This window comes from Sporosarcina sp. GW1-11, from assembly GCF_033088395.1.
Lineage (GTDB): Bacteria > Bacillota > Bacilli > Bacillales_A > Planococcaceae > Sporosarcina.
This window is the reverse complement of sequence record NZ_JAPMIW010000019.1, coordinates 1-49,322: the sequence shown is the minus strand read 5'-3', so window position 1 is coordinate 49,322 and position 49,322 is coordinate 1. Positions and strand designations below refer to the sequence as shown.

At 43.0% G+C, this 49,322-nt stretch carries 42 protein-coding genes, 1 pseudogene and 1 riboswitch (1 of these 44 running past the window's edge); of the genes and pseudogenes, 37 read left to right on the top strand and 6 right to left on the bottom strand.

Annotated features, from left to right (window positions below; translation table 11 throughout):
• From ORD22_RS11730 to ORD22_RS11700, 7 genes and pseudogenes are all read left to right on the top strand, one after another.
• Positions 1–563, top strand: a pseudogene (locus ORD22_RS11730) (replicative DNA helicase); it begins 682 nt to the left of the window's first position.
• Between the two features lie 16 nt (positions 564–579).
• Entirely contained in the window at positions 580–1,056 is a 477-nt protein-coding gene (locus ORD22_RS11725) for a hypothetical protein (protein WP_317646197.1), read from the top strand.
• 120 nt (positions 1,057–1,176) lie between these two features.
• Positions 1,177–1,857, top strand: coding sequence for an S-layer homology domain-containing protein (locus tag ORD22_RS11720; protein WP_317646196.1), 681 nt, complete (start codon positions 1,177–1,179; stop codon positions 1,855–1,857).
• A 7-nt stretch (positions 1,858–1,864) separates the two neighbouring features.
• Positions 1,865–2,194 carry a CAP domain-containing protein gene (locus ORD22_RS11715; protein WP_317646195.1) on the top strand — a complete coding sequence of 110 codons (330 nt, stop codon included), beginning with the start codon at positions 1,865–1,867 and terminating at the stop codon, positions 2,192–2,194.
• 466 nt (positions 2,195–2,660) lie between these two features.
• The gene (locus ORD22_RS11710) at positions 2,661–4,568 is read left to right on the top strand and encodes a hypothetical protein (protein WP_317646194.1); all 1,908 of its coding nucleotides are present in this window, start codon (positions 2,661–2,663) and stop codon (positions 4,566–4,568) included.
• Position 4,569: 1 nt separating this feature from the next.
• A complete protein-coding gene (locus ORD22_RS11705; protein ID WP_317646193.1) occupies positions 4,570–5,418 on the top strand; it encodes a hypothetical protein in 849 nt (282 codons plus the stop codon).
• The gene (locus tag ORD22_RS11700; protein ID WP_317646192.1) at positions 5,408–6,169 is read left to right on the top strand and encodes a hypothetical protein; all 762 of its coding nucleotides are present in this window, start codon (positions 5,408–5,410) and stop codon (positions 6,167–6,169) included. The genes ORD22_RS11705 and ORD22_RS11700 overlap by 11 nt, the downstream gene beginning before the upstream one ends.
• 132 nt (positions 6,170–6,301) lie before the next feature.
• Here the strand turns inward: ORD22_RS11700 and ORD22_RS11695 are convergent, their stop codons facing one another.
• From ORD22_RS11695 to ORD22_RS11685, 3 genes are read right to left on the bottom strand one after another with little or no spacing between them, the layout of a single operon-like run.
• Positions 6,302–8,332 carry a DUF262 domain-containing protein gene (locus tag ORD22_RS11695; RefSeq protein ID WP_317646191.1) on the bottom strand — a complete coding sequence of 677 codons (2,031 nt, stop codon included), beginning with the start codon at positions 8,330–8,332 and terminating at the stop codon, positions 6,302–6,304.
• 36 nt (positions 8,333–8,368) lie between these two features.
• Positions 8,369–10,789 carry a DEAD/DEAH box helicase family protein gene (locus ORD22_RS11690; protein WP_317646190.1) on the bottom strand — a complete coding sequence of 807 codons (2,421 nt, stop codon included), beginning with the start codon at positions 10,787–10,789 and terminating at the stop codon, positions 8,369–8,371.
• Positions 10,782–11,108, bottom strand: coding sequence for a nucleoside triphosphate pyrophosphohydrolase (locus ORD22_RS11685; protein ID WP_317646189.1), 327 nt, complete (start codon positions 11,106–11,108; stop codon positions 10,782–10,784). Before ORD22_RS11685 ends, ORD22_RS11690 begins: the two co-directional genes overlap by 8 nt.
• A gap of 340 nt (positions 11,109–11,448) precedes the next feature.
• On the opposite strand from ORD22_RS11685, the gene ORD22_RS11680 reads away from it, so the two are divergent.
• The 9 genes from ORD22_RS11680 to ORD22_RS11640 all read left to right on the top strand — a co-directional run bounded on the left by ORD22_RS11680 (position 11,449) and on the right by ORD22_RS11640 (position 22,687).
• On the top strand, positions 11,449–13,491 hold the full coding sequence (locus ORD22_RS11680; RefSeq protein ID WP_317646188.1) for a bifunctional diguanylate cyclase/phosphodiesterase: 2,043 nt from the start codon (positions 11,449–11,451) through the stop codon (positions 13,489–13,491).
• 145 nt (positions 13,492–13,636) lie between these two features.
• Positions 13,637–14,542 carry a chemotaxis protein gene (locus ORD22_RS11675; protein ID WP_317646186.1) on the top strand — a complete coding sequence of 302 codons (906 nt, stop codon included), beginning with the start codon at positions 13,637–13,639 and terminating at the stop codon, positions 14,540–14,542.
• A 55-nt stretch (positions 14,543–14,597) separates the two neighbouring features.
• Complete coding sequence (locus ORD22_RS11670) at positions 14,598–15,002, top strand: hypothetical protein (protein WP_317646185.1); 405 nt, start codon at positions 14,598–14,600, stop codon at positions 15,000–15,002.
• Between the two features lie 30 nt (positions 15,003–15,032).
• Entirely contained in the window at positions 15,033–16,166 is a 1,134-nt protein-coding gene (locus tag ORD22_RS11665) for a glycerate kinase (RefSeq protein WP_317646184.1), read from the top strand.
• A gap of 50 nt (positions 16,167–16,216) precedes the next feature.
• Positions 16,217–17,641 carry an alanine/glycine:cation symporter family protein gene (locus ORD22_RS11660; RefSeq protein ID WP_317646183.1) on the top strand — a complete coding sequence of 475 codons (1,425 nt, stop codon included), beginning with the start codon at positions 16,217–16,219 and terminating at the stop codon, positions 17,639–17,641.
• Positions 17,642–17,849: 208 nt separating this feature from the next.
• A riboswitch (cobalamin riboswitch) is annotated at positions 17,850–18,025 on the top strand.
• Positions 18,026–18,169: 144 nt separating this feature from the next.
• Positions 18,170–20,398 carry a ribonucleoside-diphosphate reductase subunit alpha gene (locus tag ORD22_RS11655; RefSeq protein WP_317646182.1) on the top strand — a complete coding sequence of 743 codons (2,229 nt, stop codon included), beginning with the start codon at positions 18,170–18,172 and terminating at the stop codon, positions 20,396–20,398.
• On the top strand, positions 20,386–20,823 hold the full coding sequence (locus tag ORD22_RS11650) for a flavodoxin (protein ID WP_317646181.1): 438 nt from the start codon (positions 20,386–20,388) through the stop codon (positions 20,821–20,823). The genes ORD22_RS11655 and ORD22_RS11650 overlap by 13 nt, the downstream gene beginning before the upstream one ends.
• Positions 20,802–21,839: a ribonucleotide-diphosphate reductase subunit beta gene (locus ORD22_RS11645; RefSeq protein WP_317646180.1), complete on the top strand. Its 1,038-nt coding sequence runs from the start codon at positions 20,802–20,804 to the stop codon at positions 21,837–21,839. Before ORD22_RS11650 ends, ORD22_RS11645 begins: the two co-directional genes overlap by 22 nt.
• A gap of 62 nt (positions 21,840–21,901) precedes the next feature.
• Positions 21,902–22,687, top strand: a complete 786-nt coding sequence (locus ORD22_RS11640; protein ID WP_317646179.1) for a hypothetical protein — start codon at positions 21,902–21,904, stop codon at positions 22,685–22,687.
• Between the two features lie 6 nt (positions 22,688–22,693).
• Here ORD22_RS11640 and scpC read toward each other — a convergent pair whose 3' ends face one another.
• Entirely contained in the window at positions 22,694–24,211 is a 1,518-nt protein-coding gene (gene scpC / locus ORD22_RS11635; protein ID WP_317646178.1) for a succinyl-CoA:acetate CoA-transferase ScpC, read from the bottom strand.
• A 393-nt stretch (positions 24,212–24,604) separates the two neighbouring features.
• Here scpC and ORD22_RS11630 point away from each other — a divergent pair, with 393 nt between their 5' ends.
• Genes ORD22_RS11630 through ORD22_RS11575 form a run of 12 tightly spaced genes read left to right on the top strand, consistent with a single transcriptional unit; the run spans position 24,605 to position 37,559 of the window.
• On the top strand, positions 24,605–28,279 hold the full coding sequence (locus ORD22_RS11630) for a nitrate reductase subunit alpha (RefSeq protein ID WP_317646176.1): 3,675 nt from the start codon (positions 24,605–24,607) through the stop codon (positions 28,277–28,279).
• Positions 28,269–29,879: a nitrate reductase subunit beta gene (gene narH, locus ORD22_RS11625; protein ID WP_317646175.1), complete on the top strand. Its 1,611-nt coding sequence runs from the start codon at positions 28,269–28,271 to the stop codon at positions 29,877–29,879. Before ORD22_RS11630 ends, narH begins: the two co-directional genes overlap by 11 nt.
• Entirely contained in the window at positions 29,872–30,441 is a 570-nt protein-coding gene (narJ, locus tag ORD22_RS11620) for a nitrate reductase molybdenum cofactor assembly chaperone (RefSeq protein ID WP_317646174.1), read from the top strand. The genes narH and narJ overlap by 8 nt, the downstream gene beginning before the upstream one ends.
• Positions 30,434–31,132 (top strand): respiratory nitrate reductase subunit gamma, encoded by a 699-nt coding sequence (narI, locus tag ORD22_RS11615; protein ID WP_317646172.1) that lies wholly within the window; start codon positions 30,434–30,436, stop codon positions 31,130–31,132. The genes narJ and narI overlap by 8 nt, the downstream gene beginning before the upstream one ends.
• A 29-nt stretch (positions 31,133–31,161) precedes the next feature.
• Positions 31,162–31,641, top strand: a complete 480-nt coding sequence (locus ORD22_RS11610; RefSeq protein WP_317646171.1) for a GAF domain-containing protein — start codon at positions 31,162–31,164, stop codon at positions 31,639–31,641.
• Positions 31,622–32,704 (top strand): sensor histidine kinase, encoded by a 1,083-nt coding sequence (locus tag ORD22_RS11605; protein ID WP_317646170.1) that lies wholly within the window; start codon positions 31,622–31,624, stop codon positions 32,702–32,704. Before ORD22_RS11610 ends, ORD22_RS11605 begins: the two co-directional genes overlap by 20 nt.
• Positions 32,685–33,335, top strand: coding sequence for a response regulator (locus ORD22_RS11600; protein WP_317646169.1), 651 nt, complete (start codon positions 32,685–32,687; stop codon positions 33,333–33,335). Before ORD22_RS11605 ends, ORD22_RS11600 begins: the two co-directional genes overlap by 20 nt.
• An 18-nt stretch (positions 33,336–33,353) precedes the next feature.
• On the top strand, positions 33,354–33,887 hold the full coding sequence (locus ORD22_RS11595; RefSeq protein ID WP_317646168.1) for a hemerythrin domain-containing protein: 534 nt from the start codon (positions 33,354–33,356) through the stop codon (positions 33,885–33,887).
• Positions 33,888–33,945: 58 nt separating this feature from the next.
• Positions 33,946–35,460 (top strand): MFS transporter, encoded by a 1,515-nt coding sequence (locus ORD22_RS11590; protein ID WP_317646166.1) that lies wholly within the window; start codon positions 33,946–33,948, stop codon positions 35,458–35,460.
• 42 nt (positions 35,461–35,502) lie between these two features.
• Positions 35,503–36,522, top strand: a complete 1,020-nt coding sequence (locus ORD22_RS11585; RefSeq protein WP_317646165.1) for a ThiF family adenylyltransferase — start codon at positions 35,503–35,505, stop codon at positions 36,520–36,522.
• Positions 36,523–36,534: 12 nt separating this feature from the next.
• A complete protein-coding gene (locus ORD22_RS11580) occupies positions 36,535–37,056 on the top strand; it encodes a MogA/MoaB family molybdenum cofactor biosynthesis protein (protein ID WP_317646164.1) in 522 nt (173 codons plus the stop codon).
• A 20-nt stretch (positions 37,057–37,076) separates the two neighbouring features.
• Positions 37,077–37,559 (top strand): hypothetical protein, encoded by a 483-nt coding sequence (locus ORD22_RS11575; RefSeq protein ID WP_317646163.1) that lies wholly within the window; start codon positions 37,077–37,079, stop codon positions 37,557–37,559.
• Between the two features lie 63 nt (positions 37,560–37,622).
• Here ORD22_RS11575 and moaC read toward each other — a convergent pair whose 3' ends face one another.
• Positions 37,623–38,114, bottom strand: a complete 492-nt coding sequence (gene moaC, locus ORD22_RS11570; RefSeq protein ID WP_317646162.1) for a cyclic pyranopterin monophosphate synthase MoaC — start codon at positions 38,112–38,114, stop codon at positions 37,623–37,625.
• Positions 38,115–38,174: 60 nt separating this feature from the next.
• On the opposite strand from moaC, the gene ORD22_RS11565 reads away from it, so the two are divergent.
• Genes ORD22_RS11565 through ORD22_RS11535 form a run of 7 tightly spaced genes read left to right on the top strand, consistent with a single transcriptional unit; the run spans position 38,175 to position 43,131 of the window.
• On the top strand, positions 38,175–39,431 hold the full coding sequence (locus ORD22_RS11565; protein ID WP_317646161.1) for a molybdopterin molybdotransferase MoeA: 1,257 nt from the start codon (positions 38,175–38,177) through the stop codon (positions 39,429–39,431).
• Positions 39,428–39,898 (top strand): molybdopterin-guanine dinucleotide biosynthesis protein B, encoded by a 471-nt coding sequence (mobB, locus tag ORD22_RS11560; protein WP_317646160.1) that lies wholly within the window; start codon positions 39,428–39,430, stop codon positions 39,896–39,898. Before ORD22_RS11565 ends, mobB begins: the two co-directional genes overlap by 4 nt.
• Positions 39,895–40,341 (top strand): molybdenum cofactor biosynthesis protein MoaE, encoded by a 447-nt coding sequence (locus ORD22_RS11555; protein ID WP_317646158.1) that lies wholly within the window; start codon positions 39,895–39,897, stop codon positions 40,339–40,341. Before mobB ends, ORD22_RS11555 begins: the two co-directional genes overlap by 4 nt.
• Positions 40,338–40,571 carry a molybdopterin converting factor subunit 1 gene (moaD, locus tag ORD22_RS11550; protein ID WP_099687999.1) on the top strand — a complete coding sequence of 78 codons (234 nt, stop codon included), beginning with the start codon at positions 40,338–40,340 and terminating at the stop codon, positions 40,569–40,571. The genes ORD22_RS11555 and moaD overlap by 4 nt, the downstream gene beginning before the upstream one ends.
• Complete coding sequence (mobA, locus tag ORD22_RS11545; RefSeq protein ID WP_317646156.1) at positions 40,568–41,140, top strand: molybdenum cofactor guanylyltransferase; 573 nt, start codon at positions 40,568–40,570, stop codon at positions 41,138–41,140. Before moaD ends, mobA begins: the two co-directional genes overlap by 4 nt.
• A gap of 4 nt (positions 41,141–41,144) precedes the next feature.
• Positions 41,145–42,155, top strand: a complete 1,011-nt coding sequence (gene moaA / locus ORD22_RS11540; RefSeq protein WP_317646154.1) for a GTP 3',8-cyclase MoaA — start codon at positions 41,145–41,147, stop codon at positions 42,153–42,155.
• A gap of 13 nt (positions 42,156–42,168) precedes the next feature.
• A complete protein-coding gene (locus tag ORD22_RS11535; protein ID WP_317646153.1) occupies positions 42,169–43,131 on the top strand; it encodes a 2-hydroxyacid dehydrogenase in 963 nt (320 codons plus the stop codon).
• Positions 43,132–43,373: 242 nt separating this feature from the next.
• Here the strand turns inward: ORD22_RS11535 and ORD22_RS11530 are convergent, their stop codons facing one another.
• Positions 43,374–44,249, bottom strand: a complete 876-nt coding sequence (locus tag ORD22_RS11530; protein WP_317646152.1) for a TetR/AcrR family transcriptional regulator — start codon at positions 44,247–44,249, stop codon at positions 43,374–43,376.
• 176 nt (positions 44,250–44,425) lie between these two features.
• Between ORD22_RS11530 and ORD22_RS11525 the strand changes: the two genes are divergently transcribed.
• Complete coding sequence (locus ORD22_RS11525; RefSeq protein WP_317646150.1) at positions 44,426–45,928, top strand: DHA2 family efflux MFS transporter permease subunit; 1,503 nt, start codon at positions 44,426–44,428, stop codon at positions 45,926–45,928.
• A gap of 81 nt (positions 45,929–46,009) precedes the next feature.
• Positions 46,010–47,860, top strand: a complete 1,851-nt coding sequence (locus tag ORD22_RS11520) for a hypothetical protein (RefSeq protein ID WP_317646149.1) — start codon at positions 46,010–46,012, stop codon at positions 47,858–47,860.
• Positions 47,861–49,322: the final 1,462 nt, after the last annotated feature.

Genomic DNA, 49,322 nt, shown 5'->3' with positions numbered 1-49,322 from the left:
TGCGAATGCGCGATCCGTATCAATACTTCAGCGAACATCAAAAAAGCACTTGGCTTACAGCGATTGGTCAGCTGGACAATGCCAAAATTCATATTGATGACCGTAGTGGGTTGAAAGTAAGAGAAATCAAAGCAACAGCTAGAAAGTTCATTAAAGAACATCCGACGAAGCGGCCAATTATTTTCATCGACTATTTACAAATCATTTGTCCGGAAGGCTCCATGGAAAATCAAACACAAGCGATTGGCAAAGTTAGCAGCGATTTAAAAACGATGGCAAAAGAATTCAACTGTCCCGTCGTCGTACTGTCGCAGTTATCGAGAGCAGTTGAAATGCGATCGGACAAGCATCCGATCATGAGTGATTTACGCGATTCAGGAAATATTGAACAAGATGCCGACGTTGTGATGTTCCTCTACCGTGAAGATTATTACAACACAAAAGATGAGCCTACGAATATTTTAGAAATTCAAATCGCCAAAAATCGTAATGGCCCAACCGAAACAGTAACAGCATACTATGATAAACGAACCGGCAAACTACATGATTTAGGGAAGAAATGAAAGGAGAGAATAGGAAATGGTTACTGTCCAAGATTTATTCGACTACGCTGTTGAATTCGACTTATCGCATTTAGCCCACAGCATCTTCTGGGCTCTCAGTCATAAAAAAGTGCGTGTAGAAGATGACCATGAACAATTAAAGAAATTGGATTTCGATGAAGTGGCGATTAAGCAACTCATGGAAGAAAATTTGCTAAGTATCGGAAAGGTGAAACTATTTGTTATGGAAACTGAAGAAAAAGACTGGTTCGCATTTTATTTGGCAGAACATTCATTGGATGCGTACCGATTACATGAAGACTTATTTCGCGGACCGCAACGAAAAATCACGCGAGCGGATCGTTTAATGGTTCGTTTCATGGCGTTTGCGGAGTCGGGAAAGGAAATGACTGTCAATGCGTATAAGAAGGAAGTCGTAGCATTTCCTGCGTATGTCGGGCATGTGAGGGCGGGAGAACGGGTAGTGTATCGGAGGGAGTTGGTTAATCAATAGACGCGAAAAAAGCGATCCGCTATCTATGGAAATATTTTCTTGCCTAGCTTCCAAAAGTAGAAGGAATTACAAGAGCGATGTAGAAAGGAGTTAAGGAGTTAAAGTAGGGGGGAGATAGAATTGTTTATAAAGATACTTTTAAGTTTACTAACATTTGTAGTAGTCTTTGCTCTGCTGACACAATGGAAAGTACAAGCGTCTGGATTCTCGGACGTTACAAATTATAAGCGGGAGATTGAATATTTATCAGGAAAAGGCATTATCACTGGTTATGAAGATGGTAGTTTTAAACCTTCTACAAACGTCACACGTCTTCAAGCAGTCACCATGATACTTCGAGAAAAAGGAATCACTGATTTTACTGCCGCCGATCCGGGCTTTACAGATTTGAAAAAAGGAAACTACGGATATGACAAAGTTGCGAAAGCAGTCGAGCTAGGAATTATTTCAGGTAAAACAAACGAACATGGTTCAAAGTATTTTGATGCTGGAGCCCCATTAACGAGAGGACAAATGTCTAAGATCTTAGTTCAAGGATACAATCTACGGAAAACTGTAGGTGTTAGATTTAAAGATGTCCTAGAGAGCAATGGATTTAAAGGTTACATTAGTATACTTGCAACTGAAAATATTACTACGGGCTATTTAGACGGCACGTTTAGACCGAATCACAAACTTACACGTGAACACTTCGCTGTATTTATGGCTAGAATGTTGAATGGTGATTTTAAACCAGAAAAGAACCCAAATCCAGCACCAAATCCGATTCCAGTACCAAAATCTGATCCAACACCGTCTTAGTACACCAGTGCAACCGAGTCAACCAGTAGAGAAACCACAAAATGCCAATGCCTCAGAGACGGAGCAAAGCGTTCTAGACTTTACAAATGCCGAGCGTGTGAAAGCAGGGTTGAAGCCACTGCAAATCGACGCAGCATTACAGAAGTCCGTGAAACAAAAATCAGCAAATATGGCGACAAATAATTATTTCTCCCATACGAGCCCTACATACGGTTTCCCTTTTGAGCAAATGAGGGCAAATGGTGTTACGTACCGAAGCGCGGGAGGGAATATCGCAAAGGGGTATCCACACGTGCAAGCAGTTGGTGCGAGGTGGATGGATTCTGCAGGCTATTGATGAAATATTTTAAATGAAAGTTTTACATATATTGGGGTTGGGCGTGATGAAAATGGGGGATATTGGGCGCAGTAGTTTAGTGGGAAGTGAAGAGAATGGACGATGGTTTATTGGGTGTTGTTTGTTTTTTTTAGAAGAGTTAATGGATAAGGTTGGAATAGTCCTGGAATGTATCAAAACGTATATGAGTCTATCTACTAGAAAATTGAATAAACACATTAAAGTTTCTATGGAGGAACGGGTGGGAAAATCTTAGTGAAGAGGTACCCTTTAAAACTGGGTGATGAGTAACCTTGGGGAAAAGGATCTTTATAAGGGCCTTTCTATTACTTAAACGTATTACCTATCTCACTTTCCACTAATATTGATCCATCTCAAGCATTGACTTATACTACTAATATAATTACTTATCTAACTGGTTAATTAGTGTGATTAGTGAATGGGTAAATTAACGTGAGGTGCAACCATGACATATTGGAACTTTTCCCCTATACCAAACATAGAGGAATCAAATTTTAATAAAATTCTTGAACGATTTTATAATCTTAAAGTATCTGGCTTAATTCGTGAAAATCTGCAAAACTCTCTTGATGGAAGAATGTTAGGAACTGTTGATCCTGTAAAAGTTAAGATAAAAACAGGAATGATTAAGAGTGAAGATGTTCCTGGAATAGGCGAAGTTATTAAACGAATACATAGCTTAAAAGGTCGAAATAATTATACGACAGAAGCAATAAATCATATGGTCAAAATGGCTAAGGCGGAAGAAGTTCACTATATTTCTTTCGAAGATACGAACACTAGAGGTTTGACCGGAGCCAAAAACGGTCAGAGTGATTCAACTAAAGATACATGGGCTATTTACGCCTACAATAAAGGAGTCCATTCAGAGGAAGAAGATCCTACTCTCGAAACATCAAGGGGAGGATCTCATGGAGTAGGTAAAATCGCTTCAAATGCTGCTTCAGATTTGAATATAATGTACTTTGCCAACTGTGATGAATTTGGAAATCAACATTTGGGTGGAACAGTACAGTTGATTGAACATGAATATCAGGATCAGAGCTACCGTTCAACAGGATACTTTGCAAAACTGAAACAGCTTGAAGCAGGTAAAAATAAAACAAAATTTTATCCTTTTCAAAACAACTTCCATGAAATCTTTGAGAAAAACACACGTGGCTTAAAAATCATAATTCCTTTCCTACGAAAAGAGTATAGTGATCAACGTGAAATTATTCGAAGCGTGTGTGACAGCTTTTTTATATCGATCTTACATAAAAAGTTAGAGGTGGATGTGAATGGTAAATTAATCAATGCTTCAAATATTGAAGAGTATGTAAATAATGCCGAGTACTATCCACAAAACATTTCAGATATGAAAACCGAATTCACACCACTTTATGTTAATACGTTCTTAAAAGAAAAACCAATAGAAATTAATGTATCTGACGGTAGGGAAGACTACACGTTTAACCTCCATTTCCGGTATGACGAAGAAATACCTAAAGGGCGTGTGGCAATTGTACGAACCATTGGTATGAAAATTGAAGACAAGAAAGTGAAAAATAAAGCAAACCAACCATTTAATGCAGTGCTAATAGGCGGAATTAAAGAAGATGCCTACTTAAAGTCGTTAGAAAATGAATCACATACAGAATTATCGGTGGATCATATGAAAGATCCAAATCTTCAAAAACGTGCAAAACGATTTATTAACAACTTGTCTAAAGAAATAACCATTATTCTTGACGAGGCTATAAGAAAGCAAAACCCAACGGATGGAAAGATGGATACAAAAGATCTGCTTTATGTATCCGAAATACAATTGAAGAAAGAGCTTTCTAAAGCAATGGGTGCAGTTGTGATTGATAAGAAAAAACCTGTTGTTAAGATGAAAGATGATTCATTGCCACCAAAAGATAAAGGAGCTACTAAAGGAACGTCAAAAAGGAAGACCCCAGATCTAATCAAACCAGTTAGAAGAGAAACGTCAACGAACGATAATGCGGATTCCGAAGACGAGCGTACTTTGAGTTTATATACTGTTCATCCGAATACCGTAGAGCGTGTGGTAATAGGAGATCGGGAAATAGTCCGTTTTAATTTATCTAGCAATGAACAGGTGAAAAAGGCCAAAACATGTAATGTAGGCATTTCAATTATTGATGGGATGGGTCAAGAGTATAAAAATGCATTCCGATTAAAAGATAACTATGTAGAAATTCATGATAAAGTCTCGGCGACAGAATGCTCGTTGAAAGACAATAAAATAAATGATGTAACAATCAATCGAGGTATAGCTGAGTTGACATTTAAACTTAAAAGCGACTATAACCGGGCATTGAAATTTGTTTATTATGTAGAGGTGTAAAATGATATACAAAAAAGATGCGAACTTTCCTTATCCAGTTCTCACGAATACATCGAATAGTTACGATAGTGGCGGATTTACGCTGAGTGTTGACTTGAAAGAGAACACGGACAACTATCGTTTTGATATAGAGTTTGAAGTAGAATCAGACTTTTTAATGGGATTGCTTTCTAATAGAAAAGCCCAACTCTATCTTGTTGTTCAGTCCAAAGACAATAAGTTTTACGAAATAGATCCTAACGAGAAGTTTGTAGATATTCCTAAGACAAGAATATCAATAAATAATCGAACTTCTATTCAAATGAGTATTCAATCAAAAGAAGATATTTCCTTTGCCGCCAATGATGACATTAATAGCTTCTTTCAAGAATTCAGAGAGGATATAGTTGTTTCTCGTCACGCGATTCTTGGGTTCTCGAATACAGTCATTTTTGAAGGTAGTTCAGCAAAGCCTTTTGATTTGTTTGAAAGGAAAGTAGATCCAACATTATCGTCGGCTATTAAGATAGAACTTAGTAGTGAAATGATCATCATTCATTATCGTGATGAAGAGCTACAATTCGCGGGCTTGCCTATGAGCGGCAATTTTAATAATCCATATATCTATATGGGTCTTCAAAAAGCTCTTTCTCGCTTTATCAGCAACTACGGTAAAGATGGTCAGGTCTATTTGGATATGATCGATCTACCTATTGATCAGCTGGATGCCAAATTGTATAGGCTTATGAAAGCTAAAATGGTCTTTGAATTGGATACAGAATCTATTGATGAAGCCATTTATAATATTTCGGATAAAGTAATTGAGAAATATGCATTAGCGGTAAAGGGGTTGGCAACCAGTGGAGATTAGAATACTCGAAAAAGGCTATCGAAATAACGTGCAATTTTATAAAGACTTTCTAAATGGCACGATTGAAGATAATGATGATTATTTTTCAGATGAGACAGTAAATATAAAGCAAGCTCCTGACTTTCCTATCTATATTGCATATAAGAATGAAGATCTCCGGAAAGAACTATTTTTAAAAGCATTTGAAACGATGGAAAAGTATTATCTGACCAGTGATAGAGAGTTACACTTAGATGGGCGGTTTTGGCACTCGTTATTACTATTGAAAAAACGAGAATTCTTGCTTAATGAGTATCCGGAAATAAAAGATAGTATAGAGAACTTTAATAAAATAGTAGTGAAGAAGTTTGATTGGGAAAACTATATCTACAAATCTGTACTAGCTGCTGAGTATATTTCCGATATGGTGGCGGATGAGGCAGAGAGAAAACGTTATTATGAAATTATTATTGATAACTTAGATCTTTACAACTATATGATTAAGTATGAGGTATTTCGCAGTAAGCAATTCGTATTTAATATTTTAACGATTGTAGATGAACTGGGGATATCTAGTATACTAAAGAAGAAAATCAAGGGTCGTGATGACTTAGGTGCTGATACACGAATTGGCCGACAAGTTCTGTTTGAATTCAATAAGAATTATCCAGTAGTTATGTCGCCAATGCTTGAAAAAGATGATTTAAAGGAATTATTTGTTGAGTACTTGGGATATTATACTAGTGTTGAGGAGTTAAAGGTTCTTGTGTAAGGAATTGATATCATAAAAAAAGAGAAGTACATCTTCTTTTAGAAGTGTGCTTCTCTTTTTTATGGTACAAGGTTGGAGAAGAATAGAGGGAACATGACTTACTACGTTCCTATAGTGAAAGAACTAGATAAGTTAATTTGTAATTTTAACTTCTATTAAATCCTCTATATCATAGTATTCAGCCAGTAATCCGATATAATTGAAAATAGTTTGGGCATCTAAATTTGTTTCTACATATAGACCTTCAACCCTTTCTCCTTTTCTAAAAAAGGTTTCGTTGTATGAAAGGAGTTTCTGGAATTGCCTTTGTTTTGCCAAGTCTAAATAACCTTCTAAATCCTTATCCGCTAGATATTTCAAGAAGTTGAGTAAAACAGCCTTCCAAGTTTCTGCATTAAAAGAGCGTTCTTCAATTTTTAAGTGTGTAGGCTTTTTTCCTGTTACAATAATTGGATCAATGATATTAACATATGCATCCCCACCAAACGTATCTAATTTTGAAGTGTTATAACGATCCTCAGGTAGTGACCATATTAGGAGAGCGGTTTTGAATAAGATTTCCCCTCTTTTAAGTATATTGTCTTTATTCCATTTATCAAAAGCTGAAATGTCACGTGTGATTTTAATATTCGATTGACTGTAAAAAAATTTTTTCTTCTCAAAATCTCGATTGGACAATTCAGAGTTGTAATTCGTTAATGTCAGATTGCCTATAGTGTCCTTCAGAATAATATGAACCTCATTTGAATTTTTCCCTAGCTCAATCTTCCAAGAAGGGCTTAAGGATTGCGGCATAATGTGTTCTACTGTAATGTTTTCCATATCAACAAGCTCTTTATGGCCCCTTGATTCTATATTAGATAGCAATATAACAGCTAGTCTGCTTTTTCGTTGATAGATGTCACCGTTGATAAAGCTATCTCTAAACTTTTCGTCGCGAGGGAAAACAGCACTTCCTTTACGGCTCATTAAATAGTCCTCTACTGCAACTACTATTCCATTGTCATTGTGCCTTTTTGTTACCTCTTTCCCCATTGAAGCAAATACTTTATTAAGAGCATTCGTAGGCAAGTTACAAACTAGTCGACGTATTAAATAAGAAGAAATAACCTTCAAAACTTCAAGAAACTCTTCCTGTAAAATCAATTTCTCATTATAGTACATGTCGAATATCTGAAGTAGGTACGGGAATGCAACGGTGGATTGCATTTGGTTATATATTTTTAAGTAGTGCGCCACTTCTTTTTCAGGTGCATCCTGTCTAAGAAATAATTTATAGAACTTAGAGTACTTATACAGTTGCTCTAATATTTCTTTGCTCCTGAATTGATTAGTTGTAACGTATATTTTAAATTGGTGATATACTTTACTTTTATTAGGAATATTACCTGTCTTCATCGTTATAAAATCTCTTATGAAGTCAGATATTTTTGCATTGGTTAATTGCTTTTCAATCGGAAGCCAGTAGTTTCTATACATGATTTCTTGAGATTCTGGTGGTTCGTTCATTAATAAGTAGTTTCTAATTAAATCTGATTGAGTCAATGCAAGACCTGTAGAATTAAGGCTTTCAAAAATCACTTGAGGGTTTTCATCTTTTCTACCTTGTTCTAATTCTATATATACGATTTTTACTTTCATTAATGCTTCATACATTTCCTCGGTTGATGAATTCGAATGTTGAAGTAAATACATTAAATGCTTATAGTTCTTATGTATTTTAGAATTCATATCAGATAGATCATGAGTCAGCAGTTCGTTATAGGCATTCCGATCTTCTTGGACAGGAATTAGCTTACTAACATATGCTGCATCAACATTTCGATTTTCAAAATACATGTCATTGATTTCAGAGGTATATCGATGATCTTTTCCTAAAGTATCATGAATAGCTTTCAAGAATAAAAATGTTGTTGTAATTCTTTGTTGGCCATCTATTATAATTAAATCTGTTCCCATTCCGGGGAAGGATGACTTTACAAACACGACAGTTCCTAAAAAGTGCCCTTTATAACCATCTTCAGTTACAATTCGTTCAATATCATAAAAATATTGATTCACCTGTTCTTCTGTCCATTCATAGTTTCTTTGATATACAGGAACGCGGAAGACGGTTTTCTGCTTATTTAAGAACTCCAACAATAAAATAGTGCCTGCATCCATTTATTATCTCTCTCCTTTAATAAATATAATCTTAATCTATTTAATCAACTTTACACCCTTCCTCTCAAAATACCCCCACAACCGATACTCACAAATCTCCCTAACCCAATCAAACAAAATCCCCTCATGCTCCTTCGCCACAACCAACTGCGGAGCAAACACGCCATCCTCAAATAAAATCCTACCCTTAGAAGCACCACTCCACTTCGTCATAGGCATTCTCGCGATAAGGTTTGAAATTTTTTCTTCATTATATACATGCAAAGACTTTCCGGTTTTATCTGCAAGGTCGGTATCTCTTCGATAATCCTTCTCCATCAAATACCCATGAAAAAACGGTGCAACTTCCTCCGGTGTGACAGGTTCATACCAAGCCCCCGGTCCTTTACTCAACATATATTTCAGCACAATCATCTTATAACTCTTGTTCATGCCAGTACGATTCACTTCAATTAGCCAGTCTTTATGCTGTTCAAGTACTTCCAGCTCCAATGCATTCAGTTCTCCCGCATGTTGCAAGAGAATAGGGTATGTCTTGAATTTCTGCTGGATGGCTTTGGAGTCTTCGTTGGCTTTGAGATGATATTGTAAATAGGTCGGACGCTTGCCAAGTTCAGTTTTCAAATCAAAATAAGCATTAATCAGTCGTTGCTGAATCGGTTCATTTTGCTTCATTGCTTCTAATAGATTAATTACTGCGGTATCAAAATGAAACTCAAAATAATTTGGCTCTGTAAACGTCTCGCTACTAATCTTCGAAGGTAACTCACTTTCTTCATTAAACACTTGGAATTTCTTCCGCGCATTACGGTAATTCCCGATCAAGTCAATGATGACACAATGCGATTTTCCATCTGCAATCCGTAGCCCTCGTCCAATTTGCTGAGTGAAGACAGTCAGCGATTCAGTCGGGCGGGCGAATAGTAGGGTATCGACGGATGGAATATCGACGCCTTCATTAAATAAATCGACGGTGAAGATAATGTCGAGTTGGCCACTTTCGAGCATGTTGCGTGCCGTGGTGCGTGTGTGGCGGTCGGTGTTGCCGTGTAGTGCGAGTGAACGGAAACCTGCTTGGGCAAAATGTTTGTGCAGGTAGATTGCTTGTCGGACGGATGAGCAGAATCCGATTGTACGGGTTTGTTTCTGTTTAATCCATGCATGTAGAACTGCGTCAGCATAACTCTCGCGTACTTGCAGGCGCAATAGTTCTTCTTCGTCGTAGCGGTTATTTCTCCATTTTAATTGGCTATAGTCAGTTTCATCGAGAACCCCGTAATAGATGAAGGGGGATAGCCAGTTTTGCCGAATGGCGTCTAGGAAGTGGATGGAGATGGCTTCGTTGCCGTCACATAAGCTATAGACGTCTTTGTTGTCTAGGCGGTCGGGTGTGGCGGTTAGACCGAGTAAGAACTTAGGCTTGAAGTAGTCTAGTACGCGTTCATAGGTGCTTGCGGCCGCATGGTGGAATTCATCAACTACGATTAGGTCAAACGCGGTCGGTGAAAATTGTTCTAGATGATAGGTTCGCGCGAGTGTTTGGATAGAAGCAAAGACGAATTCTGTATCGTGTTGTTTTTGGTAGCCGTTGTAGATGCCGCTTGTCCGCTTAGGAAAGACATGAGCGAATGATTGTTGCGCTTGTGTTAGTAATTCTTCGCGATGGGCGATGAATAGTACGCGTTTATAAGATTCAGCGAAGAAGGCGGCTAGATAAGTTTTGCCAAGTCCGGTAGCGAGTACAGTCAACGCTTTTTCGTAGCCGCTTTCTACTGTTTCATGCAATGCATCGAGCGCTAGTTGTTGTGCAGGACGTGGTGCGAGCGCGCTAGATCCATAAGAGTCGCTTGGATCTGCAATTTGCTGTTGTTCTACCTCGCCAAAAGTCATTTCGATTTCTGTTTGTGGATCGACGACTGCACTGAAAGGGAGTTCTCTGTTCGTTTCGTCATAGCGCTTGCGGTAGCGATCGATTTGTTCGCTGTTGAGCTTGATCGTGTTCGGTGATAAAAACATCTTCATGAATTCATCCGCTGCTGTTTCGAAAATGTTTTCGTCCACTGTGGATGGTGCGTATAGATTCCACTCAATTCCGCTAGTGAGTGCGGATCTCGACAAGTTCGACGAGCCGATGATGACGGTTGCGTGATCTTTTGATTTGAACAAATACGCTTTCGGATGAAAGGAAGTACCGCCACTTTCAATCATATGAATCTCAGCAGAAGGTAACTCGTCAACCAATAATTGCAGTGCGTCCGGTTGCGTGATGGACAAATAGTCACCTGTTAGGATTTTAATTTCCGCACCACGACGGGCGGCGTCACGCAATACAGGTAATACTTCGTTGACACCAGTTTTCATTAGAAAGGCAGTCAGCCAGTAAATCGTATCCGCTTCTGCAGTGAGTGTTTTCAACTCCGCCAGCAAATTTCGGGTAAGTAATCGCAGTTTACTCATCGTGAACTTCCACTAAATACATTCGTTCCTCAAATCCACCGCGTTTTGCGGCTTTATCCGCACGTATCGCTTCTAATTCTTCAATTGTCACACCGTGGAATGTTGCTGCGGCATGGATAAGTTCTAGTAAGTCCGATAATTCCTCCACCGAATCTTCCGCAGTCTCTGCTTCTTCATACTCCGCTAATTCCTCATGCATTTTTTTATTCACTTCTGCAATATAAGAAGACTCGTCCAATATGTAAGTCACACACGTCTTACCGTCTTTTTCAATAATCTCCGGAATCAAATCACGAACGAGTTTGTTGTAGATGGGCATATGATCACTCCTATGTCTTATTATTTACTATATTCTACTATATTTTTGTAAGTAGAAGTAAAGCGTGCGAAGCCATCTTTCTTTAGTTTTCGAAATTTACATTTTAATGAATATCCATAATTGCAAAAAAATGCTAAAAAAACTTCGTGAGTATTAGATTATTATTAAAAAAATATATAAATTTTACGGTATATGCTTATTACTTATTGACTAGGCCGTCAGAATAGTAAATAATGAATATTGAGAAATCCTATTTAAACAGCCTTAAAATTAGTAATTAGAAGTACTATAATAAAGTATAATTTTCCTTTTACATAGGGAAGCGAGGAGGTGGGACTACATGTTTTCTCCACCTGACTATTTGAAATATGAAGAACTACAAGTCACTTATTTAAATGAGATTATTTTGCTGTCTATACTAGTTGTTGGTTTCGCATCTTATACAACATTGTCGCTATATGATCGCATGCAGAAGCCGAGTGTTTTTAAGCGGAACGTATGGATTGCGTTAACTTCTTTATCGATGGCGTTTGGTATTTGGGCTATGCATTATGGATTGATGAATGCGATAACGTTCCCTCTTGCAGTTCATGTGGATTATACAATTAGTCTACTATCGATCGTGCCTGCGTTTATCGCTTCGTTACTAGCGTTTCGTTTGGTCGATGGACCGATGAAGTCCTGCTGGAGGCATCCAATTGCCACGGCGCTGCTAATGGTAGGTATGATGGCTACGCATTTTATTGGGGTGAAGTCGATAAAAGTAGATGTGTTGCTTGTGTATAACTGGCAACTTCTTCTAGCGGCTAATATTATCGGAGGTTTATTCATTGATCTTACCCTTCGCTTAATTACCCATTTGCATCGGTCGCTTCTCAATAGGTGGCTAGCTGTTGTATTACTGACGTTCGGTTCGTCAACTATGCATTATGTAGGCATGGTTTCTACAAAATTCTATATAAATGTAGAGCAGCCATTTGCTGAGACGGTGGTTAATCATATGGATTTCCTAAATTCACTTATCGGGGTCGGTATCGTTGCCTTGTTAGTCGGAATGTTATTGACTACGTATGTGGATGATTACGTGGATGATTGGATGCAAAATTTTGATATGTTAACGAAATTGCCGAATCGACGGAGTTGGGAACATCATGTAATTGATGAAGTCGCAACTGGAGATATAGCGATCTGGAATTTCCCGAATATACAGCGTCTTAATAAAGTGTATGGCTATCAGGCAGGTGATGAATTTTTGCTGCAAGTTGCAGAAGTTCTTAATCAATGGAAACCGAATTACGTTCAATTGTATCGAGTGGGTGGAAATCGCTTTTTGTTTTATGTGCATCAGGCGGGGCGAACAGAGGATATCTATAAGGACTTAATCATTATTGCGGGACAACTTGATCGGTTACCGTTAATAAAGAGTAAGGATATACGCTATATATGTGGTCTAGCAAAAGCGGACCAACAAAAAACGGTACGCCAATTGTATAAAGAATCGATGAGGGTAGTGGAACAGGCTGCTGATGCGCGTGAATGGGGACTGGTCACGTTTAATCCAGCAATTCATGGTGTTTCTCATGAGCAAGATGTGCTACGTGATATTACGAAAGCAATGGAAGAAAATCAGCTGTATCTCGTATATCAGCCGAAAGTAAAAGGTGATAATCAGAAACTTGTTAGTGTAGAAGCATTGTTGCGTTGGGATCATCCGGAATTGGGCTCGATTGCGCCATACATCTTTGTGCCTATTTTGGAACGTGATGGACGGATGGGGGAAGTGACGGACTGGATTGTTCGTGAAGTGTGTAAGCAAATTCAGGAATGGGATCAAAGCAACATTTGTATTCCGCAAGTAGCTATTAATATTCCTGGTGAATATGTGGCGGATTCGCGGTTGTTGGATCGATTGTACAGGGAAACTAATTTTTATCGTATCGAACCGAACCGTATTGAACTGGAAATTACGGAAACGAGTACTGCGAAATCCGTTGAACAGGCAGTGGCGGCAATTAAACGTTTTAAGCGTTACGGCTTTTCGGTGGCGTTAGATGATTTCGGTACGGGTGTTTCGTCGCTTTCTTATTTACAACAACTACCTATTACTACGCTGAAAATTGATAAATCTTTTGCAGATGGTGTACCTGGTTCACAAAAGGAATGTGCGGTACTCAATGCGATCCTTACCATTGGACAATCTATGGATTTACAGATGATTGTTGAAGGGGTCGAGAAAAAAGAACAAGTAGATTTCTTGTTGGATTTGCAACCGAATTTAATATTCCAAGGTTACTATTTTGCTAAACCGATGTTGCCAGAGAAGTTGGTAGGGTGGATCGCTGGATCAAAAGAGTACCAACAAGTGCATCTAGTTAGTCGATAGTCTCACAATAGACCGATAGCTTTCTCTGGATTGCCATAGATTGCTGACTGAACTATATGATATAGTAGTCCTAAAGCTTTTAGCACTATAGTTAGTATGAATTCGATAAATAGATAGATAACATGGCTTGAAAGGGTGGGAGAAGTTGGCGAATGATTCGGGGATTTTATTGGAAAGCGGTACAAACGAGTTAGAGATTGTCGGGTTTGAAATGGGGGGCAATCGTTACGGGATTAACGTCATCAAGGTAAAAGAGATTATTATGCCGTTGCCAATCACACCAATTCCACATGCGCATTTTGCGGTGGAAGGCATTATTCAATTGCGCGGTGAAGTGTTGCCCGTTGTCAATATGGAAAAAATCTTAGGTATGGCGCCTTCAGCCAATCCTTCAGATGAAAAGTATATCGTGGCGTCGTTCAATAAACAGACCGTTGTGTTCCAAGTACACAACGTCACACAGATTCACCGAATTTCCTGGAATCAAATTGAGAAACCTTCAGGCATTTATGCGGCAGAGAATTCCCAAGTTATCGGTGTTATTAAGCTAGACGGGGAAATGCTGTTGTTGTTGGATTTCGAGAAGATCATCCTCGATATTAATCCAGAAGCGGGCATTAATGTGGAGCAAGTGAAGAAGTTAGGCAAGCGGGAACGCTCAGATAAACGCATTTTAATCGCCGAGGATTCACCGTTATTGCGTAAATTGCTTCATGATACATTGAACGAAGCGGGTTATGTGAATTTGGATTTCCATGAGAACGGTCAAGACGCTCTTGATTATTTGGAAAGCCTTGTAGCGGCAGAGGTGGATGTGAAGAAGGAAGTCCAGCTGGTCATTACGGATATCGAGATGCCGCAAATGGATGGTCACCATTTCACAAGACGAATCCGCGAGAATCCAGAGCTCGCAGGTTTACCAGTGATCATTTTCTCTTCATTGATCACAGATGATTTAAAGCATAAGGGTATTAGTGTTGGTGCGGATGATCAGGTGAGCAAGCCAGAGATTGCAGAGTTGGTATTGAAGATTGATCAGTATATATTGTGAGACATGAAGGCTTCCTATAATTAGGGAGTCTTTTTTTGTTTTGTGAGAGGGTGTGTTGCTCGCGCTCATAGAACTTGGTCCCGCGCTCATAGAGTCAGGTCTCGCGCTCATAGCCCTCGGCCCCGCGCTCATAGAATCAGGTCCCGCGCTCATAGAGTCATGTCTCGCGCTCATAGTCCTCGGCCCCGCGCTCATAGAATCAGGTCCCGCGCTCATAGAACTTGGCCCCGCGCTCATAGAGTCATGTCTCGCGCTCATAGAATCATGTCTCGCGCTCATAGCCCTCGGCCGCGCGCTCATAGAGTCATGTCTCGCGCTCATAGAACTTGGCCCCGCGCTCATAGAATCATGTCTCGCGCTCATAGAACTTGGCCCCGCGCTCATAGAATCATGTCTCGCGCTCATAGCCCCCACCCCCACGATCATAGAACAACCCATGTCCAACAATCCTCAAACCTGATAAACTTACAGATAAAAGGGAGTGAAGGCTATGAAAGTGATTGTTGCGCCTGATGCATTTAAAGGGAGTTTGACGGCTGAAGAGGCGGCTGTGGCGATGGAGCGTGGTGTGAAGAAGGTATTTCCAGAAGCGGAAATCATCTGCTTGCCAGTAGCGGATGGCGGGGAAGGGACGTTGGAATCGTTAGTTTCTGCGACGAATGGGCGTTACAAAACTTTTACTGTACATGACCCACTGGGGCGTCTGATTAAAGCGCGGCTTGGGATTCTTGGGGACGGGGAAACTGCTGTGGTGGAGCTTGCGCAAGCTTCCGGGATCACGCTACTTACTGACGATGAGTTAGATCTGATGAAAGCTTCTACGTATGGTACGGGGGAATTAATCCGTTATGCGCTTGACGAAGGCTATCGCAAGTTAATTGTAGGTCTCGGCGGCAGTGCGACGAATGATGGTGGGACGGGGTTGCTTGAGGCGCTCGGTGTACGTTTTTTGGATTGTGAAGGAAAGTTGCTAAAAATGAGTGGATATTCACTTTCACATATTGATATAATAGATGTCTCGCAGCTCGATAAGCGATTGAAGAGTACGGATATTTTGATTGCTTCAGACGTGGAAAATCCATTAGTTGGAGTATCAGGCGCAACGCATATTTTTGGTCCGCAAAAAGGCGCGGATGCGAAACAGGTGGAGTTTCTTGACGCTGGCATGTTACATTTCGCGGATGAAACCGAACGATTGGTAGGTAAACGCTTACATGACGTTCGTGGAGCGGGAGCAGCAGGGGGGACTGCAGGAGCATTGCTTGCGTATTGTGGGGCTCGACTGGAAAGTGGTATTGCTGTTGTGCTACGTGCGATGGATTTTGTGCAGCATCTTTCCTCGGTTGATGTACTATTGACGGGGGAAGGGAAGACGGATTTGCAGACGCTAAACGGCAAGGCTTTGATTGGTGTTGCAAGGTTGGCAGCGGAACATGGAATTCCTGTAATTGTAGTTTCGGGCGCCGTGGAGGAAGTGGCTCGGGAACAGCTAACTGAATGGTTTGCCGGAGTATACGAAGTAGATGATGGTCGACCGCTTGCTGAATTAATGGCAAATGCATCTGAGCTGTTGACGAGAAGGACGGAAGAAGTATTTTCACTGGATTTTAATTTTTTTCTATGATGCGTATTTAGCGGTTAGCAGGGTATGTATACAACTAAGGAGGTGCTCAAATGTTTCAACATGCTTTGGATTGGCTCGTAGGACCAGCGAATAATTTCATTTGGACGTATGTGTTAATTGGACTTTTATTGGTTACTGGATTGTATTTCACGATTCGCACAAAATTTGTACAGGTGCGCTTGTTTGGTGAGATGTTCCGTTTGATTGTTGAGAAGAAAGACAGTAATGATGGTGTGTCTCCGTTCCAGGCGTTTACGATTAGTGCGGCGTCGCGTGTCGGGACTGGGAACGTTGCAGGGGTAGCTCTTGCGATTGGTATTGGTGGGCCCGGAGCGATATTTTGGATGTGGGTCATCGCGCTGATCGGTATGGCGACTGCGTTCATCGAGAGTACTTTGGCGCAACTGTATAAGGTGAAGGACGGCGATACATTCCGTGGAGGGCCGGCGTATTATATGGAAAAAGCGCTTGGACAACGGAAATTAGGAATTGTTTTTGCCATTTTATTGACGATGTGTTTCGGATTTATCTTTAACTCGGTGCAATCAAATACGATCAGTCAATCGTTTTCGGATGTCTTTGGTATTCCGCACTGGACGATCGGAGTCGGCTTAATGGTATTGACGGCTTTTATCGTTTTTGGCGGTGTGAAGCGGATTGTAAAAGTAACACAGACGATTGTTCCGGTAATGGCGACATTTTATATTATCGTTGCATTGTTCATCGTCGTTATGAATATTACACAAATTCCTGCGATGGTTCTGTTGATTTTTGAACATGCATTCGGCGTTAAGGAATTTGTAGGCGGTGGGATTGGTATGGCGATTATGCAAGGGGTTCGTCGTGGTCTATTCTCCAATGAAGCCGGTATGGGTAGTGTGCCGAACGCTGCAGCTACGGCTAACGTGTCACACCCTGCGAAACAAGGGTTAGTACAGAGTTTAGGCGTATTTTTCGATACAATTATCATTTGTTCTGCAACTGCGTTCATTATTTTACTTGGTGGATTATATGAGTCAGGTGAGACGAACGGCATTTTGCTGACACAAGCATCCATGGCGGTACATGTAGGTGCGTGGGCTCCATACTTTATTGCGATTGCTATTATGTTTTTCGCCTTTAGTTCGATTATTGGTAACTACTATTATGGCGAAACGAATATTGAATTTATTAATGCGAATAAAGGTTGGAAGTTAGTGTATCAGCTACTTGTTCTCGGAATGGTATTTTTCGGAGCTGTCGCAAAAGTACAAGTCGTTTGGGATATGGCCGATCTATTCATGGGACTTATGGCTATTATTAACTTGGTCGTGATCTTGTTGCTTGGTAAAGTGGCCTTCCAAGTGTTGGACGACTTCACGAAACAGCGACGAGCGGGAAGAAATCCAGTGTTTAAAGCGGCCAGTATTCCAGGTCTAAAAGGCGCGGAATGTTGGGAAGAAACTGCGGAAAAGCCAGAAGATCGAATTAACTGATGGAATATGTTCGTTTAAAACGGGCATATACATTGTTCACACAATATCTTTTAGTCAACGCACGGAAAGTTTGCTATAATTGAAAATACTGCTTGAAACATAAAGGCATCGTAGTTCAGAAGCATGAATCTGAGCTGCGATGATTTTTTATGCTTTACAAGTCAGACCACAACATGTTAGGGTTATACAAGGAGTTGACACACTATATATAGTATTTTGATGAAATGGTACCTATCACGGTTTAAAAGGGAATCCGCTGAAAACGGAGCTGTCCCCGCAACTGATGGCACGGACGACTGTCTTGAAAAACCACTGCTTCGGCGGGAAGGAAAGACGGAAGGACGATGTGCTAGCCAGGAGACCTGCCATTCATTCAAGCATACATTCTTCGGGGTTGGAGAGTGGAAGCGGCGAGCAGGGGTTTTTTTGTCTGCCTAAAACTTTCCACATATAACCATTCATCACATGATGACTCCCGAATTTCTAGGGAGTCTTTTTCTTTTTACATAACTTAACCAAAGGGAGCAGATGCAAATGGCTATTATACATGAAACGGTTGGTTTGGATTTATTGCTGGAAAATCTTCAAGAGGAGTTTGGGAAGCAGAAAATCGAGCCGTTAGTTCAAGCGAGCGAACGATACCAGGAGCGTCACCCAAATAGCTCAGCTACGGAGTGGACGAATGCGATGGTGCTTGAATCGTTGAGCAGAATTGACGAAGCGAATGCATACTGGACGTTTGTTGCTGCGCGTATTTATTTATTCGATGTTTATGCGAAGCAAAAGGCATTGCGTGGAGCAGATGTGTATACCGATTTCGCGAAAAATGTAGAACGCTTGGTGGAACAAGGATTGTACACGCCTGTTTTGACTGAGAAGTATAGTACAGAAGAATTGAACGAGATCGGACAGTTGTTAGAGCCGACCCGCGACTTATTATTTACGTATATTGGATTGAAAACATTAGTGGATCGCTATGTGACGGTGAATTTCTCTAAGCAATCTGTGGAACTTCCTCAAGAGCGTTGGTTGATCATCGCAATGACGTTGATGCAAGATGAAACGGAAGATCGCATTCATAAAATCGGTGAAGCGTACTGGGCGATGAGTAATTTGTATATGACGGTTGCGACGCCGACATTATCGAACGCAGGCAAGATGCACGGACAACTGTCTAGCTGTTTCATCGACACGGTGGATGATTCCTTGCAGGGCATTTACAACAGCAACACAGACATCGCAAACTTATCGAAATTCGGTGGCGGTATTGGTGTTTATATGGGGAAGGTTCGCTCGCGTGGTGCCTCTATTCGTGGTTTTGAAGGCGCGTCAAGCGGTGTGTTACCTTGGATCAAGCAATTGAACAACACGGCAGTTAGCGTCGATCAGCTCGGTCAGCGACAAGGGGCTGTGGCAGTATACTTAGATGTTTGGCATCGGGATATTTTCACGTTCCTAGATTTGAAACTGAATAACGGTGACGATCGTTTACGTGCACATGATATTTTCACAGGTGTTTGCTTGCCGGATCTATTTATGGAGAAAGTCGAAGCGCGTGAAGAGTGGCATTTATTCGATCCACATGAAGTGCGTACGAAGATGGGCTTTTCATTGGAAGATTTCTATGATGAGAAAAAAGGTCAAGGGTCGTTCCGCGACAAGTATGAAGAATGTGTAAACAATCCGGATCTATCGAGAGAGACGGTTTCAGCAATTGAAATTATGAAACGCGTGTTGCGTAGCCAGTTGGAGACGGGTACACCGTTTATGTTCTACCGCGATGAAGTGAATCGTACAAACCCGAATAAGCATGAAGGAATTATTTATTCTAGTAATTTATGCACGGAAATATTGCAAAATATGTCGGCTACTACATTCGAATCAGTTTCATTGGAAGACGATCTAGTCGTTACACGTACGAAGCCAGGCGATTTTGTAGTTTGTAATTTATCTTCTATCAACTTAGGTAGAGCTGTAACAGCAGATGTATTGGACCGTTTGATCACAATCCAAGTGCGTATGCTCGATAACGTCATCGATCAGAATAAGATTCCTGTTGTACAAGCGCAGCGTACGAACGCGCGTTACCGCGGAATTGGCCTCGGTACTTTCGGATGGCACCATCTGTTAGCATTGAAAAACATTCAATGGGAGTCCGATGAAGCGGTTGAATTTGCAGATAAGCTCTATGAAAATATTGCGTATTTAACGATCAAAGCTTCTATGGAATTATCGAAGGAAAAAGGTGCGTATCCATTGTTTGATGGTTCGGACTGGCAGACAGGCGAATACTTTGAGCAACGTGAATATGATTCCAATAAATGGCGTGAACTGCGCATGGACGTAGCAATTAACGGAATGCGTAACGGCTATTTGATGGCTGTAGCACCAAATAGTTCGACATCTGTTATCGCGGGCTCAACTGCTTCCATCGATCCAGTGTTCAAACCGTTTTACCACGAAGAGAAGAAAGATTATAAGTTGCCGGTCATCGCACCGGATTTAGACCATAATACGTATGACGTCTACCGTCGTTCAGCGTACATCGTTGATCAGCGCTGGTCTATTAAGCAAAATGCTGCGCGCCAGCACCATATTGATCAGTCGATTTCATTCAATATTTATGTGCCAAACTCCATCCGTGCATCCGTGTTGCTCGACTTGCATATGCAAGTGTGGAAATCCGGTATGAAAACGACGTACTATATGCGTTCCACAGCTTCTGACATTGAGGAGTGCGAGTGGTGTCATTCTTAATTGCTTACGCTTCTTGGAGCGGAAACACGGAAGAAGTGGCAGAGTTAATTGCTGAAAATCTAAGCAGGGAAGGGATTGCGGTCGATACACATCGTATCGGCATAGGCACCTTGCCGGAAGTTAAAAAATATGACGCGTTTTGTATAGGTTCCTTCACATGGGAAAAAGGAGCAACGCCTGATGAAGTGAAAGATTTTGTGGCGGATATCGGTTATAAGCCTGAAACCGTCTACGTATTCGGCACAGGGGACACGCAATTTGGCGGAGATGAATTATTTTGCAAAGCGGCAGAAAAACTAGCGCGCTTTTATGATTCACCGTTTGAACCACTAAAAGTCGAACAAAGCCCACGCGGCAAACAAGAACAATTAGTAACGAATTGGACGAAAGGAGTGCTCGATCATTGGCGACACTTACACGAGTAAAAGTTTTAAATCCAGCAAATCCGAATAAAGCGACAGCTATTTTCGGTGGGGAAGCAAGTGGAATTCTAAATTGGAATGACATCGCGCACCCGCATTTCTATACACTACGTCAGCGCATCCGCTCTCTTTTCTGGACAGCGAATGAAGTAGACATGACACAGGACGTGAAGCAGTTTTCACGTCTAACAAAAGAAGAACAAGCGGCTTTCCTAAAAATCATTGGCTTGCTCGCAACGCTGGATGGTCCACAAACCGTCATCGCGATGAAGATTGCAGACTTCACGACAGATCCATCTGTTAAGTCGATCATGGCTACGATTGCCGACCAGGAAAGTGAGCATAACCATAGCTATGCCTACGTTTTATCGTCCGTCACGAACTTAGACAAGCAGATGGAATCATTCGAAATGGGCCGATCTGATGAAGTTTTACTAAAACGTAACGAACGAATCGTAGACATCTATAACGAATTTGCAGAAAATCCAACAATTGATACCGTGCTAAAGGCAATGGTATATACGACATTACTTGAAGGTTTATTCTTCTACAGTGGTTTCGCATTCTTCTACAATCTAGCCCGCCACCAAAAGATGGTCGGTACATCGACAATGATTTCATATATCAATCGTGACGAACTCCAGCACGGCAAAGCAATTAGCGATATTTTCCGCGCAGCACTTGCGGAGAACCCTGAATACAACACGGATGAATTTACAGAATGGATTTATGACCAGTTCCGTCATTCAGTTGAGCAGGAAGTCATCTGGAGTCGCTACGTACTAGGCGAAATTGATGGCCTCGAAATGGACGAGATGGAAGGCTACATTAAATATCGTGCGAATAAAATGCTGCGGATGCTAGGCTTGAGCGAAATTTATCCAGAGTTCACAGATAATCCGATGAAATGGATTCGTGCGTACGTTGATAACTTTGACGATACAAAGACGGACTTCTTCGAACAAACGAGCCGCCAGTACGTAAAGACTAGCGATCTGAACGGTTTCGATGATCTATAAGCAAGGAAGGAAAGGAAGCGCACAATTGCGCTTCCTTTTTTATTATTTGTAGTTGGGATCTGGTGCTCGCGCTCGTAGGAATCTTTTCTGCGCTCATAGAAAGTGTTGCCGCGCTCATAGAAAGTGTTGCCGCGCTCATAGAAAGTGTTGTCGCGCTCATAGAAAGCGTTGCCGCGCTCATAGAAAGTGTCCCCGCGCTCATAAAAATCGTTGCCGCGCTCATAGAAAGTGTCCCCGCGCTCATAGAAAGTATTCTCGCGCTCATAGAAATCGTTCCCGCGCTCATAGAAAGTGTCCCCGCGCTCATAAAAAGTGATCCCGCGCTCATAGAAAGCGTTCCCGCACTCATAGAAATCGTTGCCGCGCTCATAGAAAGCGTTGCCGCGCTCATAGAAAGCGTTGCCGCGCTCATAAAAAGTGATCCCGCGCTCATAGAAAGTATTCTCGCGCTCATAGAAATCGTTCCCGCGCTCATAGAAAGTGTCCCCGCGCTCATAAAAAGTGATCCCGCGCTCATAGAAAGCGTTGCCGCGCTCATAAAAAGCGTTGTCGCGCTCATAGAAAGCGTTCCCGCACTCATAGAAAGCGTTGCCGCGCTCATAGAAATCGTTCCCGCGCTCATAAAAAGCGTTGCCGCGCTCATAGAAAGCGTTGCCGCGCTCATAAAAAGCGTTGCCGCGCTCATAGAAAGCGTTGCCGCGCTCATAAAAAGCGTTGCCGCGCTCATAAAAAGTGATCCCGCGCTCATAGAAAGTGTCCCCGCGCTCATAGTCCCCTCAGCATCCAAGCGAAATCAAAATCAAACACAAAAAAGCGAGCGGATACTATATCCACTCGCTTTACTATAGAATTTATTACTTCTTAACAGCTTCTCTGTGCATAGTCTTGTTCTTCGCAAGATTCACGTGCCAAGATAGAGCTTCTTCCAAGATGTGTGGAGTTTGTCCGCCCACTTGTTCAACGGCTCTGTTGTAGTAATCACGTAGCTCTTCCTTGAAGTCCGGGTGAGCACACACTTCAATAAGCTTTTCAGCCTTTTGACGTGGAGCCAAGCCGCGAAGATCCGCGTAACCTTGCTCTGTAACGATTACATCTACATCATGCTCTGTGTGGTCTACGTGAGAGCAGAAAGGTACGATAGATGACACGTCGCCGCCTTTTGCATATGATTTCGTAACGAAGATTGCGATACGTGCGTTACGTGCGAAATCTCCAGATCCACCGATACCGTTCATCATGCGTGTACCGCTAACGTGTGTAGAGTTAACGTTTCCGTAGATGTCTAGCTCAAGTGCTGTGTTGAATGAAATGACGCCCAGGCGACGGATGACTTCTGGATGGTTAGAAATCTCTTGTGGACGGAAAACTAATTTGTCGCGGTATTTAGCGATATCTTCATTTAAGTTGTCCAAACGTTTCTTAGAAAGTGTTAATGAAGTTGCAGAAGCGAACTTAACTACACCATCATCGATCAAGTCGAAAATTGCGTCTTGAAGAACTTCGGAATATACTTCGATGTCTCTGAACTCAGATGTTCTCATACCATCAAGAACAGCGTTAGCTACAGAACCAACACCTGATTGAAGTGGCAATAATGATTCGTCCATACGGCCAAGTTTGATCTCGTCACGAAAGAAGTTTAACAAGTGATTTGCAATCTCTTGTGTTTCTTCGTCTGGAGGAACGATAGGGGATGGAATATCACCTTGCTCCGTAATGACGATCCCGCGTACTTTTGCAGGGTCTACTTTGATACCCGGTGTACCGATTTTATCAGTTGGGCTGTAAACAGGGATTTCTTTTCTCTCGCCTTGTTGGGCAGGGATATAAATATCATGTAAACCTTCGAATTCAGCTGGTGCGTTTACGTTCAATTCGATGATTACATTTTTTGCTTCTTGTACGAAAATCGGTGAATTACCTACTGAACCAGTCGGTATAATTTGACCGTCCTCCGTAATTGCTGCTGCTTCGATAATTGCATAGTCGATAGGTCCGATCACGCCTTGGCGAATCCACTCAGCTGTATGAGAAAGGTGCTGATCTATATAGAAAGAATCGCCAGAGTTAATCTTTCCGCGCATTGTTGCGTTACCTTGGTAAGGAACACGTAAGTTAATGATGCCTGCTTCTGCCATCAACTCATCAACGTTTGGCCCAAGAGAAGCGCCTGTGAAAACGTTTACCTTGAATTTCTCAGTTTTACCTCTTTCAGCTAATGCCAATGGAACCGCTTTAGCGTCTCCAGACAAAGTAAAACCACTTAGACCTAAAGACATTCCGTCCTGGATCCAAGATGCTGCTTCTTCTGCTGATACGATCTTATCTTTTAGTGCTTCACAACGAAGGACTTTGTTTAATTCGTTTGACACGGTATCATCCACCTAACCTTTCATTTTGTATATTATTCTATCAGTTATTTAAATAAAATCAACACAATATTATGGGAACTATACTAATTCTTCCAAAAGACTTTTTCTTATACTTTTACATCGGTGAGATAGGGTTTCCCCTAGTTTTTGAGGGGGAATAAGCGCATCGAATAAAGAGAATAGGGTTTTCCCCGATAGAAAGCTTGTGTGAAGAACGTATAATTAATGTATATAAACATATTTTACTAGAATCAGATGAAATCTTATGTGATACGATAAATTATTAGGGAATTCCCTATGTATAATTCAGATTATTACGTATGTTTTAGGGTACTTTGTTTAATATGTCCGTGTTCCTTGTTGCTACATTCTGAGAAGGAGTGGAATTGTTCGATGAAAAAAAGATTTGGATTAAATTATTTTAAACCTGTTGAAAGTTATTCGGGTAATTGGTCAGTGTTGGAAGAGAAAAGCCGCGATTGGGAAAATATGTACCGCCAGCGCTGGTCCCATGACAAAGTGGTGCGTACAACGCATGGCGTAAACTGTACGGGTTCATGTAGTTGGAAAGTGTTCGTAAAGAACGGCATCATCACATGGGAAAATCAGCAAATCGATTATCCTTCCTGCGGTCCCGATATGCCAGAATTTGAACCGCGCGGCTGTCCTCGTGGTGCATCGTTTTCTTGGTATGAATATAGCCCGTTGCGCGTGAAATATCCTTATATAAGAGGGAAGTTATGGCGCATGTGGAACGAAGCGCTGCAAGAAACGAAGGATCCTGTGAAGGCTTGGACAGCAATTGTAGAAGATCCTGACAAGACGAATGAATACAAGAAAGCCCGAGGAAAAGGTGGCCATGTTCGTATTCATTGGCGTGATGCTACGTTATTAATTGCAGCTCAACTCATTTACACAGTGCAGAAATACGGTCCAGACCGCATCGCAGGGTTTACGCCAATTCCGGCGATGTCGATGGTCAGTTATGCATCAGGTGCGCGATTGATTTCATTGCTTGGTGGAGAAATGTTGAGTTTCTACGACTGGTATGCGGATCTACCGCCATCCTCTCCACAAATTTGGGGCGAACAGACGGATGTCCCAGAGTCGAGTGACTGGTTTAATGCGGGATATATCATTATGTGGGGCTCCAACGTTCCATTGACTCGGACCCCGGACGCTCACTTCATGACAGAAGTTCGCTATAAAGGAACAAAAGTTGTTTCTGTCGCACCGGATTATGCGGAAAGTGTGACACATGCGGATGATTGGATCGCAGCGAATCCAGGAACGGACGCAGCGGTTGCACAAGCGATGACACACGTCATATTGGATGAATTTTATGAAAAACGAAAAGAGCCGACATTTTTAAACTACGCGAAACAATATACGGACATGCCGTTCTTGATTATGCTCGAACCGCATGAAGATTCCTATAAAGCCGGTCGTTTTCTACGTGCAAGTGATCTAGGACAACAATCAGAGCATGCAGAGTGGAAACCGGTACTATTTGATGAAGCGAAAGATGAAATTATTGTGCCGAACGGGACGATGGGACAGCGTTGGGAGCAAGATGCGAAATGGAATTTGCAACTTGAAAATGCAGATGGTACGCGTGTCGAGCCAGCATTGTCTGTTGAAAAGCACGGGGGCGAGTGGCAAGAAATTCATTTCCCTTATTTCGATAACCGAGGCAATGGAACATTCAAGCGTCCAATCCCAGCGATGAAAGTTCAGCTTGCGGATGGTACAGAGCGTTTGGTCGCTACGACGTATGATGTCATGTTGAGTCAATACGGTGTCAATCGGATCGACAGCGAGCTTGAAGCGACTGGCTATGATGATGTGACTTCTATATATACGCCAGCGTGGCAAGAAACGATCACGAACGTTAAACCGGAACTCGTGACGCAAATCGCGATGGAATTTGCGCAAAATGCAATTGATACGGGCGGTCGTTCAATGATTATTATGGGAGCAGGCATCAATCACTGGTTTAATAGTGACACGATTTACCGCGCCATCTTGAACTTAGTTACACTTACTGCTTCTCAAGGTGTCAACGGTGGCGGTTGGGCGCATTACGTGGGTCAAGAAAAATGTCGTCCAATTGAAGGGTGGAGTACGATTGCCTTCGCGAAAGACTGGCAAGGACCTCCGCGTTTACAAAATGCTACGTCATTCTTCTACTTTGCGACAGATCAGTGGAAGTATGAAGAAGCAGGCGCAGATACGTTGATGTCACCACTCGGAGGCGAAGCGAGATATCGACACCCAGCAGACTATAATGTACTCGCTGCACGACTGGGCTGGTTACCTTCGTATCCACAGTTCAATAAAAATAGTTTATTGCTTGTAGAAGAAGCGGCGAAACTTGGCAAGACCGCGACAAATGAAGTCGTTGAACATGTAGTAGATCAGCTGAAGTCGGGGGAGCTACAATTTGCGGCACAAGATCCAGGGGCACCAGAAAACTTCCCGCGTTCGCTATTTGTTTGGCGTTCGAACTTAATCTCGAGTTCTGCAAAAGGTCAAGAATACTTCATGAAACATCTACTCGGTGCATCGAGCGGTTTGTTGGCTACGCCGAATGAAGACATGAAACCTGAAGAAATGGTCTGGCGTGATGAAGTAGAAGGCAAGCTCGATTTGCTCGTAGCACTCGATTTCCGAATGACTGCAACGCCGTTGTACGCGGATCTCGTGTTACCAGCTGCTACATGGTATGAAAAGGTAGATTTATCATCTACGGATATGCACCCATTCGTTCACCCATTCAATCCAGCGGTCAATCCGCTGTGGGAATCTCGTTCCGATTGGGATATTTACCGCACGATCGCAGAAACATTCTCTGAGCTAGCGAAAACGCATTTGCCTGGTATTTATAAAGACTTAGTCACGTCACCGCTAGCGCATGATTCTATTCAAGAAATCGCGCAACCATTCGGTGAAGTACGTGATTGGAGTAAAGGGGAAATTGAAGCGATCCCAGGGAAGACGATGCCTGGTATGACGATTGTTGAACGTGATTACACGAAAGTTTACGATAAATACATTACGCTCGGACCTTTATTATCTACAGGCAAGACGGGGGCACACGGCGTCAACTTCTCTGTTGCTGAAGAGTACGAAATGATGAAGCGGATCAATGGAGTGTACGACGACGACACGGTGAAAAATGGCTTGCCGAAGTTATTCACAGCGAAACATGCAGCGGAAGCGATGTTAACATTATCTTCCGCAACGAACGGACGGGTATCGCAACGGGCATTTGAAGCGGCTGAACAGGACACGGGCGTTGAACTGAAAGACATTTCAGCAGACCGTGCAGCCGAGCGTTTCACCTTTGCTAATATTACAGCGCAACCGCGTGAAGTTATTCCGACACCTGTGTTTAGTGGATCCAATAAATTAGGGCGTCGCTACTCACCGTTTACAACGAATATCGAACGACTCGTACCATTTAGAACATTGACAGGAAGACAGCACTTCTACGTTGATCACGAATTTTTCCTTGGATTTGGCGAAGCGCTACCTATTTATAAACCAACACTTCCACCTTTCGTCTTCGCAGATCGCGACGCTGAAATCGTAGGTGGACAAGATGCGCTCGTTTTACGCTACTTAACACCGCATGGCAAGTGGAATATTCACTCCACGTATCAAGACAATCAGCATATGTTGACGTTATTCCGTGGTGGTCCGACGGTTTGGCTATCGAATTTGGATGCAGAAGAGCATGGAATCGATGACAACGACTGGCTTGAAGTTTACAACCGTAACGGTGTCGTTAATGCACGTGCCGTCGTCAGTCACCGGATGCCTAAAGGGACGATGTTTATGTACCACGCACAAGATAAGCATATTCAAATGCCGGGCTCGGAAATTACTGAGCAACGCGGAGGAAGTCATAATGCACCAACGCGGATTCACATGAAGCCGACTCAAATGGTAGGCGGCTATGCACAGCTTAGTTATGGATTCAACTACTACGGACCGATTGGTAACCAGCGTGATGTCTACGTCGCGGTTCGTAAGATGAAGGAGGTCAACTGGCTTGAAAATTAAAGCGCAAGTTGCAATGGTGATGAACTTAGACAAGTGTATCGGTTGTCATACGTGTAGTGTGACATGTAAAACGACATGGACGAATCGTGAAGGTGCCGAATATATGTGGTTCAATAACGTCGAAACGAAACCAGGTATTGGTTATCCAAAACGATGGGAAGACCAGGAACTCTATAAGGGTGGCTGGCACTTACGCAAAGGAAAGCTAGAACTGAAATCCGGTTCCAAGCTTTCCAAAATCGCACTAGGTAAAATCTTCTACAACCCGGATATGCCGGAAATGAAAGATTACTACGAGCCGTGGACGTATGATTATGAAAAACTTACATCTGCCCCAGACCAGAAGCATACGCCAGTCGCGCGTGCAAAATCAGTCATCACAGGAGAATATATAGATCCTGAATGGGGTCCGAACTGGGAAGATCAGTTAGCGGGTGCGCATATTACGGGCCCGACTGATCCGAACATCGAGAAAATTGAAGAAGAAATCAAATTCAACTTCGAGCAAGCGTTCATGATGTATTTACCGAGACTGTGTGAACATTGCTTGAATCCGAGCTGTGTAGCTTCATGTCCTTCAGGCGCAATTTATAAGCGCGATGAAGACGGGATCGTATTAGTGGACCAAGAAGCTTGCCGTGGTTGGCGTTACTGTATGACAGGTTGTCCATATAAGAAAGTCTACTTTAACTGGAAAACGAATAAAGCAGAAAAATGTACATTCTGCTTCCCGCGTGTGGAGTCAGGCTTGCCGACAGTTTGTTCTGAAACATGTACAGGACGTATCCGTTATTTAGGCGTTTTATTATATGATGCAGATCGCGTACAAGAAGCGGCTTCAACACCGGATCCGAAAGATTTATATCAAGCACAACTAGACTTGTTCTTAGATCCGAACGATCCAGAAATCATTGAGCAAGCACTACAAGACGGTATTTCGGAAGATTGGATCCAAGCAGCACAAAACTCACCGGTCTATAAATTAGCCATTGAATATAAGCTAGCATTCCCGTTACACCCAGAGTATCGTACATTACCTATGGTTTGGTATGTACCGCCACTTAGCCCGATCATGAATTACTTTGAAGGGAAAGACTCCATTAAAAATCCGGATATGATTTTCCCTGCGATTGAGGAAATGCGTATACCGCTTCAGTACTTGGCGAATATGCTAACAGCAGGAGATGTTGAAACGGTGAAAGGGGGCTTGCAACGTATGGCGATGATGCGTTCGTACATGCGTGCCGTATCTTCCGGCAAGGAATTTGATGAAACGAAGCTCGAACGTGTCGGATTGACCGCGAAACAGACGAAGCAAATGTATCGACTGCTTGCGATTGCGAAGTATGAAGATCGCTTTGTTATTCCAACATCCCGTAAAGAAGAACAGATGAACGTCTATCGTTCGCAAGGTTCTGCAGGATATGACGGAATGGGTACGTACGGTGAACAAGCGCCGGCTCAAAACCCATATTCGTATTCTGTAATGGGTTCGGATGGAGGTTGTGATGGTTGTGGACCTGCTTCACCAGGAGCACCTGTAAAAACGGGTAAGGAAATTTACGAAGAGAATTTCTATGGAGGGATCTGGCGTGATTAATCTTGATCTCTTATATGAAAAGAAAACGATTTTCGGCTTTTTCTCCAACCAGCTCAATTATCCTGAAAAACTAACATTTCATCCGTCCGTTTGGGATGAATTCGTGACGAGTGATGCGGCGGGGTATGAAGATATGCGGACCTACTGGGAGCAAATGCAGACGTATAGTTTGGACGAACTTCAAGAGATGTACACGTCCACATTTGACTTCCAGAAAGACGCAACACTGTTCATGACCTATGTGAAATTCGAAGACTCTAAAGAGCGCGGTCAAATGCTCGCTCGATTGAAAGTGTTGTATGAAATGTTCGGCCTGAACATGCCGGATAGTGAACTGTCTGACTTACTTCCATTAATGTGCGAGTTTATCTACGCAGCCGAATGGAAGGGGGACCCGCGGGCGCAGCAAAGCTTTTCTATGCTGCTCGCGGTCATTGAAGACGGAAGTTACTTTTTAATGAAAGCATTAGAAAAGTATGAGAGCCCTTATTTCTATTTGATACGGGCACTGCGTGAAACATGTAAATCGTGTATTCAACGGGAGGTTTCTGCTAATGACTAGTCAATTCCTGTGGGTCATTTTTCCTTACATCTGTATGGCAGTTTTTATAGTAGGACATATTTTCCGCTATAAAAATGACCAGTTCAGCTGGACTGCAAAATCAAGTGAATTTATTGAGAAGAAACAACTGATGATAGGTAGTTTACTGTTTCATATCGGAATTTTCCCCGTCATTTTAGGGCATGTGGTGGGGCTTGGAGTTCCGAAAGAATGGACACGTGCGATAGGTATCAGTGATCATATGTACCATATAGGTGCGGTCTGGGGCGGAGGGTTTTTCGGTGTGATGACGCTTGTCGGGATGATCATTTTGACCTCTCGCCGGTATACGAAGGCGAATGTCCGAAAGCTTTCTTCTACTTCTGATTTGATCGTTAATACGTTTTTGCTGTTCATTGTATTTATCGGTGTCTACAGTTCGCTAATTACAAATACGATGACACCAGGTTTTGATTACCGCGAGACGATTTCGGTTTGGTTTAGATCATTACTCATATTCCGACCGGAAGCAGCGTACATGGCGGCTGTTCCCATTGCGTTCAAATTGCATATTTTAACTGGATTTTTCATTTTTGCGATGTGGCCTTTTACGCGCTTGGTGCACGTTTGGAGTGTGCCGTTGAATTATGCGGGGAGAAGCTATATCTTATATAGAAAACATCAACCGAACAAACAGCATACCCCACGTTAAGCGAACGATGAAAATAGGAGATTACGTCAATGACTGGACACCAGAATTTTAATTTCCAATTAGCTATAGATCAATTAAAAGAAATACTTGAAGCGGATTTCATCGGATTGGCGCTAGTGGATTTGAGTAAATATTATCATGAATTAAAATGGCGCTATGTCGCTGGAAACATCAGTTTGCGCTATCGGAAAATTGTGCTTAGTTCAGGCAAAGGCGTAGCAGGCTTAGTGTTCAAAACAGGGAAACCGTTTCGAGTAGAAGATGCGGATGAACGAATAGATCATCTAGACCTTTATAATTATCCGATTATCGTCTTTGAAAAGCTCAAAAGTTTCGGAGCCATTCCTTTATTTAAAGATGATCACGTCCACGGTGTGCTACTCGTTGGCTACCGTGAATCGAATAAAATGACGGTGGAAAAGTTTGAACAGTTTAAGGCGACAATCGGCTCGAAGTTTGGGCCGTTTCATCATAAGGAGCGATTGAAAGATGATGTTATCGAGCAGTGACAACGTACCGGAGTTATTACAGAAGCTTTACAATCGTACAACGGAAGCCATGTTCTTTTTTGGTGCTGAAGGTCAAATTCTTTCAATGAATGAAGCTGCTAAACAAATTATTGAACCTGAAATTTATCAGAAAATGCTGCAAGGAGAAGCTGATTCAATCTGTTTTACGTGTCGTGGCTATACGAGTGAAGATGAACAGATGACGTGTGTCTCTTGTTTTATGGCTAACCCTATGCAAACGTTGACATCTTTCCAACTATACTTAGAAACGAAAGATTTAGGCGTCTTGCCGTATAGTGCAACGTATCAAGTGATTGACGAACAACAACAGATTTCCGTGTTGATGCTACGGAATTTGACGCGCCAGACGCAAACGCAAGAAGTGCTCAATCAAAAGTTACGTGTTAAGCAAGTGATTCAAGCACAAGAGAATGAGCGCAAACGGATTTCGAGAGAATTGCATGATAGTGTGGCGCAAGAGATGCTTAGTTCATTAGTCGATTTGCGCGTGTTGAAATATATGAATGTGGATGAAGAAGTGCTGGAAAAGTTACGCCAGACAGAAGGTTCGCTCATGCGGTTACTCGATGACATTCGCTATTTGTCCGTCGAGCTTCGTCCGGCTGTGTTGGATGACTTCGGGTTAGAAGCAGCGTTCCGAACGCATATTAAAGGACTAGAAAAGAACTTTGGATTGATAGTTAACTTTTATTCCGAGTTGAAAAGCAATCGCTATGAAGGTGAAATAGAGACGGTTGTTTATCGGATTGGGCAAGAAGCGATTTTGAATGCGATGAAATATGCAGAAGTAGAAGAAGTATTTCTCCGTTTAAAAGAAGTGCAAGGGAATTTGTGTTTAGAAGTTATGGACGAAGGAATTGGTTTTAACGTCAATGACTTTACGCCGGAAGGTACAGGTCTTGGATTGTTCGGAATGCGTGAACGTGTCGAATTAGTAGGCGGAAACTTAACGATCACATCTAGCGCACATGAAGGAACAAAAGTCCAAGTCGAAATTCCGGTCAAGAAGGAGAGGGCAACGAGTGAAAATCATAATAGCTGATGATCATGCAGTCGTCCGTACAGGATTTATGCATATTTTGAATTTCCAATCCGATATGGAAGTCGTTGCAACGGCTGCAGATGGATTGGAAGCATATGAATTAGTTGCCAAACATAGACCGGACATTATTTTGCTCGATTTGAGCATGCCGCCCGGTCAAAGTGGTTTAATTGCAACAGGTAAAATACATGAGGATTTCCCTGAAACGAAAATAGTGATTCTAACGATGTACGATGATGAAGAGTATATGTTCCATGTATTAAAAAATGGAGCATCGGGCTATATTTTGAAAAATGCACCGGACGAAGAACTATTAAGTGCGCTGCGCCAAGTTTATGATGGCGGCACTTACGTACATCCTTCTATGGCGACATCGCTCGTGCGGGAGTTTGTGCAAAAAGGTTCTAAACCAATAGAAGAAGATGATCCGTTCAAGATTTTATCAAAACGGGAAATTGAAATCTTGCCGCTTGTTGCTAAAGGGTATGGTAATAAGGAAATTGCGGAAATGTTATATATTTCCGTGAAGACAGTAGAGGCGCATAAGGCGAAACTGATGGATAAACTCCATCTGAAAAGTCGTCCAGAATTAGTAGAATATGCGTTGCGAAAGAAGTTTTTAAACTTCTAATGAAGGAGGTGGAGGAAGATGGTCAACCAACGCTTCACGCATACACTGCCAGCTTTACGTGTACTAGAAAATGAACATCGTTTCTTAACACATGAAATGAATCAATGGCATGCGATTGTTTTGGATTTTGAAAACGAACGCTTTTCCCGTGAGGAAGGCTTGGTTGCGCTTCAGCAATTACGTAAGCTCGTCATAGAATTCATTGATCCACTCAAAAATCATACGGAAAAAGAAGAGAAATTCTTATTTCCTATGCTAGCTAAGTATGTAGGAAACGATCAAGGGCCTGTTCAAGCGGTGCAAGAAGAGCATGATGAAATTGATGCATTTATTGGGCATTTCCTTCACCATACGAGAGGAGATTTGTCTCAGTTTACACTTCAGATGATGCAAGATGTGGTGAAAGACGCAGGCGAAGCGTTTGAGGTCATGATGATTCATTTCATTAAAGAAGAAAATGTCATCTTTCCAATGGTGTTATCTGTTTTGCGAGCAAATGAACAAGATGAGCTGTTTGAACAACTGTATACATCTATTTTGCCAGAGTCGTAAGAGAAGCAGAGAGTCATTTGGGTAGTTTCGTAACTAACTTTAGATTGGATGGATTCCTATGACACAAAAGATCCAGTTGCCGTTACAGACGGCAAATCTAGTTGTCGGTTTCATGGTATGGGTGCTCATTTCATCTTTGCTACCATTTATTAGCGAAGATATTAGTATACCGCCTGAACGCGTGGCCATCATTACAGCGATTCCCGTAGTACTCGGTTCCGTTTTGCGTATACCGCTTGGTTATTATGCCAATGTGTATGGTGCGCGTGTCATGTTTTTTATTAGTTTCATCGTATTACTATTTCCTGTCTACTACATAAGTGAAACATCAACAGTGACGGGATTATTGATTGGCGGTACGTTGCTAGGTGTGGGCGGCGCGGTTTTTTCTGTCGGTGTTACATCGTTGCCGAAGTATTATCCTAAAGAAAAGCACGGTTTAGTCAATGGGATTTATGGTATGGGGAATATTGGAACAGCGATTACGACGTTTTCTGCCCCTGTACTAGCGATGAAATTCGGCTGGGCTCTGACGGTTAAAATGTACTTGGTTTTATTGCTAGTGTTCATCGCATTGAATTTCTTCTTTGGTGATCGTAAGGAAGTAAAAGTAAAAGCGCCACTTGTCGAACAGATTAAAGGTGTTTATAAAAATGAGAAGCTGTGGTTTTTCTCGTTATTTTATTTCATCACGTTTGGTTCGTTCGTAGCGTTCACAGTGTTCTTACCAAGTTTCCTCGTCAATTATTTCGGACTTGATAAAGTAGACGCCGGTCTTCGGACAGCAGGGTTCATCGTAGTAGCGACGTTATTACGTCCATTCGGTGGCTGGTTAGGGGATAAATTCCAACCGTTATTTTTGTTGATGGGTTGTTTTGCTGGATTAACCGTAGCATCTATCGTTCTCGCATTTTCTCCTGATATTGCGCTCTATACAGTGGGGAGTATTATGATTGCGGCAGCTGCCGGAATTGGGAACGGTGTCATTTTTAAATTAGTGCCGTTATACTTTAGTAAACAAGCAGGAACGGTCAACGGGATTGTATCGATGATGGGCGGTTTGGGTGGATTTTTCCCTCCTTTATTGCTGGCAACGATCTTCTCCATGACAGGTTCTTATTCCATTGGCTTTATGGCATTCTCTCAAGTTTCACTCGCAAGTTTAGTATTGATTATTTGGTTGTATTATATGGATCGTGCCAGTCTATCGAAGGAAGTATTTGATTCGACGAGACAAGGGATTCTCGTAACCAATCGAACAGGCGTTATTGTGTCAGTCAATCCAGCGTTTACGCAGCTGACGGGCTATAGTGAAAAGGAAGTACTCGGTAAGAGTCCGAATATATTAAGTTCCGGACGGCATGATCGAGCGTACTATGATACGATGTGGCGTGAGATTGAAGAACATGGTGTGTGGCAAGGTGAGATTTGGAATAAGAAGAAAAACGGTGAAGAGTATTTAGAGTTTTTATCTATTAGTGCTGTAAAAGATGGGACGGGTGACGTCGTTCGTTACGTTGGATCATTTAGCGATATTAGTCCCGAAACAGCAGAAGGCAATCAGTTACTATAACTGATTGCCTCGCTTGCTGTTAGATGAAAGGATGCGGGTGAAGTGGAGAATCGTTATTCAAGACAGACATTATTTCGACCGATCGGGAATGCAGGACAGCAATCTTTAGCGGAGTCGCATGCCGTTATTATCGGTTGTGGAGCGCTTGGTTCCTCCATTTCGGAGACGCTTGTTCGTGCAGGCATTGGCAAGGTGACGCTTGCGGATCGTGATTATGTAGAAGCCTCTAATTTGCAGAGACAGCAATTATTTACGGAAACAGATGCACGAAATAGTCTACCGAAAGTGGTGGCAGCTGAGCGTAGATTACGTGATATTCGTGAAGATGTGGACATTCGAACCGTTCTGGATCATGTGGATGGTCCGTTACTTGCGGAAATTGCTAAAACGGCGGATATACTGCTTGATGCGACGGATAATTTTGAGACGCGGTTGCTGATCAATGATGTTGCTTGGTCGCTAGATATTCCATGGATTTATGGGGCAGTTGTCGGCAGTTCAGGCAGCGTGTTTCCTTTCATTCCAGGCAAGACCGCTTGCTTCCGTTGTCTCCTACCGGTCCTTCCATCTGTTAATGAAACATGTGATACGGTAGGAGTGATTGCACCTGCTGTTCAAATTTCCGCTGCGCATCAAAGTGCGGAAGCGTTGAAATGGCTGACAGGAAATAGGTCTGCTATGCGTACAAAGCTTCTGCATTTTGATGTGTGGAATAATACATCTGTAGAAGCGGGAATTAGTCGACTGCAAGATCCGAATTGTGAAACATGTGGAAATCATCCGACGTACCCTGCGTTGCATCAGTCTTCAGGCACGCAATTCGCGGTGCTTTGTGGTCGTGATACGGTGCAGATTATACCTGATGAGGGACGGGAGTTGTCCTTGAGTGACGGTGTGCAAGTAGCGAAGCGATTGAAAATGGAGTACCGCGAGACCCCATTTTTCGTTGAGTTTCAAGCGGAAGGCTATCGCTGTATTTTATTTGGAAATGGACGGTTATTAATACATGGTCTGAAAGATATGCGAATGGGTAGGAAAATGTATCATTCATTATTTGGTTAAGGGGTGTAGCGAATGGAAGAGGCACATTTACCGCAGCAAGCGCGTAAGAAATCTGTGACGGTTGCGGTATTGACGATTAGTGATACACGAACGAAAGCAGATGATAAAAGTGGAAAAATCATTTGTGAAAAGTTGGCGGAAGCTGGGCATCATGTGAAGCATTATGAAATTTGTCCAGATGAAGCTACGCGAATTACACAACAGTTGTCTGCGTGGCGGTTGGATGCAGCAGTTCAAGCGATGATTTTCACGGGTGGTACAGGCATTGGCGCGCGTGATATTACGGTTGAGACGGTTGCACCTCATTTTACAAAGCCGCTAGATGGTTTTGGTGAGTTGTTTCGTTTCTTAAGCTATACCGAAGATGTGGGGTCAAAAGCGTTATTAAGTCGCGCGACCGCGGGGGCGATTGGCGAGCAAGTGGTATTTTTATTGCCTGGGTCTTCAAAAGCAGTGACGCTTGCGATGGATAAGTTGATTGTACCGGAGTTACCACATATTGTGCATGAGCTAACGAAACATTTGGAAGGGTAATTTGTTAGTGATGAGTTTGGTTGGTAGTCTATGAGTGGTGGAGTGGGTTCTATGAGCGCAAGGCCGGTGTCTATGATCGGTGGAGTGGGTTCTATGAGCGCGTGGCCAGTGTCTATGAGTGGTGGAGTGAGTTCTATGATCGCGTGTCTGGTGTCTATGATCGTAGGAGCGTGTTCTATGAGCGCGAGGCCAGTGTCTATGATCGGTGGAGTGAGTTCTATGAGCGCAAGGCCGGTTTCTATGATCGGTGGAGTGGTTTCTATGATCGTGAGGCCGGTGTCTATGATCGGTGGAGCGAGTTCTATGAGCGCGAGGCCAGTGTCTATGAGCGGTTGAGCGTGTTCTATGATCGCGTGGCCGGTTTCTATGATCGTAGGAGCGGTTTCTATGATCGCGTGGCGGGGTTCTATGATCGGTTGAGCGTGTTCTATGATCGCGAGGGCGGTGTCTATGATCGGTTGAGCGGTTTCTATGATCGCGTGGCCAGTGTCTATGATCGGTAGAGTGGGTTCTATGATCGCAAACCCCCATTCTATGAGCGCAACCAATAAAAAAACGCGCGACGATTAGTCTGCGCGTGTGTAGTCTCCATTTTTTCCACCTGTTTTATTTTGCAACATCGTGGATCCGATGATCAGCTCTTTGCCGGCTGCTTTACACATATCGTAAATCGTCAGTGCGGCTACGGAAGCGGCGGTGAGGGCTTCCATTTCAACGCCTGTGACACCTTTTGTTTTAACTGTAGCTTCTATAAGTACTTCGTAATGCTTCGTCACTTCGTCGATTTTCCAATCAAATCGGACATCTACACCTGTTAGTGGTAACGGATGGCACATCGGAATAATTGTGGATGTATTTTTAGCAGCCATAATGGCAGCGACTTGGGCGACTGCGAAGACGTCACCTTTTTTATTCGTACCATGCGTGATTTGCTCATAGATGGATTGGTTGACAATAATAGATGACGTAGCGATTGCCGTGCGTAGGGTGATTTCTTTACTAGAAACATCGACCATTTTAGCGCGACCCTGTTCGTTAAAGTGAGTGAGTTCGGACATGTTTTTCATCCTTTCGATTCATTGTACTCGTAAGTATAACAAAAGAAAGAGGAGATGTACGTGGTAGAAATTCGTAAGCCTATCCAAGTGGCGGAAGCAGTAGAACGCGTGATGTCACATGTGCAACCATTGAAGACGGAAATTTTAGATTTAGAACATACATATGGCCGCGTGTTGGCGGAGCCGATCGTGGCGAAACATGATGTGCCACCGTTTGATCGTTCGCCGTATGATGGCTTCGCGATTCGTGCAATAGATTCTGCGGGCGCATCAGGAGAAGAGCGTAAGTCGTTTAACGTAGTAGGTGAAATTGGAGCGGGGCATGTAGCGCATCGACCGATTGAACAAGGAGAGTCATTCCGAATTATGACGGGTGCTCTCATTCCCGAACAAGCGGATGCGGTTGTAATGCTTGAGCAAACGGTGGAAAATGACATAGGATTTACATTGCGCAAACCGTTTGAACCGGGAGAAAATATCTCACGGCAAGGCGAAGATGCAAAACAAGGAGAGCAATTGATTGAAGCAGGCACGCTCATTCATCCGGGAACGATTGCTTTGCTGGCGACGTTTGGTTATTCGCAAGTGCGTGTCGCGAAGAAGCCAGTTGCAGGTGTGTTGTCTACGGGTACAGAGTTGCTTGATGTGGCGGATGAATTGGTGCCGGGTAAGATTCGTAATTCAAACGGACCGATGATTCATGCGCAATTAACGCGGATGGGGATTGAATCGAAGTCGTATGGCATGATGGAAGATAATTTGGATAGTTGTACGGAAATTGTGGAATGTGCGCTCCGAGAGACGGATGTACTTATTACAACGGGCGGTGTATCTGTAGGTGATTTTGATTATTTACCAGCTATTTACGAACGTTTAGGCGCGAAAGTATTGTTCAATAAAGTAGCGATGCGTCCAGGGAGTGTGACGACGGTTGCGGTGTTAGGCGATAAATTGTTGTTTGGTTTATCGGGTAATCCTTCTGCATGTTTTACGGGTTTTGAATTGTTTGCGCGCCCAGCAATCTTAGCGATGATGGGCTGTACAACGCCTTATATGCCGAGGATTCAAGCGATACTTGGTGAAGATTTCAAGAAAGCCAATCCGTTCACTCGTTTTATTCGTGCGAGCTGGGAAATGACGTCGCAAGGAATTGTCGCAACGCCTGCTGGTTTCAATAAATCAAGTGCCGTGTCATCAATTGCACGGGGGAATTGTATTATTGTCTTGCCGAGTGGAACGCGGGGCTTTGAAAAAGGAATGGTAGTAGATGTCTTGTTGTTAGGTATGGAACAAGGTGTGGAGCGTTGGGAACTATGAAAACGCTACATATCGTCGGCTATAAAAACAGCGGCAAAACGACATTGATTGCGCATTGGATTACGGTGTTGCAACGTTTAGGGTTGGAAGTCGCTGTGCTGAAACATCATGGACATGGTGGCGCACCGGATCTGCCCCCAGCTGAGACTGACACGGTACAATTTCTGGCGGCTGGAGCCATCTCAACCGTAGTGGCAGGGGGTGGTATGCTACAATTGATGCAACAAAAAGAACCTTCATTCCAAAAACTAAAAGCACTGGCTGCTTCAAGTAGTCCAGATGTGTTATTGATAGAAGGATATAAACAAGAAGTTGGCGAAAAAGTGGTGCTTCTTCGTAATGAAGAGGATCGGGTAACGCTCAAGTCGCTACAAGGCGTCATCAAAATAGCGGATACACATGCACTTTTTTCGGATAGTACGTTACTCGACAATTGGTTACAGCAGTGGATGGAGGAAGCGCAATGAAGCGATTTGAAATAGTAGACACACCTATTAATCCGCAGGCGTATAGCGATCTCGTATTGCATCCTGCAGCTGGTGCGGTGACGGTCTTTACAGGGCATGTACGCGAATGGACACATGGTGTGCGCACGTTGTATCTAGCATATGAAGCGTATATTCCGATGGCGGAGAAGAAATTGGCTGAAATTGGTGCGGAGATGGAAGAGAAATGGCCAGGCGTCCAAGTGGCGATAGCGCACCGAATTGGCGAATTGAAGATATCAGATATTGCAGTTGTGATCGCAGTTTCTTCTCCTCACCGGAAAGAAGCGTATGAAGCGAATGAATATGCGATTGAGCGCATTAAAGAAATCGTGCCCATTTGGAAGAAAGAAATTTGGGAAGATGGCGAACAATGGATCGGTGCACAAAAGAAATATCCGGAGAAAGGGAGCGGGTCACAATGATTACAGTTCATTACTTTGCGAGGTTGCGGGAGTTAACGGGTAAAGGAGAGGAATCTTTGGATCGTGCTTCATTAACGGTAGAAGAATTGCTCGACTGGGCTGAAGAAACGTATCCTGGCTTTGGTAAAGAGACGATTCACGTGGCGGTCAATGAAGAGTATGCACGTAAAGAAGACGTCATTCAATCGGGTGATGTTTGCGCCTTCATTCCACCAGTGAGTGGCGGATGAAGCAGACGGTCGGTATTCTACTTGCGGGTGGACAGTCTAGACGATTTGGTGAACCAAAAGCGTTTGCGAAGTATGAAGGTCAGCCGTTTTATCGCTATTCGGTAGAGGCATTGCGACCGTTTTGCGAGGAAATTATAGTAGTTACTCGTCCTGAATTCGTTGAGCGGTTTCCGCGTGATCTTCACGTAACGACAGATAGTGACCTGTTTGCTGGAATGGGTCCGTTAGCAGGTATTTTATCTGCCATGGAACTTGTGGATGCAGAGCGTTATATCGTGTTGCCATGTGATATGCCCTTCATGGAACATGATGTCATAGCGAATTTATTAGCTAGGCATCAAGGAGATGTGACGGGAGTAACGGTTGAAGGCAAGCTACATCCCCTCGTATCGATTTGGCGGGGGACGGTGAAGCCAACGATTCGTCAAGCGTTGCTAGAAAATAACCGGCGCGTCATGCATGTACAAGCGCTACATCAAGTGGAGTGGATAGAAGGTAATTTATTGACCAATCAACCAGAGCTTGCGTTTAAAAATGTCAATACACCATGTGAACTAGAAAGGAGATGAAGGAATGGATGCCATCGTTGATCAACTGGGCCGACCGATTCGGGATTTACGGATTTCTGTAACGGATCGCTGTAATTTTCGCTGTACGTACTGCATGCCGAAAGAGATTTTTGGTGATGACTTTATGTTTTTGGCGAAAAATAAGTTACTGTCATTCGAAGAGCTCGAACGTCTGGCTAGGATATTTGCTAAGCTAGGTGTGAAAAAACTTCGGTTAACTGGTGGAGAACCGTTGATGCGACGGGACTTACCTGAGTTGATCCAGAAGCTACACAGCATCGAAGGAATTGAAGACATCGGATTGACGACGAATGCAGTACTGCTTGGCCAATATGCGCAACCACTGTATGATGCGGGGTTGCGACGTTTGAACATTAGTTTAGATGCACTCGACGCAGAACTGTTTGGTCAGATCAATGGCCGTGGCATTTCACCTGATCTCGTTCTAAAAAACATTAAAAAAGCGCAGGACATTGGCTTTACGATAAAAGTGAATATGGTCGTACAAAAAGGTGTCAATGAAAGTGAAATTCTTCCAATGGCGACGTATTTCAAGGATCTAGGGATTACATTGCGCTATATCGAGTTCATGGATGTCGGCAATGATAACGGCTGGAGTTTTAAGAAAGTAGTCACTAAGAAAGAAATGTATACGATGCTGTCTGAAGTATATGCTATGGAACCAGTGGAAGAGGACTACTACGGAGAAGTCGCAAAACGTTATCGCTACAAGGATAGTGACGCTGAAGTAGGGTTTATTACATCCGTTTCAGAATCGTTTTGTTCCACATGCACGCGTTCTCGTTTATCTTCTGAAGGTAAGTTATATACTTGTTTATTCGCTTCGGAAGGCTTTGATATTCGTGAATTAATTCGATCAGATAAGTCAGATGAAGAGTTGTTTGAAGAAATCGCAGCTGTTTGGAGAGGGCGGACAGATCGCTATTCCGATGAACGAACGGAGCAGACTGTAAAGAACCGTAAGAAAATTGATATGAATTATATTGGTGGCTGAAGGGGTGAGCAGTGTGAAACCGACGTTATATATTTGCCGGGAGATGCCGGAAGAAATAGTAGCACCGCTTCGTGAACTGTATGAAGTGGATATGTGGCAATCAACGACTGTTGCTGTTCCGCGAGACGTATTGCTAGAAAAATGTGCAACTGCGACCGCGTTATGGACAGTCATTTCAGATCAAATAGACGACGAAGTGTTACAAGTGGCTTCGAAATTGAAAATCATCGTCAATATGGCGGTTGGTTATAATAATATTGACGTAGAAGCGGCACGAACACGAGGGATCATCGTGACAAATACTCCGGATGTACTAACGGAAACAACGGCAGATTTGGCTTTCGCTTTATTGATGGCAACTGCGCGTGATCTGATCGGGGCAGAAAATGCATTGCGTGAAGGAAGATGGACGTCCTGGGAGCCGCTTGGTTTTACGGGAGTGGATATTTACGGGTCGACATTAGGTATTGTCGGTATGGGACGAATTGGTGAAGCAGTTATGCGCCGTGCGAAAGGGTTTGGCATGGACGTACTCTATCATAATCGCAGCAGGAAGCATGGAGTGGAAGATATGTATGGTTGTACGTATGCAGAACTTGAGGAGTTGCTTGCCTCATCTGACTTTGTCTTAATCCTGGTACCGTATAGTGCTGAAACAAAAGGCTTGATTGGCAAAGATGAGCTGGAGCGAATGAAAGAGACTGCCATTCTGATCAACGTGGCGCGTGGCGGTATCGTAGACGAAAATGCGTTATTTGACGCGTTGCGCACGAAGAAAATCCATGCAGCGGGCTTGGACGTTTTCGAAACTGAACCTGTGCCACTCGATCATCCGTTACTGACGCTACCGAATATCACGGTGCTTCCACATATCGGAAGTGCCACCGTCAAAACAAGGCTAGCAATGATGGGCCTCAACCAAAAAGCGCTATTGGCCTTTGCGAAAGGCGAGGAGCCGAATCATCAAGTGACTTAATGGATATAAAGGAACGCGACTCTGGGGTTAGACTCAGAGGCGCGTTTTTTGATTGTCGACGAATTAAGTGGTCTGGGATTTTCTCTACGTGATTACCAAGCTTCAGAATGACAGATCCTGACCTTTTACGTTCAAATGCAAAAGCTGAGTAGTAAGTTGATGTTTCTACTTACTATTTTTAGAAAAATACACTAGTGAAACGCAGAGTAACGGTATCCTTCCCATTACCCCTCATTCCTCCGCTATTCCGTCTTATGAATAAACGACCAAACTGCGGCAGATAGTTCGACTGCTTGCAATTGAAAATCAGAACCTTCGAACGCTTGGCGGAACGAGCGGACGACAGACTCGAGCATATAGTTGCGGGGACTAGTAGACGAAAGTTCTTCTACTAAAAACTGACCGTACTGTTTGCCGATACTTTTAGGTAACCCATCAACAAATGCCTGCATCTTCTCAACTAATACATCCTGTGTCACTGGATACATCTCTGCGCCCGTCAGGATCCTTTCTACAATGTCTTGCGATAAAAAGCATGTATTCTGCTGAATAATATCGGGTACGATGACTTCCATTCGCTGCATCATGAAGTTCACTAACTGTTTCGTATCCAGTGGCTCCACGGTTGAACTTTTCCAGATGCCTAATGAATGTTGGATAAAGCCAAACATCATCGACGCGCAATCGAACGCATAGACTTTTATTTCATTGCCGTAGATGTCCACCAATCGCTTAGCAATCCATGCAAGCTCGCGATAATGCATCTGTTTTAAGAACTCCCGCAATTCCTCATCCGATGAATGTACAACGGTTTCAAAAAGGGGCAACAGATTTTGTTCGCGATTCATTGAAAGGCGGATATGGATCTGTTCAGAAAGTACTTGTGGATCGCTAAGGTCTTTGCCGATTGCCAGTTCGTTGCGATGCAAGAACGATAGATAATAAGCGTCACGCAAGATTGCCATCAAGCACTCATTTTTGGATGAAAAGTAGTTATAAAATGTTCCCTTTGAAATATGTGCTTCATTCAAGATGTCTTGAATAGAAGTTGCTTGAAAGCCATTTTCGATAAATAACTGTTTTGCGGTTTGTAATACAAGTTTCTTCCGATCGTTCATTCGCTATCACCTGAGTTTTTAAATTTTATTTATACCGTGGGTCTATCTAGTATACTAACTCGTAAATGTTGTCATATCAACCGTTTTTGATGATTGAGTTTTTTAAGTTGAAATAATTGGACTGTAGGTATAAAATGAAATCTATTGTAATTTATAAGTACACACAGGAGGATACTATGGAAGAATCGGTAGATATTAAGAAAATGCATGAAAACCCTCCTTATGGGGTCATTGCGATATTATTCATTGGGGCCTTTGTTGCCATTCTAAACAACACATTACTCAATATTGCACTGCCGGTCATCATGGAAGAGTTCGCGATTCGTCCGTCGGATGTTCAATGGCTGACGACTGGATACATGCTCGTCAACGGGATTTTGATTCCTGCTAGTGCATTTTTCATTCAAAAGTTTACGAATAAAAAGATCTTCTTAACAGCGATGATCTTGTTTTCATTAGGTACATTCTTAGCAATTATTGCTCCAACGTTTTATCTATTAATTGTATCCCGCATGATTCAAGCGTGTGGATCTGCATTGATGATGCCGTTGCTGATGAATGTTATGTTAACAGCGTTCCCGATTGAAAAACGTGGGACAGCGCTTGGGATGTTTGGTTTAGTTATGTTCACTGCACCTGCTATTGGGCCGACATTGTCTGGTTGGGTAGTTGAGCATTATTCATGGCGTATGCTGTTTGTAATTGTCTTGCCAATTGCTTTATTAACAATTGTCCTTGCTATTTTCAAACTGAAAAATATCACACCGAATCGCGATGTGAAATTAGATTTTTTGTCACTTGTGCTATCTAGTATTGGGTTTGGTGGGCTATTGTATGGCTTCAGTTCTGCTGGTGAAAAGGGCTGGGGAGCGACAGAAGTATACGGCACAATTGCTATCGGTACGGTAGCGCTTATTATTTTCGTAGTGAAGCAGTTGAATATGAAAGAACCGATGCTCGATTTCAAAATTTATAAGCATCCGATGTTCACGTTAGCATCCGCTATTTCGATTGTACTATCTATTGCGATGTTCTCGGGAATGATTTTAACGCCGCTGTACGTTCAAAGTGTTCGTGGTATTTCACCGCTCCATGCAGGGATTTTGTTGTTACCGGGTGCGGTTGTTATGGGGCTTATGTCACCAATCACTGGTAGACTATTCGATAAATATGGTCCGCGCGTGCTGGTTTACACCGGGTTGACCATATCTGTTGTGTCAACCTATTATCTGAGCCGTTTGGAAATGGATACGGGTTATTATTATTTGATGATGATTTATACGATCCGGATGTTCGGTTTATCAATGGTTACGATGCCGATCATGACGAATGGGATGAATTCATTGCCGATGAAATCCAATCCTCATGGTACTGCGATGAACAATACATTGCAACAAGTGTCCGGTGCAATTGGTACTGCGCTCTTGCTGACAATCATGACGAATCGTTTAGAAAAGTCAGCTGCCGAGCAAGCGAATGAATTGACTGCTGCAGGAGTCGATATATCGTCGATGACAGAAGAAATCAAGCGTATGGCGATGCTTGATGGTGTCAATCATGCATTCTTCGTCTCCACGCTCATTACAGTAGGTGCGCTAGTACTTTCCTTGTTTATTAAACGGGTCGTGCCACCGTCATTTACTCCTGTAACAGAAGAGATGAAAAAGGCTAAAAGCTGAAAATGAACAGTTCTGTGTGCCTCTAGGCATGCGGAGCTTCTTTTTTTTGTGTTATAGTAAAAAGAAAAGGTTGTGTTCGATGTGATGGGGAATTATGAGAAATGCCCATGCGGAAGTGGGGAAATTGTGCTGGAATGCTGTGGGAAAACGAGCGAGCCAGGCACGAATCAAATTCAAATAGAACTGAAAAGTGTACTGAACAGTTATTATGAAACGTCATTGGCACCTGCAGAATTGCAAGCATTGGAAGCGTTATTGATGGACTGGCGCGGACGTCTAGGTGACTGGATGGAGGAAGAAGAGCTAGTAACGAATGTTAGTGATTATTACTTCTTCATTGTCCGAAAAGATTTGTGGCGCCGTCATCTTGTAAAAGCGTTGAATCGTACGCAAAATAAAGCGGTACGCAATATACTAAAAAGCTGGCAAAATTCATTCATTACATTTGCTGAAGTCGTTTCGACGGATGAGCGAGTGTACCATATGAAAGAAATTCTTGGTGAAGGCGAGTATTTATTAGGGAAAGAGCCAGGTGAGCCGGCTGATGTAAAGGCTGTGCTTGCGATTATGCTAGAGGAATTTCGCAATGATGAACGTCATGTCATGCCGATTTCTGCAATAGCTGTCAATGAACATATGAGTAAAGAGTTAGTTTCGCAAGTACAGAAACTTGCAGAATCAGCTGATGAAAACAATAGTTTTGACTTCTTCAAAAATCACCTCGTGGACATCTATGAATTTATTTGTAAATTAGATGCACAGACGTTGACCGATATTGTGGAACAAAACTTTACGCCACTTCAACGTGAAGTCGTTGAAATAGTGGATGCGAAATTAGAAAGTGAAGACATGTATCCAGGCGCTTATGAAATGTTGCTTTCATTATTGGCATATTACTTTACAGATCAACAGCCGAAGTTCCGTAAGCCAGAAGTGTTGGCGGCTGCAGCTTTCCAATTAGCTGTGGATCTGGACATGATGCCAAATACGTATACGCAAACGGAAGTTGGTAAGATGTTTGATGTGTCGGTGTCTTCTTATAGAAAGCATACCGATGCGTTGAAAGCTAAGATTGGTGATTTAGAACAAATGATGAATGAAGGCAATTCAGGTATTGCGTATTATGTTGGAACGGATCCACGTCCAACGGAGCAAACGAATTGGCAAGTGCATATGCTGTCGAAGAAAAATAATTTCGAGACACTAGAAGAAGCACAAGCATTCATTCAGCAAGCGATTAAAAAACCATTTGAGCCGGAAAATCAGCAACAAGAAGCGCAGATGCTTTGTTATATGGCGTACAATGCGGAGACTGTTGAGCAACGTCATGACTTTGCTCAGCAAGCGTTTGGTGCGGATTCGACGAATGTGGACGCGCTGTTGTTACAAGCAGAATTTACAGAGGCGTCAGAAGAAAAGGAAAAGCTGTTCAAGCAAGCGATTTTCTCTGGGGAAAAGCAGTTTGACGATCAAGCGGAAGATGCTTGGGCTTTCGCACCGAATCGCCCGTATTTACGTAGTTTATTGAGCTATGGTGTGTGGCTGTATAGTAACAAGCGTTATGCGGAGTCGAGTGAATTGTTCCTACGTTTATTGACGTTAGATCTCCATGATCATCAAGGTGTTCGTTATTTGACGATTGCGTCGTTGATTAATCAAGATGAGATTGAACAGGCCGAGCAGGTGCATAAGGCGTGTGCAGAGATTTCTCAAGAGGATGCGGCGTATCATTATTTGGCGTGGTTGATTGAGATGGACAAGACGCAAGGGGAATCTGAGCGCAGTGCGGAGTTTTTCAAGAAGGCAGAACGGTTGAATCCGTATGTGGGTGCGTTGATTCATGCGGCTGCAGAGAAGGTTCCTTTTCCGAAGAGTGCTTCGGTTAAGCCGGGGACTCCGGAAGAGGCGCATTATATTTGGTTTATGATGTAAGTTGCGCTAACCATCACGGCTGGTCGTTTATTCGACTGGTTGTGATGGTTTTTTGTTGTGTAGGGTCGTTGCTCGATTTTTTTATGTTACTGAAATTAGTACAGATCAGCCTTCGATCACCGCTTCGGCACGTGGGGGATTGCCTCCCGCCATGAGCCAACAAGCGAAGAGCGCGCTAGCTGTCTCCTGGCTTCGGCCGACCCCGCAGTTGTGCCTTCGTTGGTGAGTACAGTGAAGATTTGTAAGCTTTGGTACGGGGGGAGCCCATTTTGTGTTGGATCGTAGCTCGACTTATTTTCGATACTTAAGTTAGTAAAGGTCTGTTTCCTATCACCGCTGCGGCACGTGGGGGATTGCCTCCCACAAAGAGCCAACTAGCAAAAGGCGCTAGCTGTCTCTTTGCTTCGGCTGACCCCGCAGTTGTGCCTACGCTAATAAGTATAGTGTAGTGTTGGTAGTCTTTGAAACTTACTGAATTTCACTTATTGACATCAATGTACTTGCTAACTACTACTACTTAAAAACGAAGGCGCCTACCGCCAGCGCCGAAGTGAATTCAGTGACGAATTACATTTCTACATATAGAAGCGGATTGATGTGTCTTGGACTTACTACTCGTTTGTAATGTGTCGTTGCTCGACTTTTTTACGCTACAGAAGTTAGTACAGATCAGCTTCCTATCACCGCTTCGGCACGTGGGGGATTGCCTCCCACAAAGAGCCAACTAGCAAAAGGCGCTAGCTGTCTCTTTGTTTCGGCCGACCCCGCAGTTGTGCCTGCGCTAGTATGTACAGTGTAGTTTTAGTGGGCTTTGGTACTTACCGAATTAAACCTTTCAACTTCAATGTACTATGCTATTTATTTTCCTAACTGAACGTAGGCGCCTTACAAGCGGCAGGCGGAGCGATGAGACAGAGAGGTGCACTTCCTTTCTGGCTCATTGCGGGAGCCATCCGCCAGCGCCGAAGTGGGTTCAGTGACGAATTACATTTCTACATATAGAAGCGGATTGATGTGTCTGGGACTTACTACTAGTTAGTAATGTGTCGTCGCTCGACTTTTTTATGTTACTGAAGTTAGTAAAGATCAGCTTCCTATCAACGCTTCGGCACGTGGGGGATTGCCTCCCGCCATGAGCCAACTAGCAAAGAACGCTAGCTGTCTCATGGCTTCGGCTGACCCCGCAGTTGTGCCTTCGCTAGTGTGTACAGTGTAGTTTTAGTAGGCTTTGGTACGGGGTGAACCCATTTTGTGTTGGATCGTGGCTCGACTTATTTTCGATACTGAAGTTAGTAAAGGTCGGTTTCCTATCATCGCTTCGGCACGTGGGGGATTGCCTCCCGCCATGAGCCAACAAGCGAAAGGCGCGCTAGTTGTCTCATGGCTTCGGCCGACCCCGCAGTTGTGCCTACGCTAGTATGTACAGTGTAGTTTTAGTGGGCTTTGGCACTTACCGAATGAA

What these genes read in the sequence shown, in the direction of transcription:
- ORD22_RS11580 (WP_317646164.1), top strand. Translation starts at nt 36,535, where the DNA reads ATGGAAGAGGCACATTTACCGCAGCAAGCGCGTAAGAAATCTGTGACG.
- ORD22_RS11725 (WP_317646197.1), top strand. Translation starts at nt 580, where the DNA reads ATGGTTACTGTCCAAGATTTATTCGACTACGCTGTTGAATTCGACTTA.
- moaD (WP_099687999.1), top strand. Translation starts at nt 40,338, where the DNA reads ATGATTACAGTTCATTACTTTGCGAGGTTGCGGGAGTTAACGGGTAAA.
- ORD22_RS11590 (WP_317646166.1), top strand. Translation starts at nt 33,946, where the DNA reads ATGACACAAAAGATCCAGTTGCCGTTACAGACGGCAAATCTAGTTGTC.
- ORD22_RS11665 (WP_317646184.1), top strand. Translation starts at nt 15,033, where the DNA reads ATGAAAGTGATTGTTGCGCCTGATGCATTTAAAGGGAGTTTGACGGCT.
- mobA (WP_317646156.1), top strand. Translation starts at nt 40,568, where the DNA reads ATGAAGCAGACGGTCGGTATTCTACTTGCGGGTGGACAGTCTAGACGA.
- ORD22_RS11555 (WP_317646158.1), top strand. Translation starts at nt 39,895, where the DNA reads ATGAAGCGATTTGAAATAGTAGACACACCTATTAATCCGCAGGCGTAT.
- moaC (WP_317646162.1), bottom strand. Translation starts at nt 38,114, where the DNA reads ATGTCCGAACTCACTCACTTTAACGAACAGGGTCGCGCTAAAATGGTC.
- ORD22_RS11705 (WP_317646193.1), top strand. Translation starts at nt 4,570, where the DNA reads ATGATATACAAAAAAGATGCGAACTTTCCTTATCCAGTTCTCACGAAT.
- ORD22_RS11530 (WP_317646152.1), bottom strand. Translation starts at nt 44,249, where the DNA reads ATGAACGATCGGAAGAAACTTGTATTACAAACCGCAAAACAGTTATTT.
- ORD22_RS11685 (WP_317646189.1), bottom strand. Translation starts at nt 11,108, where the DNA reads ATGCCCATCTACAACAAACTCGTTCGTGATTTGATTCCGGAGATTATT.
- ORD22_RS11710 (WP_317646194.1), top strand. Translation starts at nt 2,661, where the DNA reads ATGACATATTGGAACTTTTCCCCTATACCAAACATAGAGGAATCAAAT.
- ORD22_RS11660 (WP_317646183.1), top strand. Translation starts at nt 16,217, where the DNA reads ATGTTTCAACATGCTTTGGATTGGCTCGTAGGACCAGCGAATAATTTC.
- ORD22_RS11630 (WP_317646176.1), top strand. Translation starts at nt 24,605, where the DNA reads ATGAAAAAAAGATTTGGATTAAATTATTTTAAACCTGTTGAAAGTTAT.
- ORD22_RS11680 (WP_317646188.1), top strand. Translation starts at nt 11,449, where the DNA reads ATGTTTTCTCCACCTGACTATTTGAAATATGAAGAACTACAAGTCACT.
- ORD22_RS11690 (WP_317646190.1), bottom strand. Translation starts at nt 10,789, where the DNA reads ATGAGTAAACTGCGATTACTTACCCGAAATTTGCTGGCGGAGTTGAAA.
- ORD22_RS11610 (WP_317646171.1), top strand. Translation starts at nt 31,162, where the DNA reads ATGACTGGACACCAGAATTTTAATTTCCAATTAGCTATAGATCAATTA.
- ORD22_RS11525 (WP_317646150.1), top strand. Translation starts at nt 44,426, where the DNA reads ATGGAAGAATCGGTAGATATTAAGAAAATGCATGAAAACCCTCCTTAT.
- ORD22_RS11655 (WP_317646182.1), top strand. Translation starts at nt 18,170, where the DNA reads ATGCAAATGGCTATTATACATGAAACGGTTGGTTTGGATTTATTGCTG.
- narI (WP_317646172.1), top strand. Translation starts at nt 30,434, where the DNA reads ATGACTAGTCAATTCCTGTGGGTCATTTTTCCTTACATCTGTATGGCA.
- ORD22_RS11605 (WP_317646170.1), top strand. Translation starts at nt 31,622, where the DNA reads ATGATGTTATCGAGCAGTGACAACGTACCGGAGTTATTACAGAAGCTT.
- ORD22_RS11695 (WP_317646191.1), bottom strand. Translation starts at nt 8,332, where the DNA reads ATGGATGCAGGCACTATTTTATTGTTGGAGTTCTTAAATAAGCAGAAA.
- moaA (WP_317646154.1), top strand. Translation starts at nt 41,145, where the DNA reads ATGGATGCCATCGTTGATCAACTGGGCCGACCGATTCGGGATTTACGG.
- mobB (WP_317646160.1), top strand. Translation starts at nt 39,428, where the DNA reads ATGAAAACGCTACATATCGTCGGCTATAAAAACAGCGGCAAAACGACA.
- ORD22_RS11595 (WP_317646168.1), top strand. Translation starts at nt 33,354, where the DNA reads ATGGTCAACCAACGCTTCACGCATACACTGCCAGCTTTACGTGTACTA.